Source organism: Halocynthiibacter sp. C4 (genome assembly GCF_028823805.1).
Taxonomy (GTDB): Bacteria; Pseudomonadota; Alphaproteobacteria; order Rhodobacterales; family Rhodobacteraceae; genus Falsihalocynthiibacter; species Falsihalocynthiibacter halioticoli.
Genome location: NZ_JAPEIE010000002.1, coordinates 792,712 through 850,382 on the forward strand (window position 1 = coordinate 792,712; position 57,671 = coordinate 850,382).

Consider the following 57,671-nt stretch of genomic DNA (forward strand, 5'->3'; position numbering starts at 1 on the left):
GCGCTAGAGCCGAAGCGATTGAAGCATAAGAAGTTCGTGAGGTAGATTTAGTATATTTCCAATTTTGGTTCGCCACATCTTGTAATCCCTTGACAAGATGTGGCGAATTTCTACTCTACTCCTCAACCTTACGGAGTATCGAGTATGATAAAATTGCAGATCAAAGTGGGAACGAGCGAAATTCAGCTTGAAGGCAAAATTGAAGATGTTGAGTTAATTCTCAGTAAACACTGGGAGCCCTATGTTGATGCCATTATTTCAACCCCTCCTCCCCAGCCCATTGAAGTTCGTGGAACTGATAAACCATCTGCTACGCCGAAGCCTCGAAAGGGCAAAGCAACGAGGGCTAAGCACAAGGCAACTTCCGAAAATGGGAAAGACTACCAAGAATTAACAAACATCATAAAAGAGCATGCAAAATTTGACGCGTTAATGAGTAAAGCAATAAATGCAAACGCTTCGGCGATTGATAGATACAAAGGCGTGTTATTTGCGCTGGACAGGGAACTGAGCGCCGTTGACATTGCAAACGTATTGACTGAGCTGGGAGTTAAGGCGGACAGATCCAACATCCTGAAATCACTTAATAAACAAACTTCTAGTTTCTTCAAAAACGGATCAAACCCAGTGTGCTTCAGAATGACCCAAAAAGCTAAAGACGACTTTACAGCCTGGCTGAGTGAAGATGACGCTTAAAGCAATAGACTTCGCTCATCGGCTTGCCGCTGCAACCAATCTGACCGAAACAAAAATGGCCATATCCGTCGCATGGTTTCAAACCGTCATTGAAGGAGCGGACAGTACGTCTGTTCCCGAAATTGCGAATTTCATTGAAGAACACTCAATTCGCACTTCCCTCAACCGTACTCGCTTAAAAAGCCGACTAAAGAAAGACACCACCATTTCGTGCCGTAAGGATGGGAAAGTCACCGTCCCATTAAAAACCCAGCAACTATTGAACGAAACCTACGCAGATTTACTCGCCCCCCCTCCACCTGCAATTGAAGACACCATCCTAGAACTGGTTGATTTTACATCAGCAAGAAAATACGTAATTTCGTTGGCGCGGCAAATAAATGGAACCTATCAGTTCGAATGCTACGATGCTTGCGCAGTAATGATGCGACGACTGATGGAAGTGCTCATTATTGATGCTTACGAGGCCAAGGGCCAAAGCGCCAAAATCAAGGATGACAAAGGCTATATGCAGTTATCAAATCTGATCGGTGCTATTGGCAGCAAACAGGATTTTCCACTTTCAAGAAATGCCGGAAAGTGGATGGATACGTGTAAGAAACTTGGAGACAATGCAGCACACAGTAGAACATATCAGACAAAGAAATTGGATATCGACGATATTAAAGTTGATTATAGAAATTTGATCTCAGAATTGCAGTCATATCAGTAACGTCAGCACCTAACCCTCACTCGCAAACAACGCGCCCTCCCGAAAAGAAGCGCGCGCGTAACTAACGTAGCGGCAAAATCACCCCTCTATGCGGACGACATTTCGCCAGTCGAGATCAATTTCTTCCAGCAACTTGGCATAGCCTTTGCTGCTGCGCAGGCTTTCATACGTTTTCTGAATGGAGTCCATCGAAGGATAGCCAACGGCCATAAGTCGGCGGCCTGCGGCGAGGCCTGTCAGAATTGTACAATAGCGAAAGATCATCGCGCCATTGTCGGCAAAATGCGGAACGTGATCCCTGATCGCATCGAGCTTCAGATCGCTCGCTCCCCAACGTGACACAACGCCATAGGCCGGAACTTCGGTTGATGGATTGGGCAAACCCACATCTTCGATTTTCATAACATTGCGCAGCGTCACCGAAACGTGCCCGCTCCCAACAATCGTCTTATAGGCATCCGAATTTGAATAAACATCAAAGGCGGCGCCGATGCCGTTCATCTCTTCATAGGTTTGGAACAGGATCAGTTGCCCAGTGTATTCACCCGTCGCCATAATGCCGTATCGGGTGGTTACGGCCCCCGCTCCGCTCTTCAAATCTTCGCATAATTGGGAAAGGTTCTTTAATGCTTGGCCGACGAAAGATTGATCGCAAGCGGCTACTGTAACCATCATATAGTGTGGAGTAGTCATGATAATACCTCGGCTAATTGAAATTTACGCTTTCAACCGCACGCGGATTCTGCCGTGACCTTCCCCAAGGGACCCGCCGCCATTACTCACGGGGCAGGATCTCGTGATACTAACATAAATTCGATTGAAACGCAGTCGCTAATCCTTTTCTCGACGGCCCGCTTCCCTCAATTCACCCGCGCTACGCTAACCTGCGCAATTCGCAGCGCCGCAAAAAACTGCCCTTCTCGCAGCCCAAGGCAATATCCACGTCAGGCCGGACGCGTCACAAACGCTCGTCAATTGCTCTGAGCCTTCCCAAACCTCACCTATCCGCCCAGCGGTGATAGCGCGAGACAAGTTCTGTTTCACAAATCTTAAAACCGAGGTAGCAAACCAGAGCGAAACACCCGCCGATAAAAATCTCGAACAACTGAAACAGAGCGCCCTCCATGATTGCGCTGGCGCCATGTTTCCGAAGGAACGCGATATTGGCCATCGAAAGGTGGAAGAGGCTGTAAGAAGAATACGCAAAGCCGACGAAAGACACCCCGCTTAAGGTCAAGACGGCTAACCAGTGATACCGATGCAGATTGAAAATTCGCTTCATGCGTCAGACACCTTTCTTCAGTGTTGCCAATTCATTGTACAAATTTAGCGCCCCAAAGCGAACAGCGCCGTCGAAGGCTCATCTTTATCATAATGCGCAGCCGCGTGACTTTGCACATCAACTAAACTTGTTGCGTCGGCGCGGTGGAGATGGAGCGCCCTTAATCCTCCCGCGCCTCAATAACTTTCGCAATTCGTAACTCCGCATAGAGCGCCAGCACATCGTTAATAATTCGCTGATAGCCGCTGCCATATGACCGGTAAAATTTGAGAACCGGCTCCTCCAGCAAAAGCGTCACCCGCGCGCGGCGGGGTTGAACGGGGAAGGCATCGGCCAAATCCTCCCACGCGTCCGGCACAAATCTCTCCCGCGTTGAAGACGGGTACATCTCTGTTGCCAGCCGCGCAATGGTACGCTCAAGTGATAGCCGCGCAAGATGCTCGCCCCGCGAACGGCGGCGGCGCCCTTCCGGCGCTTCAAATGTCTTGCTTGGGTCAAAGTTATACGGCTCGGCCATGCTGCCTCCACTTGGTTAAGACTTCGCAAACTTAGCTCTCAAAAGTTAACAGACAGCCGCCGGACCGTGCGCATATCCCGCGCATATGCAAAACATATGGAAATCATATGCGTTTCACATTGCCGTTTTCGCCTCATCAGGAACAGTTAACGCGCCGCCCATTTATTGTGCATACGCAGCATATTCCGCCCAATTCGAATGCAGCCCACCATTGCTGCACCTGCAAAATTCCGCCCTCTCTGGCCACGGGATTAGCGCCACTTTAGACCCTGTTCATGGCCAGCAAGCTTCGCATCACCATCCTTGAGCCCGACCCTGAACGGGCGCGGATGATTGTCGATGGGTTATGCGATGCAGGCGACTATTCCATCACGATTATTGGAGACGAGACTTCTCTCAATCAGCGCCTGTCCGAACTCAATCCGGACGTGGTTCTTGTTGATATCGCCAACCCGAACCGCGACACTCTAGAGCAGCTTTCCCTTGCATCCGGCGCCGCATCTCGCCCCGTCGCAATGTTCGTTGACCGTTCTGATCCAGACCTGACCAAAGCCGCGATAGAGGCCGGTCTTTCCGCCTATGTGGTGGATGGTTTACATAAAAATCGCATCAAACCTGTGATCGACGCCGCCATCGCGCGTTTCAATATGGTCGCCAAAATCCGCAATGAACGCGACGCCGCCAAAGCCGCTCTCGCCGACCGAAAAACCATCGATCGCGCTAAAGGGCTACTCATCGCCGCCAAAGGCATCAGCGAGGACGAAGCCTATTCGCTTCTGCGCAAAACGGCGATGGATCAGGGCCGCAAAGTTGTCGATGTGGCAACTGCCTTGGTCACGGCTTCGGAGCTTCTGAAATGAACGCGACAATCACCTGCGGTTTCCTTCCTTTGGTTGACTGTGTGCCGCTGGTTGTGGCGCGCGAGTTCGGCTTTGCCCGCAGCGAGGGCATCGACCTTCGCCTCTCGCGCTACCCAAGCTGGTCCACGCTTCGGGACATGCTCGCATTCGGCCAGATCGACACCGCGCATATGTTGGCACCAACGCCGATAGCCATGTCGCTGTCTCTTGGTGGTTTTAGCGCTCAGATCGACACGCTGATGGTCCTCTCCGTAAACGGCAACAGCATTGGCGTTCACCCTGATATTGCAGGGAAAATGCGTGCAATCGGGTGGGACGGAAGCTTCACGACACCGCGCGAGACAGGTGAGTTTCTACTTGCCGTTACGGGCGGAAAGCTGCGGATAGGTTCGCCTTTTCCGTTCGCCATGCACACTGAGCTTTTACGTCATTGGCTGACCGCCCTTGGCATGCCCGAGGAAGAGCTCGACATCCGCATTGTCCCGCCTCCGCATATGCCCGCGGCCATGGCCAAGGGCGAGATTGATGCTTTCTGTGTCGGCGAGCCTTGGGGGTCGTCTGCGGTTGAAAACGGGCATGCCGAACTGGTGCTGCCCGGCTCTTCTATCTGGAGTTTCGCACCCGAAAAAACCCTCGCCGCGCGGCGCGATTGGGTTGATGAAAACCCCAACGCTGTGCGGGCGCTCATGCGTGCCGTTTATCATGCGGCAGAGTGGCTTCATGACGATCACAATCGCATGATGGCCGCAAACCTCCTTGCACGGCAGGAGTACCTGAACCTCTCCGAACAGATCATAGACCGCGCCCTTAGCCGCCGGATCGTGACACGCCACAACGGTGCGCCCGTTCATGTTCCGGAGTTTCAGCGCTTCTTTAGTTCCGCAGCGACATTCCCGTGGCGCAGTCAGGCCGCATGGATTGCTACGCGGCTCGCCGCACGTAATGGCTTGGATCGCCCGCACGCGCTCGAGGTCGGCAAGGCCAGTTTCCGCAGCGATCTATATCGCCAAAACCTCGCCGGACTCGGCATCGACCTCCCCGGCGCCTCCGAGAAATTAGAGGGCGCGCTGTCTCATCCAACGGCCGTTGCATCCACCCGCGGCGAGATGATTCTCGGGCCGGATGCCTTCTTTAATGGCGAAATCTTTGACCTGACGCGGTGATTTCCGCCCAAAAAATGTGCAGTCGCAGAAAACCCCTGATTTTCTCCGCAGAGCCCCACCACGACTCTCGCTGCGCTGCGGCGCACCTTCTATAAAAGCCTTAACGCTAGGCAACGACGCCCAGCCAGAAACACCCGAATGATCGGGTGACATGAGCAAAGCCGCTCGATTCACCGCACGCCTCCCCGTGCAGTTGAATCGAGCGGCTTTTTCTTTTGCCCCATACCGAACATCGGGGGCGCAACAAAAGGGACTGAACGATGAAAAACGCAATCAGCATGGCCGTGGCGACGAGCTTTGCACTTGCCGCTCCAACGTGGGCCGAGATGCTCGACGTTGAAAAAGACGAACTCACACTCGGGTTCATCAAGCTGACCGATATGGCCCCGCTCGCCATTGCATATGAGCAAGGCTATTTCGAAGACGAAGGGCTTTACGTAACGCTAGAGCCGCAGGCGAACTGGAAAGTGCTGCTTGACCGCGTGATCGACGGCCAGCTTGACGGCGCTCATATGCTTGCAGGTCAGCCCATTGCCGCAACAATCGGCTACGGCACCGAAGCGCATATCATTACACCTTTCTCGATGGACCTGAACGGCAACGGCATTACCGTTTCCAATGAAATCTGGGAAAAGATGCTGCCACACATCGACAAAGATGCGGACGGCAAGCCGGTTCACCCGATTTCTGCGTCAGCTCTGAAACCCGTTGTTGAAGAATTCGCCGACGAAGGCAAACCATTCAACATGGGCATGGTTTTCCCTGTTTCCACACATAACTACGAGTTGCGCTACTGGCTGGCCGCTGGTGGTATCGAGCCTGGCTACTATTCCCCAGAGAACGTGTCCGGTCAGATCGCTGCCGACGTTCTTCTCTCGGTAACACCTCCTCCACAAATGCCTGCAACGCTCGAAGCCGGAACTATCCTTGGCTATTGCGTAGGCGAGCCTTGGAACCAAGCCGCAGTCTTTAAGGGCATCGGCGTTCCAGTGGTGACCGACTATGAAATCTGGAAGAACAACCCAGAGAAAGTTTTCGGCATCACAGCAGAGTTTGCCGAAGAGTATCCGAACACAACGCTTGCCCTGACCAAGGCGCTAATCCGCGCGGCCATGTGGCTTGATGAGAACGACAACGCCAACCGCCCAGAAGCCGTAGAAATCCTCTCTCGCTCTGAATATGTGGGTGCTGACTATGACGTGATCGCGGCCTCCATGACCGGCACGTTCGAGTACGAAAAAGGCGATGTGCGCGACGTTCCGGATTTCAACGTGTTCTTCCGCTACTTTGCGACTTACCCCTACTACTCTGACGCTGTTTGGTACCTGACCCAAATGCGCCGCTGGGGCCAAATTCCTGAAGGCAAAACAGACGCTTGGTATGACGAGACTGCCAAGAGCGTTTACAAGCCGGAAATCTACCTCGAAGCCGCCCGTCTACTTGTTGAAGAAGGCATCGCAAGCGAAGCTGATTTCCCTTGGGATACAGACGGTTACCGCGAAGTTACCCCAGCTGAAGATATCATCGACGGCATCGCATACGACGGTCGTACTCCGAACGCCTATCTCGACAGCCTGCCGATTGGCCTGAAGGGCGACCAAACCGTCAATAGCGACATTGTCACAAATTAAACATCCCACTCCCCACCTGCTTATGCGGGTGGGGTCACCACTACCCTTAACACCCCGCCAGATTGGAGAAGGTCAGATGACCACAGTCGATCCCGAATTCGCCGCAAACGAGGCAAAAGAAGCCAGACGCGCGCGCTTGTTCACCCGTATCAACAAAGCCGACACTTGGTTCAAAGTTATCGGCATGTCATGGATGACCCCGATCCTGAAAGCGCTCGCCGGCGACAACCCTCGCGCTCAGGTCAAGCAAATCTGGCTTTTGCTCGGTGTTCCGCTTCTCTCGATCTTCCTTTTCCTTGCCGCATGGGGCGCTTTGGCACCTAAGGTTCAAACATCGCTTGGCGCGGTTCCCGGCCCTGCACAGGTATGGGAGCAGGTTGGCGTTCTTCATGCAGATCACGTTCGTGAGCGCGAAAAAGAAGAAGCCTTCTATGAGCGTCAGGACGCTCGCAACGCGAAGCTCCTCGCGGACGGCAAAGAAGACAAGATCAAAGAGCGCGCCTATACCGGCAAACCAACCTATTACGACCAGATCTGGACCTCTATCCAGACCGTATTCTTCGGCTTCCTACTGGCCACAGCAGTTGCTGTCCCACTGGGGATCGCGGCGGGCCTCTCCCCTTCGGTCAATGCCGCGATCAACCCGTTGATCCAGATTTTCAAACCCGTTTCTCCTCTCGCTTGGCTCCCAATTGTGACGATGATTGTCTCGGCGGTTTACACCACGAACGACGGAATGTTCTCCAAGAGCTTTCTAAACTCCGCCATCACAGTGACGCTCTGTTCGCTTTGGCCAACGCTCATCAACACGTCTTTGGGTGTGGCAAGCATCGATAAAGATCTGATCTCTGTGTCCAAGGTTCTGAAGCTCTCCACATGGACCAAAATCACCAAGCTGGTTCTGCCCTCCGCACTCCCGCTGATCTTTACCGGTCTGCGCCTCTCGCTCGGTGTTGGCTGGATGGTGCTGATCGCGGCGGAAATGCTCGCCAGAACCCCGGCCTTGGTAAATTCGTTTGGGACGAGTTCCAGAACGGCTCCAGCCAATCCCTCGCCAAGATCATGGTTGCTGTGTTCACCATCGGCATCATCGGCTTCATGCTCGACCGCCTGATGTATGTGATCCAATCCTTCTTTACCTTCTCGGCTAATCGGTGATCCCTATGTCAGTTCTTGAATTCAATAACGTTTACAAGGGTTTCGGCGAAGGAACAGAGCACACGCCCGTCCTCTCCGACATCAACCTCAAAGTGGAAGAAGGCGAGTTCGTTGCGATCCTCGGCTTCTCCGGAACAGGCAAATCCACCCTCGTCAACTTGGTTGCAGGGCTACACCAACCAGATCAGGGCGAAGTGCTATACAAAGGCGCTGAAATCTCTGGTCCTGGCCCTGAACGCGGGCTGGTCTTTCAAAGCTACTCTTTGATGCCGTGGCTGACAGTTAAGGGAAACATCGCTCTCGCCGTTGACAGTGTCTTCAAGGAGAAATCCAAGGAAGAGCGCGCCGAACTGGTGGCGAAGTATATCGCTATGGTTGGCCTCTCCCACGCGGCAGACCGCCGCCCTGCGGAGCTTTCTGGCGGCATGCGTCAGCGGGTTTCTGTGGCGCGCGCGCTTGCGATGAGCCCAGAGATGCTGCTTCTGGACGAGCCGCTTTCCGCCCTCGACGCCCTTTCTCGCGCCAATCTGGCCGACGAGATCCTCGACATCTGGAATGCGGACCAAAAGACTGTGATCCTCGTCACCAATGATGTGGACGAAGCCATCATTATGGCGGACCGGATCATCGCCCTGAACCCTGATGGCACCATCACCAAGGAGTTCAAGGTCAGCATCCCTCGTCCCCGCGACCGGATGGCGATGAATGACGATGCGTCGTTTAAAAAGCTCCGCGCCGAGGTCACGAAGTACCTCATGGATGTGGGCATCGCCGCAAAGGTCGAAGAGACCCGCAACTTGCCAAATGTAACGCCAATCCACGGTGTTCCTGCTGCGGTTGCCAAAGCACAAGAAGGGCTGATCGACGAGCGCTTCCTCGATTTTTCGCAGCTTCACAAGGTTTACCCAACGCCGAAAGGTCCGCTGACTGTGGTTGAAGATTTCAACCTCAAGATTGACCGTGGCGAGTTCATCTCACTGATCGGGCATTCGGGCTGTGGTAAATCCACCGTGCTGACCATGGCGGCGGGCCTTAACGAAATTTCCAAAGGTGGTATCCGCCTTGATGGTCGCCACGTACAAGGCGCAGACCCCGAGCGCGCGGTTGTGTTCCAATCGCCCAACCTCTTCCCGTGGCTCACCGCCAAAGAAAACGTGTCGATCGGCGTCGACAAGGTCTATCCTACTGCTTCTATGGCCGAGCGTCAGGATGTGGTCGAATACTACCTTGAGCGCGTTGGCCTTGCGGACTCCATGGACAAAATGGCGAACTCCATGTCCAACGGCATGAAACAGCGTGTCGGGATTGCCCGCGCCTTTGCGCTCTCGCCCAAACTCCTCTTGCTTGATGAACCATTCGGCATGCTCGACAGCCTCACCCGCTGGGAGCTTCAGGAAGTTCTCATGGAAGTCTGGAGCCGCACGAAAGTCACCGCGATCTGCGTGACCCACGACGTGGACGAAGCCATCCTTCTGGCGGATCGCGTTGTGATGATGACCAACGGACCACAAGCCACAATCGGCAAGATCGTTGATGTGGACCTGCCCCGCCCGCGCACCCGTAAAGCGCTCCTGGAGCATCCGGATTATTACAAATTCCGCGCCGAGGTTCTCGATTTCCTTGAGGAATACGAACACGGCAAAAACCCCAAATCCAAGAAAGAGGAGGCCGCATAATGACCGAGAAACTGGTAATTATCGGCGCTGGCATGGCCTCGGGCCGCGCGCTCGAAGAACTGCTCAAGCAGGCGCCCGATGCCTATGACGTGACCCTTTTCAACGCAGAGCCTCGCGGCAACTATGACCGCATCATGCTTTCTCCGGTTCTGTCAGGTGATAAGAAGTTTGACGACATCATCATCCACACCTCCGATTGGTATGAAGAAAACGGTGTAACATGCCGCTTCGGCGAAAAGGTCGCCAAAGTAGACCGCGAGCGCAAAGTCGTGATCGCCGAAAATGGCGACGAAGTGCCTTATGACAAGCTTCTCTTTGGTACAGGGTCCAACCCATTCATCATTCCGCTCCCCGGCCACGATCTTGAGGGCGTAATCGCCTATCGTGACCTTGAAGACACCAACCGCATGATTGCCCTCGGCGAGAAGCCGGATGCGAAAGCGGTTGTGATCGGTGGTGGTTTGCTTGGTCTTGAAGCTGCGGCTGGGCTTAAGCTGCGCGGCGTTGACGTGACAGTGGTGCATATCATGGGCCACCTGATGGAGCGCCAGCTTGACGAAGCTGCAGGATACCTTCTGCGCAAGGCGTTGCTCGACAAGGGCATCAAAGTAATGTGCTCGGCCAACTCCAAAGAGATCGTTGGCGAAGACGGCCATGTCAAAGCGCTTATGTTGGATGACGGCACTGAACTGCCCTGCGACCTACTTGTGATGGCCGTGGGCATCCGCCCGAATGTGGCCCTTGCTGGCGATGCTGGCCTCTCCGTTGGGCGCGGCATCCATGTTGACGATCAAATGATTACCTCGGACGAGAACATTCTCGCCGTGGGCGAATGCGTGGAACACGACGGCAATATCTTTGGCCTCGTTGCTCCGCTCTATGATCAAGCCAAAGTTGTTGCCAAAACCTTGATCGGTGAAGAGGCAACATTCGTTCAGCGCGAGATTTCAACCAAGCTCAAAGTAACGGGCTGTGATCTCTTCTCTGCTGGTGATTTCGCAGAGGGCGACACCCGCGAAGATATCGTGTTCCGCGATCCGGCGCGTGGGGTCTACAAACGCCTCGTACTCGAAGACAACAAGATCGTCGGCGCCGTGATGTATGGCGATACCGCCGACAGCAACTGGTTCTTCGGAATGATCAAATCCGGCGAAGACATCAGCGAAATGCGCGAGACCCTGATCTTTGGACCTGCCTTTCAGGGGGGTGCCCCCCTGGACCCTATGGCGGCCGTTGCAGCCTTACCAGATGATGCAGAAATCTGTGGTTGTAACGGCATTTCCAAAGGCGAGATTGTTTCTGCGATCAACGACGGGGCAACAGACCTCGCCGCCGTACGTGCGGTTACCAAGGCCTCCGGCTCCTGCGGGACATGCACCGGTCTGGTCGAGCAGGTTCTTGGGGTAACGCTGGGCGATGATTTCGTTATTCCCGCCGCTCAAGGTATGTGCAACTGCACAGACCTGAGCCATGAAGACGTGCGCCGGATGATCAAATCGCAAGAGTTGAAATCCATGGCCGCGGTCATGCAGGAATGTGGCTGGAAAACAAGCTGCGGCTGTCATTCTTGCCGCCCTGCGCTCAACTTCTATTTGCTCGCTGATTGGCCGCTTGAATATCAGGACGATCCACAGAGCCGTTTTGTAAACGAGCGCAACCACGCCAACATCCAGAAAGACGGTACCTATTCGGTTGTGCCGCGCATGTGGGGCGGGATCACTACGCCCGACGAGCTGCGCGCCATTGCGGATGCCGCCGACAAATACAACGTTCCGACCGTTAAGGTAACTGGCGGGCAGCGGATCGACCTTCTGGGCGTGAAGAAAGAAGACCTTCCCGCCATGTGGTACGATTTGAACCAAGCGGGTATGGTATCGGGCCACGCCTATTCCAAAGGTCTGCGCACGGTCAAAACATGTGTAGGCAAGGATCACTGCCGTTTCGGAACGCAGGATTCAACGGGTCTGGGCATCAAACTCGAAAAGCTCCTCTGGGGATCTTGGACACCGCATAAAGTCAAACTGGGCGTGTCGGGCTGCCCGCGTAACTGCGCGGAAGCCACCTGTAAGGACATCGGCATCGTCTGTGTCGACTCGGGTTACGAGGTTTCTGTTGGTGGTGCTGCGGGTATGGACGTTCGGGAAACCGAATTGCTTGCCAAAGTCGCAACCGAAGAAGAAGCCATCGCCCTCACGACTGCGTTCATGCAGATCTACCGCGAAAACGCGAAATACCTTGATCGCGCTTACAAATGGGTCGCCAAGGTCGGGTTGGATTGGGTCAAGGAACAGATCGTTGATGACCTCGCCCAACGCGCCGAATTGGTGGAGCGCTTCGAGCTTTCACAGACCATCTATCGCAAAGACCCATGGGCCGAACAGGCCACCCCCGAATACAACCGCAAAAAATGGCAGCCGATGGCTGACCTGAGCTTGGAGGCCGCAGAATGAGTGACTGGATTGATATCGGCGCGCTTGACGACATCCCCCAACGCGGGGCGCGCCTTGTAAAAACACAGCTTGGATGCGTCGCGGTGTTCCGCACCGCAGAGGACCGCGTATTTGCCATGGACGACACCTGCCCCCACAAAAAGGGGCCGCTGAGCGAAGGGATCGTGCATGGCGAGTCCGTTACCTGCCCATTGCACAACTGGGTGTTTGACATGAACACCGGCCAAGCACAGGGAGCCGACGAAGGACAGGTTGCAACCTATGACATCGACGTGCGGGACGGGCGTATCCTGCTTGACGTGAACCGCCTTTCCGCACGGTCCGCCGCATGAGCATGACCTGCACAACCTGCCCCTATTGCGGTGTTGGCTGTGGCGTTCTTGCGAGCGCTGACGGCACCATCAAGGGCGATCCGGACCACCCGTCCAATTTCGGGCGGTTGTGCTCCAAAGGCTCGGCACTGGGCGAAACCATCACGCTCGAAGGGCGCTTGCTCGCGCCGATGATCAATAAGCAACGCGCAAGCTGGGAGGAGGCAACAGCCCTCGTCGCGGAGAAGTTCAGCGCGGCAATCAAGGAACACGGCCCAGACAGCGTTGCTTTCTATGTTTCCGGCCAGCTCCTGACCGAAGATTACTATGTGGCCAACAAGCTGATGAAAGGTTTCATCGGCAGCGCCAACATAGACACCAACTCGCGCCTTTGCATGGCCAGCTCCGTGGCGGGCCACAAGCGCGCATTTGGCACAGACACAGTTCCCGGCACCTATGAGGATTTTGAGGAGGCCGACCTCGTTGTCCTCGTTGGCTCCAACCTCGCGTGGTGCCATCCGATCCTGTTCCAACGCCTCGTGGCGGCCAAGCAAGCGCGCCCGGACATGCGCGTGGTCAACATTGATCCGCGTGTCACAGCGACAAGCGACCTCGCTGATCTTCACCTTGCCATCAACGCCGATAGCGACACGGCCCTGTTTAATCACCTGCTCGCCGAAATCGCATCGCGCGGCGCGGTTGACGACGACTATGTCGCCAAACACGTGAATGGCTTTGCCGATGCACTCGCCGCCGCACAAGACAGCGACGTAAGCAGCACCGGACTAAGCGCCGCCGAGATCGAAGATTTCACCAACCTCTGGATCAACACAGAGCGCGTGGTCACCATTTATTCCCAAGGCGTGAACCAATCCGCCGTCGGCACCGACAAAGTCAACGCGATCCTCAATTGCCATCTTGCAACGGGACGTATCGGCCGCGCAGGGATGGGGCCGTTTTCCGTCACTGGACAGCCAAACGCCATGGGCGGGCGCGAGGTCGGCGGGTTGGCGAATATGCTGGCCAACCACCTTGATCTGGAAAACCCAGACCACCGCGATACAGTTCAAACCGCATGGAACGCCCCAGTTATCGCTGATCACGCAGGCCTCAAGGCAGTAGACCTTTTCCAAGCCTGTGCAGATGGCAAGATCAAAGCGCTCTGGGTCATGTCTACAAACCCTGCCGTATCAATGCCAGACGCCGCAAACGTAGCGCAGGCCATTGAAAACGTACCGTTCACCGTTGTTTCCGACATCCTAAAAGACACAGACACTGGCGCGCTTGCCGATGTGTTGCTCCCCGCTGCGGGCTGGGGCGAGAAATCGGGCACAGTAACCAATTCCGAACGCCGCATCAGCCGCCAACGCGCGTTCCTACCCCTCCCTGGTGAAACGCGCCCTGATTGGCAAATTATCTGCGACGTGGCGCAAAAAATGGGGTTCGGGGAAGCCTTTGAGTTTACCTCTCCTGCCGAGGTCTTCGCCGAATACGCCGCCCTTTCCGAAGCAACCGCAAAGTTCGGCAAGGATTTCGACATCAGCGGCCTCGCTGGCTTGGATGAGGCCGACTATGACGTGCTCAAACCAACCCAATGGCCAATCCGCGCCAATGGATCTAAAACCGAGCGCTTCTTCGCAGATGGCGGCTTTTTCCATGCGGACAGCAAGGCGAAAATGCTTCCCGTAAAACCGCCGAAACATGCTGAAAACGGCGAAACTTTCCGCCTCAACACAGGTCGTATCCGCGATCAGTGGCACACGATGACCCGCACGGCGCGCGCGCCGCGCCTAAACCAGCACCTCGCCGAACCTTTCGCCGAAATCAACCCAACTGACGCGCTGCGCCTTGGTATCAAAGACGCGACCCTGCTGCGTATCTCGGGCGAACATGGTAGCGCTGTTGTGCGGGCTATGATTACCAGCAAAGTACAGGCTGGCACCATATTTGTTCCAATGCATTGGACCGCGCAATTTGCTGCCTCTGGCCGCGTGAACCACGCTGTTGCACCCGTGACCGATCCCGTGTCAGGCCAACCCGCACTCAAAGGGGCAAACGTAACCGTCGCACCATTCGAGGCCGCGTTCTATGCCTTCGCCGCAAGCGATCAGCAGATTGAAAGCGCCCGCCGCTATGTAGCAAAATCCAAAACCACAACGGGATGGAAAGCCGAAATTTCAGGACAGCGCGCGCCGAAGGATTGGGGAAAAGAAGCACGCGAAACACTTGGCCTTGATGGCGGTGAAGCCGTGATGCTGGAGGACGCACAAAACGGGATTGCCCGCGTTGCGATCTTTGAGGATAGCCGCCTTCGCGGTGTCTATTTCGCCGCCCGCACACCAGTTGCCGTTGCGCGTGGCTATGTATGTGACCTGATTGGGAGTGAGGCATCGGCGCACGTGCTTGCCGGAGTCCCTGGGGCTGATCAACCAGACCCCGGCGCCACGGTCTGTTCCTGCATGAACGTCGGTATCAACACCCTCAAAGCGGCGATTTCCGATGGGGCGCGCACGGTCGAAGCTCTTGGCGAATGCACAGGCGCGGGAACCAACTGCGGCTCTTGCAAGCCGGAACTTCAGGCATTACTGAAAGATATACCTTCAATGAAAGTGGCTGCCGAATGAACAAACTTGCTCCCTATGTCCGAATTCTTGGGCGGGGACCGGGGCGTTCAAGATCACTTACCGAAGAAGAAGCATTTGAGGCGTTCACCCTCATTTTGCAAGGCGATGCAGCACCAGAGGCGGTTGGCGCGCTCTTGATGCTTATGCGGTTCCGTGGCGAGATTGCCCCTGAAATCGCAGGTTTTGTGCGAGCGCTTCGTGCACATGTCGATGCGGGTTGGACGAATGTCCCCGCTGGGCTTGATTGGCCCACCTATGCCGCAGGGCGTACGCGCGGGCTTCCGTTTTACCTGCTGTCAGCCAAGCTCATTGCCGCAAGCGGGACACCTGTTTTGCTACACGGTTGGAACTCGCACCAAAATCCTGTTGCCTCGGTTCGCGATCAGCTTACAGCAGTTGAAATCCCCGTTGCAAAAACAGCCGAGGCCGCAACAAAAGCGCTCGAGAACGGCGGTATCGCCTATGTCCCGCTTGAGGAAATCGCGCCAGATGCCTTCCGCATTCTAAAATTGCGCGATGTGCTGGGTCTACGCTCGGCGGTGAATACCACGTTGCGGGTCTTTAACCCCTCGCTCGCGCCCGCTTCGGTTCAGGGCGTATTTCATCCGTCTTATCGCGAGCTACAGGCCGACGCCGGCGCGCTTCTCGGACTTGCGCGGCTGACGGTTATCAAAGGCGGCGGCGGCGAGTTTGAGCGCCATCCCTCCAAAGACATCGCCGGATTTGGCCTACGCGACACAAGCCCTTGGACAGGCACCGCGCCCGCGCTTCTTGATGAAACGCGCCGCCTCGCTACGAAAGAATCCCAACCCGAAGACCTTGCAAACCTCTGGAATGGAACGCATTCGGACGAGTTTGCAGAAGCCGTTGTGATAGGCACAGCAGGGCTTGCGCTCTTGACCACAAGGCAGGCCGACAGCATAGAAGCCGCCGACGAACAGGCGCGCGCACTTTGGGCCGCACGACACAGCACCACATAAAGGACACCCCGTGAAAACCTTCCCGATGTTCCTCAAAATGACCGGCCGCCGCATTGTGATTGTCGGCGGTGGCGAGCAGGCCGCACAGAAATGCCGCCTTGCCCTTAAGACAGAGGCCCAGATCGTGATCGTTCATACGGGCGAGATCGACGCCGAGCTTGCCGACATCATCGACGAAGGCCGCGCAGAGCGCATAACAGGCGAAATCACACCCGAGATCTTCGCAGGGTCCGCGCTTGTGTTTGTCGCGACAGGAGACGAAGAAACCGACGCCAATATTCATGGCGTTGCCAAATCCGTTGGCGCCACCGTGAACGTGGTGGATCAGCCCGACCTGTGCGATGCTTTCACCCCCTCGATCGTGGACCGTGACCCCGTTGTAGTAGCCATCGGCACCGAAGGAACGGCGCCGGTTCTGGCCCGCCAGATCAAAACGCGGATGGAAGAAATTCTAGAGCCAAACCTCGGCGGGCTTGCGGCCCTTGCTGGGCGGCTTCGCAATAGCGCGGAACAAAACCTTGGCCCAATCAAGCGACGCGATCTGTGGCGATGGGTGTTTTCCGCAAGCCCTCGCGCAGATTTCACCTCGGGGCGCGAGCGCCCCGCAGCCCTTGCGATCAAGGAGGCTATCGCAAACGGCGGCGCACCAACCGAAGACTTGCCGGGTGTTTGCGTTGTTTCAACAGGCGCAGACACCCGTGATATGATGACTTTGCGTGCGGTAAAGCGGATGCAGGAAGCCGACGCGATCTATTTCGCCCCCCTAAAAGACATGACCGTTCTTGAGCTTGCCCGCAGGGACGCCGAACGCGTTGAAACCATTGAAAGTAATGAGGTTTTTCAACAGCTTTTTGACTCCGCACAGGCCGGGAAGCGCGTTGTCTGGCTGACCAACGCAGACACCGAAGCCTCTACGTTCTGCAAAGAATTGGCGGCAGAATGTTCCGCCGCCAATATCCGTTTTGAAACCGTCGCGGGTGTGTTCCCGAGCGGGTAATTACTCTGCCGCGTCGAGGTATTCCTCAAGTGGCGGGCAAGTGCAGACAAGGTTTCTGTCGCCAAAGACGTTGTCTACACGGCCAACGGGCGGCCAGTACTTATCAACCTTGAAGGAGCCAGGAGGGAAGCATCCCTGCTCGCGGCTATAGGGGCGATCCCATTCACCAACAAGCGACGCAACCGTATGCGGCGCATGTTTCAGCGGATTGTTCTCCGCGTCCATTTCGCCGCTTTCAATCGCTGCAATTTCGGAGCGGATCGACAACATCGCGTCGATGAAACGATCAAGCTCGGCCTTGGTTTCAGACTCCGTCGGCTCGATCATCAGGGTGCCGGCAACCGGCCAGCTCATGGTCGGCGCGTGGAAGCCGCTGTCCATCAGACGCTTGGCGATATCATCTACGGTTACATGCGCACTTTCGGCAAATGGGCGTGTATCAAGGATGCACTCATGCGCAACATTGCCGCCTTTACCAGTGAACAGCACGTCATACGCACCAGAGAGCCGCGCTTTGATGTAGTTTGCGTTTAGGATCGCAACCTTGGTTGCCTGCGTAATCCCTTCGCCGCCCATCATCAGGCAGTAAGCCCAACTGATCGGCAAGATCGACGCGCTACCATAAGGTGCCGCAGAAACCGGCCCCTCTTCTCCGCCAGTCTCGGGGTGCCCAGGTAGAAACGGCGCAAGGTGCGCGCGCACACCGATTGGCCCCATGCCCGGACCGCCGCCGCCATGGGGGATGCAGAAGGTTTTGTGCAGGTTCAGGTGGCTCACATCGCCGCCCAGTTTGCCCGGCTGAGAAAGCCCAACCATCGCGTTGAGGTTCGCCCCGTCGATATAAACCTGCCCACCGAAATCATGGGTGATCTCGCAGACTTCCTTGACGGTTTTCTCAAACACGCCGTGGGTCGACGGATAAGTGATCATGCAGGCCGCGAGGTTTTCGCCCGCAGCTTCGGCCTTGGCGCGGAAATCTTCCACGTCGATGTCACCATTCTCTGCAGATTTCACCACAACAACCTTCATGCCGCACATCTGTGCCGAGGCTGGGTTTGTGCCGTGAGCCGAAACCGGAATGAGGCAGACGTCGCGGTGGCCCTCGCCACGAGAGCGATGATAAGCGGCAATCGTCAAAAGCCCCGCATATTCACCCTGCGCACCGGAGTTGGGCTGCATCGACATTGCGTCATAGCCCGTAATCTCGCAGAGGCGCGCGGAAAGGTCTTCGATCATCTCTGCATATCCAGCGGTCTGATCTTTGGGCGCGAAGGGGTGCACTGTGTTGAATTCGGGCCATGTAATCGGCATCATTTCAACGGCTGCGTTGAGCTTCATTGTGCATGAGCCAAGAGGGATCATCGCCCGATCCAGCGCCAAATCGCGGTCTGCCAAGCGGCGCATATAGCGCATCATCTCGGCTTCGGCGCGGTTCATGTGAAAGATCGGGTGCGTGAGGTAATCGCTCTCACGCAGGAAGGAAGCTGGGAAGCTTTGCTCAAGGCTTTCGGGGGTATCCGCAAGCCATTCATGCGCGGATTTATTCACACCAAAGGCGCGCCAAACCGCTTCGATCAAGGCCGCATCGACCGTCTCGTCAACCGAAATGCCAACGCGGGTGTCACCAACAGCGCGCAGGTTGATGCCCTCGGCTTCGGCGTTTTTAAGGATCGCTTTCTGGAACGCGCCAACTTCGACTGTGATCGTGTCAAAGAACGCCTCTGTCTCGACCTCAAAGCCACCATCACGCAGCCCGTTTGCCAGCGCGACCGTGTTGAAATGCACCATTTCCGCGATGGATTTCAGACCCTTCGGCCCATGGAACACAGCAAAGAAGCTCGCCATCACGGCCAACAGCGCTTGCGCGGTACAAACGTTGGAGGTGGCTTTTTCGCGACGGATGTGCTGCTCGCGCGTTTGCAGCGACAGGCGATAGGCCTTGCCGCCCTGCGCATCCACAGACACACCGACAATCCGACCAGGCATAGTGCGCTTATAGTTGTCAGCACAGGCCATAAACGCAGCGTGCGGGCCACCGAAACCAAGCGGAACACCGAAGCGTTGCGCAGAGCCAACGGCAATATCAACACCAATCGCACCCGGTTCTTTGAGCATTGTCAGGGCGAGTAGATCAGTCGCCATAATCGCGCTGGCTTTGGCGGTATGAAGCGCCTCCACCTCAGCCGCAAAATCGCGGATTTCGCCGTAGGTTCCAGGATATTGGAAGATCGCGCCGAATACGTCTTCGGCAACGAGATCATCGGGATTGCCAACGATGACTTCGATACCTAATGGTGCCGCCCGCGTTTGCATAACCGCGATATTCTGCGGGTGGCAATTCTCGTCGATAAAGAACGCCTTTGCCTTGGATTTCGACCCACGTAGCGCCATTGCCATTGCCTCGGCACAAGCGGTTGCCTCATCCAGCAGAGATGCGTTGGCAACAGGAAGGCCGGTCAGGTCGCTTACCATAGTCTGGAAGTTCAGCAGCGCCTCAAGACGCCCCTGCGCGATTTCGGGTTGGTAGGGCGTATAGGCCGTATACCACGCTGGATTTTCCAGAATATTTCGCTGGATTGCCGGCGGGGTCACACAGCCATAGTACCCCTGCCCGATCAGGCTGGTCATCACCTTGTTTTTCTTGGCCACCTTGCGCATTTTTTCCAAAAGCGCATGCTCCGTCATTGGCGCCCAAGGCAGGGCTTCGGCCTGACGGATACTGCCCGGAACTGTGTCGTCAATCAGCTCATCGAGCGACGCGTAGCCGATTGCTTTGAGCATCTCGGCCATTTCATCTGGCGACGGGCCGATATGGCGGCGGTTTGCGAAATCATAGGTGTTATAACCAGTGGTCTGATAGGGCATTTTGTGTCCTTACCCGATGAAGGCTTTATAAGCGGCTTCGTCCATCATGTCGTCCATTGGGCCGAGGTCTTCGACTTTGATCTTAAAGAACCAAGCGTCGTTCTCTGGATCGTCATTTACCTTGCCTGGCTCGTCGACAATTGCTTCGTTCACTTCGACAATCTCGCCGTCGATTGGCGCGAGGATATCGGAAGCGGCTTTCACACTCTCGATCACCACAACTTCGTCGTCCTTGGAGACTGTTGTGCCAACGTCTGGCAGCTCAACAAAGACAACATCGCCAAGCTGCTCGGCGGCGTGCTCGGTAATGCCAACAACAACAACGTCGTCCTCGACGCGCAGCCACTCGTGTTCTTCGGTGTATTTCATGGGGAGTCTCCTGTTTAACGTTTATAGGTTGATGGCCGGAAAGGCATATCTGCCACGGTTGCGGGGAGCCGCTTGCCACGCACTTCGGCATAGATAATGGTGCCGGTTTCCGCGTGGTCGATAGCAACATATCCCATCGACATAGGCCGTTCGATACTGGGGCCAAATGCGCCCGATGTCACCCGCCCCATCGGCTCTGTGGCGTCGGCACTGGCAAAAAGCTGGGTTCCGGCACGCATTGGTGCGCGCCCTTCAGGCAGAATGCCTACGCGGCGGCGGGTTGCCCCTTTTTCAAGCTCTGCGAGAATTCGTTCAGCCCCGGGAAAGCCGCCTTCACGTTCGCCGCCTGTGCGGCGGACCTTTTGCATCGCCCATTCAAGCGCGGCCTCGACCGGCGTTGTTGTTTCGTCAATGTCATTACCATAAAGGCACAGCCCCGCTTCAAGGCGGAGACTATCTCGCGCACCTAAGCCGATTGGCTCCACACCATCTTGGGCCAGAAGCGCACGGGCAAATTCAACCGCGCTGTCGTTGGACACTGAAATCTCGTAGCCGTCTTCGCCAGTGTATCCAGAGCGCGAAATCCAAAGCTCGCCGAAATCCGATTCCACAACAGCAACATCCATGAACACCATATCGGCCGCAGATGGAGCAAGCGCAGCAAGCGCTGCTTCGGCTTTCGGACCTTGCAACGCAAGCAATGCGCGATCTTCGACAACCTCAACCTCACAATCAGCAAGGTTCGCCTTCATATGCGCGACATCGGCCTCTTTACAGGCCGCGTTGACCACGAGGAACAGGTGGTCGCCACGGTTGGCCACCATCAGGTCGTCGAGAATGCCACCGTCTTCGTTGGTGAAAAGAGCATAGCGCTGACGCCCCTCTTTGAGAGGAACGATCGAAACCGGCACCAGACGCTCAAGCGCCGCCGCAGGATTATTACCGCGCAGGATCACTTGCCCCATATGGCTCACATCAAAGAGCCCCGCGCCGGTGCGTGTGTGCAAATGCTCTTTCATAACGCCGAGCGGATATTGCACGGGCATGGAATAGCCCGCGAATGGCACCATTTTGGCACCCAATTCTACGTGTAGGTCATGGAATACGGTCTGCGCCAGATCCGCGTCGAGGTGTGGGTTGGCCATTTGCCTTCTCCTCATCACCGGTACAACACTGGATATTCAGCGCGGCACCAAAACAAGCCCGCCCCATGCGCGCTCTCCTGATGCCCCCTCTGTCTCTGCCTTGCGGCGCCTGAGATCGTTATCCCTTCGGCGGGCCAATGGCCACTCTCCAGAGTTTTGGTATCCGAGCGGTCCTGAAGCCTGAGAGTTTACCGGGGCGGTTGCTCCTTCGGCACTGAAGGGCGTTCGCCCCGCAGATTCTCCCACTTGGATGTCGCATTATGTACCCACCTGTGCGCTTTTGGGCAAGGGGTTGTATTCGCCGGTATACAGGTTAAATCCGGTTACATGAAAAACCCTTTCTTCTTTGGCTATGGTTCGCTCGTGAACCAATCGACCCACACCTACACCAACGCCCATCGCGCCCATGTCACCGGCTGGCGGCGCACGTGGCGCTTCACACCGCATCACCCCGTCTCGCTTTTGACAGCGATCCGATGTGACGAGAGCAGCATTGACGGATTAATCGCCGAAGTTCCCGGCGCGGATTGGGCGGCCCTTGATGAGCGCGAAAGCGGATACAACCGCCACGTCACCGACGCTGTGCGCCACCCGCTTGAGTTCAAACCCGAAATCGCAATCTATGCCGTTCCCGAACAGGAGCCGTTTGATGCAGACGAAGGGCCAGGCATTCTGCTCAGTTATCTCGACGTTGTGGTTCAGGGGTATTTGCGTGAATTCGGCGAAGAGGGCGTTGCAGATTTCTTTGCCACAACAGATGGCTGGGACATTCCCATTCTAAACGACCGCCTCGCGCCCAAGTACCCGCGCGCCCAAGAGTTGAGCCCCTCAGAAACCGCATTGGTTGATGCTTATGTAGCCAAGGTCAACGCCGAAAACTAAACAGAGACATCCAGCGGCTCTGGCTCCGAAACGCCTCTGGAGCCACCGGTTTTTCGGCGCGGATGTCGCGCATGATCCGCGCCACCAACACAAGTGCAATCGCCGCAAAGACGACGCCGCCAATCGCTTGCCCAATAAGCACCCCTTCGGCCCCGTATAACATACTGCCGAAAATCACGAACGGGATCGTCCCAAGTGTGTTCCGGCCCCAGTTTACCATGGTGGAATAGAACGGATGGCCAAGGTTGTTAAACGATGCGTTCGCCACAAAAATCACCCCGTTGAAGAACCACAAGAGCGCCAGCGGGCCACAGAACAGCAAGATGATATCCGCCGTCACCCCATCCGCACGGAATAGAGCAAGCACAGGGCCGCGCAGCGCAAAGAGGATCAGCGCCACAATCAGCACGTAGCCCGCAATAAACAGCAACCCATCTTTGAAGGCACGCTGCACGCGGTCATGCAATTGCGCGCCATAGTTTTGGCCGATGATCGGTCCGATGGCCCCTGAGAGCGCGAAAATCACACCGAAAGCAATCGGTACCATCCGCGACACCACCGCCATTCCGGCGACGGCATCCTCTCCATATTCGGCCATCGCGCGTGTCACATAGGCCTGCCCGATGGGGGTTGAAAGCTGCGTAAGAACAGCAGGAACGGCAAGCGTATAGATTGCCCGGAAATCAAGCGCGAACTCCTCTGAAGTTGGCTTTTGCAGGCCGCCATAGTGTTTATAAATCGGGATCAGCGCATAACTGGCAATCGCAATACGCGCCGCCACCGAAGCAAGCGCTGCGCCCGTCAGTTCCAGATCAAGCCCGAAGATCAGGATGGGATCGAGCACTGCGTTAACAACGCCGCCAAGAATGGTCGCGAACATTGCACGTTTGGCATCTCCATGCGCCCGCAAAATCGCACCGCCAACCATGCCAACAAGCAGCAACGGCAGGCTTGGCACGATAATACGCAGGTAGGATACCGTGAGCGGCAAAACATCGCCTTTTGCCCCCATCCACCCCGCGAGCGTCGGCACGAATATCCAGACCGTCGCGGCAAAGACACTTCCGAACAAAACCCCATAAAACAGCGAAGTTGTTGCGCGGCGGCGCGCCATATCCTCGTCGCCCTGCCCCAAGGCCCGCGCGACCAACGCTCCCGCGGCGATGGACATGCCAATGCCGAAAGAACTGGTGAAAAACAGGATCGCGCCCGCGTATCCCACAGCAGCGGCAAGCTCGGCTTTGCCCAGCATCGAGATGAATATCATGTCGACGAAATCAACAATGAACACCGCCATCAATCCAATAGACGCGGTGAGCGACATGACAGTGACATGCCGAAATAGATTGCCAGTTAAGAACTTAGCCTGCGCGTTCGCGGGTTTGGCGGGTTCGGAATTTGACATGCAACCTCCCTGATCGCCGCGCAGAAATACGCGCGGGCACATGTGCAGGAAGGCTGACTATAGCGACGAAAACCCGAATGGGAACCGCAAAAACGGTCGCGCGATCTAGCCTTTGGCGCGGATCACCTGAAGCAGCGGCAGCACCGCGCTCATATCTGGTCCGTGCTCCATTCCAGTCAAAGCCTTGCGCAGCGGCATGAAAAGCCCCCGCCCTTTGCGGCCTGTCGCTGATTTAACGGCGGTGGTCCACTCTTTCCAGCTTGTCGCGTCATACGGACCATCCGGCAGAAGCGCGAGCGCTTCCTTCACGAATTCCGCGTCATCCGCATCAATTACAGGGTCCGCACCATCGCGGAACAGGGTCCACCAGCCTTCAAGATCAGCCATGGTCGAGATGTTCTGGCGCGTGGCTTCCCAAAACGCTTCTGCCTGATCGTCCGGAACGCCAAGTGCCGCGATTTGGTCGGCGACATCGGCAAAGGGCTGCTCGGCCAGAACGCGCGCGGTCAGAGGTTTAAGGTCTTCAACGTCGAATTTGGTTGGCGCAGACCCGAATTTGCTCAGGTCAAAACCTTTGATCAGGTCATCCATTTCTGTGCGCAGTTCGACAGGGTCGCTAGAGCCAAGCCGCGCCATCAAGCTCAAGATCGCCATTGGGGCAATCCCTTGAGCGCGCAGATCGCGAAGCGCCAATGTGCCGAGCCGTTTTGACAGCGCCTCACCCTGCGGGCCCGTCAAAAGCGAATGGTGCGCGAAGTTTGGAACCTTGCCGCCAAGTGCTTCGATGATCTGGATTTGTGTGGCGGTGTTGGTTACGTGGTCGCTGCCGCGCACAACATCGGTCACACCAAAATCGATATCGTCACAAACCGACGCGAGCGTATAAAGGAACTGCCCATCGCCGCGGATGAGAACAGGATCAGACACGCTGGCCGCATCAATCGACAGATCGCCAAGAATGCCGTCATGCCACTCAATCCGTTCCTGATCGAGCTTGAACCGCCAATGGCCGCCACGCTCCGCGCGCAAAGCGTCTTTTTCGGCGTCGGACAGCTTCAGCGCCGAACGGTCGTAAACCGGCGGCTTGCCCATGTTAAGTTGTTTCTTACGCTTGAGATCAAGCTCCACAGGTGTTTCAAAACACTCGTAAAACCGCCCATCCTTGCGCAGCTGCTCTGCCGCTTCTTCGTAGCGTTCAAGCCGTGTTGACTGGCGCTCGATCCGATCCCACGTTAGGCCAAGCCATGTGAGGTCTTCTTTGATGGCCTCGACATATTCTTCCTTGCTCCGCTCCGGATCGGTATCGTCAATCCGCAGGATAAACTCGCCACCTTGAGCGCGCGCGATCAAATAGTTGAAAAGCGCGGTCCGAAGGTTCCCGATATGGATATAGCCTGTCGGGCTTGGGGCAAAGCGGGTGGTTGTCATGGCAGGGCCTCTTGGATGGTTTGGCCCCTCTTACGCTGCCCTGCGACGGCAGGCAAGTAACCCGCAGGATTTCCCGCGTTTATGTCGGCTTAACGGGCCAGTGACCCTCAAGATCGCGCAGACCCGCACCGATCAACTCCTCAAGCACATCCGTATCGATATCCGACAGCTTATTGAAATAGAGACACGCCTTGCCGAGTTTATGCTTGCCAAGCCGCGCAAGAATATCGCCAAAGTCGCCATAACCGGGCATGATATAGACAGAGAAATTTGCCTTGCGTGGGGCAAAGCCCGTTGCCAAGAAGTCCCCTTCTCGCCCACTTTCATAGCGATAGTGGTATTGCCCATAGCCAACAATCGCCTCGCCCCACATCACCGGATTATATCCAGTGACGCGCTTGAATATATCATTCAGCCTGAGCGCATCCGCGCGTTTGCCCTCGTGTTCAATTGCGGCAAGATAGGCGTGAACGTCCTGTTCGGTGGGTTGGGTCTTGTTGGCCATGACGCACCTCCTTGCGCTCAGTTTTCGCAAACCGAACCGCTGTGGCAAGGCTTTTCTGGCTTAGGAGCCGTCGCGCCAACGGTTCACAATCGGGTAGCGACGATCAAGCCAGAACGCGCCTTTGGTCAAACGCGCACCGGGTGCGGACTGAAAGCGCTTGTACTCTGAGATATAGATCAGATGTTCCACCCGCTTCACGGTTTCGCGCTCAAACCCTTGCGCAACCAGATCAGCCACTGACAAGTCCTCATCCACCAGCCCGTGCAAGATTGCATCCAGAACCTCATAGGGCGGTAGGCTGTCTTCGTCTTTCTGATCTGGTCGAAGTTCGGCGCTTGGTGGCTTATCAATGATAGAGACAGGGATAACCTCGCCCTCTGGCCCTTTCATCCAGACACGGTGATTGGCGTTGCGCCAGCGACACTGCTCAAACACACGGGTTTTATAGAGGTCTTTGATCGGGTTATATCCGCCCGCCATATCGCCATAGATCGTGGCATAGCCCACAGCGACTTCGCTTTTGTTGCCCGTCGTCAGGAGCATCTCGCCGAACTTGTTGCTCATCGCCATGAGAAGAAGCCCACGTAGTCGCGATTGGATGTTTTCCTCGGTCAGCCCCGGTTCCATCCCCTCAAAGAACGGCGCGAGCGTATTTGTAATCGCGGCGCGCCCCTCGGCAATTGGCACATAATCATAGTGACAGCCGAGATTTTTCGCCACGGCCTCCGCATCATCAAGCGACCCTTGCGACGTGTATTCACTGGGCAACATAACACAGCGCACGTTCTCCGCGCCCAGCGCGTCCACGGCGATCGTAGCTACAATTGCAGAGTCGATCCCGCCGGACAGGCCAAGCAGCACCTTTTTGAACCCCGTCTTGGCCATATAATCGCGCAGCGAATGCACCATCACGTGATAGTCCTGCTCCCAAGCATCAGGGCGCGGCGCGACTTCGCCGTTCACAACGCTCCAACCGTTTTCATCCTTTTCAAAATCGAGGTGGCGCAGCTCTTCGGCGAATACGCCCATCCGATCTACAAGCGCACCATCCGCCCTAAGGGTGAAGCTTGAACCGTCAAAAACCTGATCGTCCTGTCCGCCAACCATATTCAGGTAGACAAGCGGCAAACCCGTGTTGTTCACCCGAGCGCGCATCCGTTCAAGGCGCGTTGGGAATTTATCGCGGTAATAAGGGGATCCGTTCGGCACCAGCAGGATTTCCGCGCCCTGCGCCCCCAAGCTTTCGGCAACGCCTTCGTGCCATGAATCTTCGCAAATCGGGCTGCCGATCTTGAGCGGCCCTACTTGATAGGGCGCGCCAACCTCTCCGGCTGCAAACAGCCGCTTTTCGTCAAACACGGTTTCATTCGGCAGTTTGGTTTTGAGCGCCCTATGAGCGATCACACCACCCGAAAGAATATAATAGGCGTTAAACAGCTTCTCGCCATCGAAGTACGGCCCGCCAATCCCGATGACCGGCCCATCCGCACAGTCTTTGGCCAAACCTTCGATGGCCGCCATCGCATCGCGAAAAAACGCGGGTTTGCGCACAAGATCCTGCGTTTGATAGCCAACAGAGAACATTTCCGGCAGGGCCAGCATATCAGCTTTGGCGGCGCGAGCCTCTTCCCAAGCGGCGCGCGCTTTGGCGATATTTCCGTCGATATCCCCAACCGTGGGGTTAAGCTGCGCCAGAGTTAATCGAAATGTCACGAGCTGTCCTGTCTTCTCGATACGTTTACCGGAGTTATCTACCCAAGCCCCTGCCCAAGGGAAAGGGGGCACAGGTAATTAGACGCTCATTAACTGCTTGTGAACGCAAAAGCGTTGTCACCCCAAATTCTGTCCCATAAGCTGCCATAGCATTTCGTTGGATTCTCGGGGGTTACGGTGCCAAAAGCGATACTACTCAAGGCCGAAACACAAACCACGGCAAAGACGCTTGCCCTCGGTTTCGGCACAAGCGCACTCATTTTGCTCGGGTCCATGGCATTCGCGCAGGACACTCTTACCAAAGAATACGACAACGGCGGCGTCTATGAAGGCACGTTTCAAGACGGCAAACAACACGGGCGCGGCACCTATACGCTGCCTAACGGCTATCGCTATGAGGGCGAATGGGTCGAGGGGCAGATAAAAGGGCGTGGCAAAGCCGAGTTCCCAGGCGGCGCTGTCTATGAAGGACAGTTCGACCAAGGCGAGCCGCATGGGTTTGGCAAAATGACTTTTGCCGATGGCGGTGTCTATGAGGGCGACTGGCTTGATGGCGAGATAACCGGCAATGGCATCGTGACCTATGCAAACGGTACGACCTATCAGGGTGGTTTCAAAGGCGGTCTGCACCACGGCGTTGGGACGCTCGAAAGCCCCAACGGCTATATCTATGCTGGCGAGTGGGTTGACGGTGTCAAAGAAGGTCAGGCCGAAATCACATTTCCCGGCGGCGCAACCTATAAGGGCGACGTTGTAAACGGCACCCGCAGCGGCTCCGGCAAACTCGTGATGGAAGACGGGCTGTCTTATGTGGGCGGATGGCTCAACGAACAATTTCACGGCGAAGGCGTGCTGACCCAATCAAATGGCGATGTCTACACTGGCCAATTCGAGAATGGCAAACGCGCGGGCACGGGCAAAGTCACCTATGCCAACGGCGATGTTTATGAAGGCCAGTTCACCAACGATGAACGCCACGGCCAAGGCACATTCAACGGGGCGGACGGGTATAAATACGTCGGCAACTGGGTAAACGGCAAAATCGAAGGCGAAGGCGAGATCACTTACCCTGATGGTGCGGTCTATACCGGCACTTTCGCGGCTGGTTTGCCCGATGGAACCGGAAAAATCACATATGCCGACGGTGGAACCTATGAGGGCGGCTGGAAAGCGGGCGTCATCGAAGGCGAAGGCCGCGCAACTCAATCCAGCGGTATGGTTTATGAAGGCGGGTTCAAAAACGCCCAATACCATGGAATCGGCAAGATCACCTATCCAAGCGGTTATGAATACGCGGGGGCATGGGAAAATGGCCAACGTCATGGCGAAGGCACCACGAAATACGCGGATGGTTCGATCTATGAAGGCGCGTTCGTTAACAACAAGCGCGAAGGCATCGGCGAAATCACGATGCCGGACGGGTTCAAATATTTCGGGCAATGGAAAGATGGCCAGATCGACGGCGAAGGCGTCGCCACTTATGCCAATGGGGATGTATACACTGGCGAGTTCAAACAAGGCAAACGTGCAGGTAAGGGCACGATGGCCTTTGCCAGTGGCGAGGAAAAAGAGGGAATCTGGCGCAACGGTGCATTAACCGATGGCACCGAAGACAGCACCGAAGCCAACGAGGCAGACACAGCGCCAGAAACCGAAGACTCCGCAACACCTGAAGCCCCGGCAAACGACGGCTAGATACTGAAAATCTACCTTTTCGCGGTTTGTTGCGAAAATCCTCTTTTCTTTCGAGGCGGGCTGCGTATGATCGCGCCCATGAACGCAAACGCACATATGTCTCTTATTGCAACCGCGCCGGTTTCCGGTTGTGGCGCTGGCCTATGCGCACTGCTGCTACTTAGCTGCCTCTGAGCGTGCCATTTCTGGCGCGAGCGCTCAGGGGAGGACACCGCGCCAAGAGAGGGCAACAAACCGCCCGTAACCAGCACAGCTAAGACATACGAAAGATTTCAAAATGACCGATACAGCCAAACAAGATCACGTCTTGATTTTTGACACCACATTGCGCGACGGCGAACAAAGCCCCGGCGCAACAATGACCCATGACGAGAAACTCGAAATTGCCGAGATGCTCGACGATATGGGAGTTGATATTATCGAGGCCGGTTTCCCGATTGCATCAGAAGGTGATTTCGCGGCGGTAAGCGAGATTGCGCGCCGCGCAAAGAGTGCCCAGATTTGCGGCCTTGCCCGTGCGAACTTCAAAGACATCGATCGCTGTTGGGAGGCCGTCAAACACGCCGCGCGCCCACGCATCCACACATTTATCGGAACATCGCCACTTCACCGTGACATCCCGAAACTCAACAAAGACCAGATGGCAGAGCGCATCCACGAAACCGTGACCCACGCGCGCAACCTCTGTGACAACGTGCAATGGTCCCCGATGGACGCGACCCGCACCGAAGAAGACTATCTCTTCCGTGTGGTAGAGATCGCGATCAAAGCAGGCGCGACGACAATCAACATCCCTGACACTGTGGGCTATACCGCCCCGCGCGAGAGTGCGGACATCATCCGGCGCTTGATCGAGAATGTGCCGGGTGCTGACGAGATCATCTTTGCGACGCACTGTCACAACGACCTCGGCATGGCGACAGCCAACTCCCTCGCCGCGGTTGAAGCTGGTGCCCGCCAGATCGAATGCACGATCAACGGCCTTGGCGAGCGCGCCGGCAACACCGCTCTCGAAGAGGTGGTGATGGCGCTCAAGGTCCGCAACGACATCATGCCCTACCAAACAGGGATCGACGCCAAGAAGATCATGCAGATCAGCCGCCGCGTTGCCTCCGTTTCTGGGTTTGCTGTGCAGTACAACAAAGCCATCGTTGGCAAGAACGCCTTTGCACACGAGAGCGGCATCCACCAAGACGGGATGCTCAAGAACTCTGAGACATTCGAGATCATGCGCCCCGAAGACGTGGGCCTCACTGAAACCAACATCGTGATGGGCAAACACTCCGGTCGCGCTGCATTGCGCTCGAAGTTGGCGGATCTCGGCTTTGAATTGGCCGACAACCAACTCAAGGATGTGTTCGTTCGTTTCAAAGAGTTGGCCGACCGCAAGAAAGAGATTTTCGAGGATGACCTCATCGCCCTCATGCGGGACTCTGACGCAAGCGAACAGAACGACTACCTCAAGGTAAAATCCTTGCGCGTGGTTTGCGGCACCGATGGTCCGCAGGAGGCCGCGTTGACCCTCACGATTGACGGTGAGGAGAAATCCGTCACCGCAACCGGAGATGGCCCCGTTGATGCCACCTTCAACGCGGTTAAGGCTCTCTATGACCACAGCGCGCATCTTCAGCTCTATCAGGTTCACGCCGTAACCGAAGGCACAGACGCGCAGGCCACCGTCAGCGTGCGGATGGAAGAGGATGGCAACATCGCCACTGGCCAATCCGCTGATACCGACACTGTCGTTGCCAGCGCCAAAGCCTATGTCAACGCGCTCAATCGCCTGATCGCGCGCCGCTCAAAAGTCGCGCCGAATTCAGACGTGAAAGAGATCAACTACAAGGATGTCTCATAGGCCTTTGCCAAGAGAATCCACCTCTAAGACCAAAGGGGCGCCACATTAAGTTGGCGCCCCTTTTGCATAGCCCCCCCCCGAGAGCGAGTTCGTTACGGCTATGAAATGGTGTCTTCAAACAGCGCAAATGTTGCAAAATGTAAATAATTGCGGAAAATCAAGGCAATTCTGCGCTTAAAAATGTCAGATATCTGCAAGCGGCAAAAACTCGCCTTTGGCCCCCTAATGTTCTCTTTATAATCTGCAAAGGGCCGATTATAAGTGTGAATGGCCTGTAATCCGAGAGTCGGACAGGCAATAACCAGAAGAATTGGGACAGTGGGCTATGGCAGGATTTGCAGGATTGTTTTCGTCGGATATGGCGATTGACCTTGGGACGGCGAACACGCTCGTTTACGTCAAGGGCAAGGGTGTCATTCTGAACGAACCTTCCGTGGTTGCCTATCACGTCAAAGACGGGCGCAAACAGGTTCTGGCCGTAGGTGAAGATGCGAAACTTATGCTTGGCCGGACACCCGGAAGCATCGAGGCCATTCGCCCGATGCGCGAAGGTGTGATTGCCGATTTCGACGTGGCCGAAGAGATGATCAAACACTTCATCCGTAAGGTCCACAAACGCACCACGTTCTCCAAGCCAAAGATCATCGTCTGTGTACCCCACGGTGCGACACCGGTTGAGAAACGCGCGATCCGCCAGTCGGTTCTGTCAGCAGGCGCACGCCGCGCCGGATTGATTGCAGAGCCGATTGCCGCTGCGATTGGCGCGGGAATGCCGATCACGGACCCGACAGGCAACATGGTTGTCGACATCGGCGGCGGGACAACCGAAGTGGCGGTTCTGTCGCTTGGCGATATCGTTTATGCGCGCTCGGTTCGCGTTGGTGGTGACCGGATGGACGAAGCGATTATCAGCTACCTTCGTCGCCAGCAGAACCTCTTGATCGGAGAAAGCACAGCCGAGCGTATCAAGACCTCTATCGGCTCCGCACGGATGCCTGACGACGGGCGCGGCTCCTCCATGCAAATCCGCGGACGCGATCTTTTGAACGGTGTGCCAAAAGAAGTTGAGATCAACCAAGCGCAAGTGGCCGAGGCCCTTGCCGAACCGGTACAACAAATCTGCGAAGCCGTGATGACCGCGCTTGAAGCAACCCCGCCAGACCTCGCGGCCGATATTGTGGATCGTGGCGTTATGCTTACCGGTGGCGGTGCGCTTTTGGGTGAGCTTGATCTGGCCCTACGTGAACAAACTGGCCTTGCTGTTTCGGTTGCGGATGAGTCGCTCAACTGTGTGGCGCTCGGCACTGGCAAGGCGCTCGAATACGAAAAACAACTGCGTCACGTCATCGACTACGACAGCTAATTAGACACGGGAGATACCGTGGCAAGTGAACGCACGAACAACGAAAATTACACAAGGCCAATCCGGCGGGTGCTGGTTGGCCTTCTTGTGCTTGTGCTGCTGGCGGTGTTCCTTGTCTGGCGGATTGATAGCCCGCGCGTGGAGCGTTTCCGCGCGCAGGTAATCGACACGATCATGCCAAGTTTCGGTTGGGCGCTGGCGCCGGTTACGGCCTTCGGCAATATGGTCGATGACTTTCAGGGCTATGCAAAGCTCTATGAACAGAACCAAGAGTTGCGCCGCGAACTACAGCAGATGAAAGCGTGGAAAGAGGCCGCACTTCAGCTTGAGCAACGCAACGCCAAACTGCTCGACCTCAACAAGGTGCGCCTTGACCCGAAACTCACGCATGTCACGGGCGTGGTTCTCGCCGACAGCGGCAGCCCGTTTCGTCAATCGGTTTTGGTGAATGTCGGCGCCCGCGATGGGGTACAGGACGGATGGGCCACGATGGATGGCATCGGCCTTGTGGGGCGAATTTCGGGCGTAGGAAGCGAAACCTCACGGGTTATCCTCCTGACGGACAGCAACAGTGCCATTCCTGTAACAATTCAACCATCGGGACAACGTGCGTTGATGCGGGGCGAGAACTCCGCGGCTCCGCTTATTGAATACCTTGAAAACCCCGAGCTTGTTCGCCCAGGTGATCGGGTTGTGACCTCGGGCGACGGCGGCGTGTTTCCTGCGTCCTTGCTCGTTGGCCAAGTGGTTCAGGGCGCGGATCGTCGCCTGCGCGTGCGACTTGCGGCAGACTACGAACGGCTTGAGTTTCTTCGAGTGCTACGCAGCCGCCCAACCCGCGTGATTGACGAAGACAGCGCGCTAATCCTTCCAGTGGCACCAGCGGTGACCGAAGCCGAACCAGAAGAGGCAACCGAGTCCGAAGAGAGTGAGGCGGGCGATGGATAGCTTGCCGATTTCACGTGCGTGGTTCTTTAACCTGCTTTTTGTTGTGGTGGCTTTCTGTACGCTGTTTCTCCACCTGCTGCCGTTCAAACCCGCACAGACCGGTGGCGCGGCACCAGACCTGATGCTTTGCATTACCTATGCATGGGTTTTACGCAGACCGGACTATGTCCCTGTCTTTCTGCTGGCGGTCGTGTTTCTGACAATGGACCTTTTTTTCATGCGCCCGCCCGGATTGCAGACCGCTTTGATCATCCTAGGGGCTGAATTCTTGCGCAACCGCGCGCAAGTAAACCACGAATTGCCATTCTTGATCGAATGGCTCCTTGTGGCGTCAGTTATGGTTGGCGTGATGCTTGGCGGGCGGTTTATCCTGTTCCTCGTGGGCAGCGATTTGCCCTCTTTGTCGCTAACGTTGCAACATCTCGCTGGAACGGTTTTGCTGTATCCAGTTGTCGTAATCCTCTCAACGCGATTGCTCGGCGTGCGCAAACCATCGCCTGGCGATCTTGATGCACGGGGGCAGCGCGCATGAAACGGCCTCCCAAAGATACAGAAGCAAGCGCCCGTATGATCACCCGCCGCGGGTTGATACTCGGGGCGAGCCAGATCGGATTTATGGGGCTGCTCGGCCTCCGGATGCGTTATCTTCAGGTGGATCAGGCCGACCAGTTCCGTCTTTTGGCCGAAGAGAACCGCATCAACATACACCTGCTGCCGCCTGCGCGTGGATTGATCCATGACCGCAACGGCGTGCCGCTGGCGCAAAACCAACAGAACTACCGTGTCGTTGTACGCCGTGAAGACGCGCGCGACCTCGAGAATGTGCTGCTGCGTCTATCCAATATTGTGCCGCTCACACAGGAAGACATTGACCGCATCCAAAAAGAGCTGCGCCGAGCGGGGCCATCAGTTCCGGTAACCATCGCGGACCGCCTGAGTTGGGAGATCTTTTCAGAAGTCGCGATCAACGCCCCTGCCCTTCCCGGAATTACGCTCGATGTCGGGCTGTCGCGGCTCTATCCGCTCAAGGGCGATTTGGCCCATGTGGTGGGATATGTCGGGCCGGTGAGCGATTACGATCTCTCCAAACTCGAAGACCCGGACCCGCTCCTGCGTATTCCGCGTTTCCAGATCGGGAAGTTCGGGGTCGAGGCCAAGACCGAAATGGAACTGCGCGGCACCGCGGGCACAAAACGCGTTGAGGTTAACGCCACGGGCAGGATCATCCGCGAGATTGACCGCAAAGAAGGCGATCCAGGCAATGCGCTGCAGCTTACGATCGATGCGCGGCTCCAGAACTATGCCCATAAACGCCTCGAGGGGCTGAGTGCGTCGGCCATCGTTATGGATGTGCGCAATGGCGATTTGCTCGCTTGCGCATCTGCGCCGTCGTTTGACCCGAACAAATTCGTCAAAGGCATTTCGGTCCCCGATTACCGCGAGCTGACCGAAGACAAATACCGCCCGCTCGCCTCCAAAACCGTGCAAGACCGGTACCCACCTGGCTCGACGTTCAAGATGATTACGTTGCTTGCAGCGCTTGATGCGGGCGTGATCAGTGCTGAGGAGACGATACGTTGCCGCGGCCACATCGAGATGGGCGGCCGACGGTTCCACTGCTGGAAGCGCGGCGGGCATGGAAACGTCAATCTTCACAACTCGCTCAAAAAATCCTGCGATGTCTACTACTACGAACTCGCGCAACGAGTTGGGATCGACAAAATCGCCGAGATGGCAAAACTCTTCGGGTTTGGCCAGAAGTTTGACGTGCCGCTCTCTGCGGTGTCCTCTGGAACAGCTCCCAACAAAGAGTGGAAGCAGCGGGTATATCAAAAGCCTTGGGTGATCGGCGACAGCCTCAATGCCTCCATCGGTCAGGGGTTTGTATTGGCAACACCGCTTCAGGTTGCTGTGCTTTCTGCACGTCTGGCAACGGGGCGCTCTGTTTCTCCACGGCTTATCGCGTCGGTCAACGGCGTGCAGGAACCTCCACGCAGCGGTGAGCCTCTTGGCCTGAACGAAAATCACCTGCGCTATGTGCGCAAAGCGATGTTTGGTGTTTGTAATGAAACCGGAGGAACAGGATATGGCTCTCGCATCGTCGAAGACGCCTATCGCATGGCCGGAAAATCCGGAACCTCGCAGACACGAAGCCGCGTTGTGAACAACGCAAATGCCCCTTGGGAAGAACGCGACCACGCGCTGTTTACCGCTTTTGGCCCCTATGAAAACCCAAGTATCGCGGTCGCGGTTGTGGTTGAACACGGCGGTGGCGGATCATCGGCGGCAGCGCCGGTCGTGCGCGATATCGCGCTTCAAGCGTTTTATGGCGGCAACCCGCCCTTGTCTGCGTATCCCGCCAAAGACCGCGCCCGCATCAGCGCCCAACAGGAAGAATACGAAGCGCATATCCCGCCTTTCCTCAAACAGAAGTCGGACCGCGCATGAGCTATTTAGAATACAACGTCAAAACTGTCCCAAGCGGCATTCGTAAGATCCTCTATTTCAACTGGCCGCTTCTGGTGTTGCTGGCAACGGTGTCTTGCGTTGGGTTCATGATGCTCTACTCGGTTGCGGGTGGATCGATGACCCCATGGGCCGAGGCCCAGATGAAGCGCTTTGGCCTTGGCGTTTCAATGATGTTTGTTATTGCGATGGTTCCCATCTGGTTCTGGCGAAATATCGCCGCGCTTGCCTATATCTTCGGGCTAGTTCTCTTGGTGGTGGTCGACCAGTTTGGCGAGGTCAACATGGGGGCAAAGCGTTGGATCAACCTTGGTTTCATGCAGCTTCAACCCTCCGAACTGATGAAAATCGCGCTCGTCATGTTGCTCGCTGCTTATTACGACTGGCTAGATATCAAGAAAACATCACGCCCTCTGTGGGTCTTGCTGCCTGTGATCATCATCCTGATCCCGACCGCGCTTGTCTTGAGGCAACCTGACCTTGGCACCTCGATCCTATTGATCGCAGGCGGGGCAATTGTGATGTTCCTCGCTGGCGTGAGTTGGTGGTATTTCGGCGCGGTGATCGCAATGGTGGTTGGCGCAGTAACTGCTGTATTCCAATTCCGCGGCACGCCTTATCAGTTCCTCAAAGACTATCAGTACCGCAGGATTGATACCTTCCTTGATCCGTCGGCCGATCCGTCCGGTGCAGGGTATCACATCACCCAATCCAAGATCGCGCTCGGCTCTGGCGGCTGGACAGGGCGCGGTTTTATGCAAGGCACGCAGAGCCGATTGAATTTCCTTCCCGAAAAACACACAGACTTTATCTTCACGACACTTGCGGAAGAATTCGGCTTTGTCGGTGGGTTTAGCTTGTTGGGTGTTTACCTGCTTGTGATTGTCTTCTGCATGGTCTCCGCATTTCAGAACAAAGACCGCTTTTCCGCGCTCCTAACGCTCGGCATCGCGGGTACGTTCTTCCTGTTCTTTGCGGTGAATATGTCGATGGTCATGGGGCTTGCGCCTGTGGTTGGGGTTCCTTTGCCGCTGGTATCTTACGGCGGGTCGGCGATGCTTGTTTTGCTCGCCGCTTTCGGCCTAGTTCAAAGCGCCCACATTCACCGCCCAAGATAGGAATTCACCATGCTTAACGTTTTGTTCTCGGCCAGAGATGGGCTTTGGGGCGTTTACGAAGAGCCGCTCCGCAAGGCTTTTGCGTCACGGAACTTGAGCATCAATCTCCAGCCGGACTTTTCTGATCCGGAAATGGTGCATTATATCGTCTATGGGCCGACTGGCCCTTTGCAGGACTTTACTCCCTATTCAAACGCGAAAGCTGTGTTGAACCTCTGGGCCGGTGTTGAGCGGCTAGTGAAAAATCCAACGCTCAATATCCCGCTCACTCGGATGGTCGACACTGGTTTGCAAGAGGGCATGGTGGAATATGTGACCGCGCATGTCTTGCGCCATCATCTTGATACCGACCGTCAGGTTTTGAACCAAAACGGCGTTTGGGACGTTGTTATTCCTCCGCTCGCACGGGATCGAACGGTGGCTGTTCTAGGACTCGGCGCCTTGGGCGAAGCTTGCGCGCGCCAACTTGCAACGCTCAATTTCAACGTGCTGGGCTGGAGCCGCCGCCAAAAAGAGATACACGGCGTCTCTTGTTTCTGTGGCGAGGATGGCTTGCGCGACGTGCTGAGCAAGAGTGACATCGTTGTTCTGCTCCTCCCGCTAACTGATGGTACGGCGAATATTCTAAATGCCGACACCCTCGCGCTGCTGCCTAAAGGGGCGGCGATTGTGAATCCCGGCAGGGGCGCTTTGATAGATGATGACGCATTGCTTGCTGCGCTCGGTTCGGGGCACGTCGGCGCCGCAACGCTTGATGTGTTCCGCCAAGAGCCCCTGCCCGCGGAGCATCCTTACTGGCACAATCCCAAAGTTACCGTGACGCCGCACATCGCTTCCGAAACGCGCCCCGAAACGGCGAGTGAGATTATCGCTGACAATATTCACCGAAATGAAAACGGCGAGCCTATGCGGTTTCTCGTAGATCGAAGCGCAGGGTATTAACGCAGGATCGGCGGGCTGTTCGGATCGGTGCCGGGCGCTTTGGGGGCGGCTGGTTCCGGCGCGACGGCGGGTTCGGGAAGATCAAATACCAGCGCCACACGCGCCAAACGCTCGGCGATTGGATCGTCGCTGCGCAGGAACACCACATCCAGCTCCCCCGCATCAATGCCCGAGAACACCAGCGCCTCGTTCGTTGCTTTTGCCAGCGCTTCTTGCGCCCCGAGTTTGGCGTCAAGATACGCCAACAGGTGCCCCCTGCGCCCTGATTTATAGGTTACTTCCGCGAGGAACGCTTTGCTGGCAAGGCCAGCCGCCGTTGGCAATTTGCGATCAAGTGCGTTCAAAAGTGCGTCCGGCAGCGCCTTTGGACGGGCCACCTCAACCGGCAATTCTGCCGCTTCCTCTGGGGCGTGTTCCAGCGTTTGCAGCAGCCAATCGAGCATATCGGGTGTTATCAGGTTTTCTCCTCCCTCAACGCCAAGGTTCACGCCAAGGCCAATGTCCTGCCCTTGAATTAGGTTGGCGATCACGCGGCCAGAGAGCGCGACAAAGGGCGCGGGTTTGCCAGTAAACGCCGAAAGCCGCTCTTCGCGATCAAAAACAAGAAGGAACTGCCCCGCTGGAGTTTCAAAAACCTCTGGCTTGATGCGCTCTCCTTCTGCTTCCTCCTCAAGCAGAAGAAACAGTTCTGCGTCGGCCAGCCGCTCGAAATACACAAGCCGCGCGGCCTCGTCGCTTTGGGCTGCGTCCATCTCGGCAAAGGCCAGATCAATCGGAGTTTCGTTTGGCATATAGCACCTCTTTGACGCGCTGGCGCAGCTCGGGCAGGAGTTCGGCCTCAAACCACGGATTATTCCTGATCCAGCCTGTATTGCGCCATGACGGATGAGGCAAGGGAAAGCGGCGCGGCGCATGATCGCGCCATGCGGAAACTGTGGCCGTTACCCCGCCTTTTGCTGCGGGTCCGAACTCCCGTTTCTGTGCATACCCACCAACCAGTAAAGTGATTTCTGGCGTAAGCCCTGCGCGCAGTCCCTTGTGCCATGTCTTTGCGCAAATTGGCGGCGGTGGCAGGTCGGATTTTCGGGCGTTGTATCCCGGAAAACAAAACGCCATCGGCATGATGGAAAAGAGATCACGATCATAAAACGCGTCGCGATCCACCCCAAGCCAGTCGCGTAAGCGATCACCGGAGCGGTCATCAAACGGGATTCCGCTTTCATGTACCCGCGCACCCGGAGCTTGCCCGATGATCAGGATCGGCGCATGTTTGCGCACCCGAACAACAGGGTGTGGCTTATGGGCCGTTTCGGTTGCGGCGAACCGGTCCGCGCAAATTCGGCAGGATTGAATTTCGGCAATCAATGGCCCGAGAGCAGTCATGATTGCAGTATGCCGCTCTCATCTGGAAAACAAAACCTGTTGACTCATTTCCATATTTCTATAATTGTAGAAATATGGAAAATACAGAGATCGAATCCCAGTCCAAGCTTGACCTTCTGACCGCCGCTGCGCGGTTTGCAGCGCTTGGCAGCGAACAACGCCTTGAAGTGCTGCGCGTTTTGGTGCGCGCAGGGCCAGAGGGCACGACCATCGGCACCCTTGGCGAACGCAGCGGCGTTACGGGATCGACCCTGACCCATCACCTCAAGATCCTGACGCAGGCAGGGCTGGTGGTTCAACGCAAACAAGGGCGCAGCATCATTTGCGCCACCGCCGACTACACAGAAATGCGCGACCTTGCCGATTATCTTTTGCGGGAATGCTGCGCCGATTGCCCAGATTCGGAACATCATCATGACTGACACCCCCCATACCCACGCCCCGGCGACCCCTCCAATCTGGCGCCGCATTGACGGCGCATGGGCAGCAATTGTTATTATTCCGCTGCTGATTGCCATCTTTGATCCAACACAATTCGTTCCGACAATCACATTTGCTGGCGGCGCGATTGCGCATACGGGGATTTTCATCGTTTTCGCCGTTTTAACGGTTGGATACCTGAAGGCATCAGGTGCCGAGGCGCTCTTGGCCAAAGCGTTCACAGGGCGCGAAACGCAGATGATTTTTATGGCCGCTGCGCTTGGCGGATTATCTCCGTTTTGTTCTTGCGAGGTTATCCCGTTCATTGCGGCATTGCTTGCTCTCGGCGCGCCTCTTTCTGCTGTGATGGCATTCTGGTTGGCTTCGCCTCTTATGGATCCTGCAATGTTCTTCGTCACAGCAGGCACGCTCGGCTTTGACTTTGCAATCGCGAAGGGTATCGCGGCTATCGCACTCGGCATTTTCGGCGGCTTTACAGTGCGCCTCTTTGCCAACTCCGCCGTATTTGCTGACCCGCTAAAGCAACGGCAGGCGACATCAGGGTGCGGATGCGGCCCCTCCCCCTTCAAAGGGAAGCCCGTATGGAACATCCTGCCTCACGCTGACCGCCGCTCGGTCTTTGGGAAAACGGTACTGGATAATGCGCTCTTCCTCGGGAAGTGGCTCTTGCTGGCCTATATGATCGAAGCCTTGATGCTGACCTACATTCCTGCGGAAAAGATCGCAGGTGTACTCGGCGGTGACGGGGTTATGCCGATCCTGCTTGGGGCGTTGATCGGTGCACCGGCCTATCTCAACGGATTTGCCGCCGTACCGCTTGTTGATGCGCTGCTGCAGCAAGGGATGAGCAACGGCGCAGCCATGTCCTTTGTGCTCGCTGGTGGTGTGAGCTGCATTCCGGCCGCCCTCGCGGTCTGGGCGCTGGTCAAACCTCGCGTATTTGCGGCCTATATCGGTATCGCAATGGTCGGCGCATTTCTGGCAGGACTAAGCTGGGGTTTCATCGCTTAAGCCAGCTTACGCTATTCCTTGAAACAGCTTCCAGCGGCCGAGCGCTTGCTTGGCCGCCCCGATTCCACTATCCCTTTCCTAAAAATATTTCGACAGGGCAGGAGACGGTATGTATCGCGTTTGGGACTTTATTACCAATTATTCGATCCTTTTGATCACGGGCGCCCTGACGGCGCTCCTCTGGGCAAACATCGACCCCAAAAGCTACGACGCGCTCGTTCATCTTGTTTTGATCGACGATTTCTTTATCGGCCACGCCCATGAACATGACGGCCATATCGTCCGCACACTCACGCTCCATTATCTGGTGAATGACGTGCTGATGGCGTTTTTCTTTGCCATCGCAGCCAAGGAAGTCTGGGAAGCCGTCATCCTCAAGAACGGCAGCCTACGTGGGAAAAAGGCCGCAACACCGCTGATTGCGACGCTCGGCGGGATGATTGGGCCGATAACAGTTTACCTCGGGGTTGCCTATGTCATGGGCAGCACAACCTTCAACGCTGTGGCCAATGGCTGGGCCGTTCCAACCGCGACCGACATTGCGTTTTCCTATCTTGTTGGGCGCCTTATTTTCGGCGCGGGGCACCCAGCGGTTCGGTTCCTGTTGCTTTTGGCGATTGCAGATGACGCGGCAGGTCTCATTATTCTGGCGGTGTTTTACCCAACGGGCGATCTGGCGCTGCAATGGCTGGGCCTATCTGTTGGGGCTGCGCTCGCGGCGTTCTTCTTTTTCAACTATCTGCCCCGCCGCCTTGATCGGGGAGATCAGCTGCGCAAAAACTCAACATGGGTGCGCAAGAAGCTTGGTTTCTGGCCTTATCTCATTGCCGGATGTCTGTCGTGGTATGGATTTCAGGAAGCGGGTCTACACCCATCCCTAGGCCTATTGCCCGTCATTCCAGCAATCCCGCATGCAGACCGCGCTTTCGGCATTTTCGCCGCAGCCGAGGAACACCTGCAAGATTTGTTGAACCATTGCGAGCACCTGCTTGAGCATCCGGTTGAAGTTATACTTTTCTTCTTCGGCCTCCTGAACGCAGGGGTACAGTTTGGAGCGATCGGTGATGCAACTTGGCTCGTCCTCGCAGGCCTGATGATCGGGAAGCCATTTGGCGTTCTACTCTTCGGCTATTTCGGCGCGCACATCTTGAAGCTTGGGCTTCCAGCAGGCATGCGCACTGTTGACCTCTTTATCATCGGCTGTGTGGCCGCCATTGGCTTTACCGTTTCGCTCTTTATTGCCGCTGTCGCGTTTGAACCGGGCCCTGTGCAGGATGCCGCTAAAATGGGCGCACTCTTTAGCTTTGGTGCCGCGATCGTCTCCTACATTGCGGGGATCTTGCTTCGGGTGGAGAAAAAAGAGTTCTAGGCGGCGACCATACATTTGGACGCCCTACTCAACCAAAGCCCCGGCCAATGTATCGGGGTTTTGCGTTTCTGGGTGCGGCCACAGAAAAACCATTGTAAACCAATGATCAACTTCGCCATACTAAGGTTGGGTGAACAGCAATAAAACAACGCCCGAACACAGCATTTGAGGCAATGGAAAGAGCGCAATCAGCACGGAAATGCTTGAATTTGTGAATGTCAGCAAGTCCTTCTGGACCGGAAAACAGCGCAAGGTCATTCTTGATCAGGCAACATTTCGCGTTGAGCTTGGCAATTCCATGGGCATTCTGGCCCCCAACGGAACGGGTAAGACCACCATTATCAACATGATGGCTGGCCTAGAAAAACCTGACGAGGGAATAATCAACCGCAATTGCCGCGTGTCCTTCCCGCTTGGCTTTATGGGCGGCGTTTCGAACAAACATACGGCGGTTGAAAATTCACGCTATATCGCGCGGCTTTATGGGCTCGATCCAGATTACATCGAAGCCTTTTGTCGGTGGCTCTGCGGGCTTGAGGAATACTTCGAAATGCCCGTCGGCACCTATAGTTCAGGGATGCGCGCACGGTTTAGTTTTGCCCTGCTTCTTGCGCTGGAGTTTGACATCTATTTGATCGACGAAGGCATGCCCTCAACAACCGATGTTGAGTTCAACCGTAAGGCGGGCAGCATCCTTCGTGATCGGCTGCAGAAATCCACAGTTGTGATTGTTTCGCATCAGGCGCGCACGCTTGAGAAATTCTGTAGGTCCGCAGCGGTGTTAAAAGGCGGTAAGCTGCATATGTTCGACACATTGGAAGAGGCAAAAAGGCTCTATGACTATGACGACCAGAGCTAGGCGCTTTAACATCCGCAAGAGCGCAACCCAGAAGGCATCTCCGCTCGGAGACGCTGCGAAAGAGGACGCCACTCCACAAGAACGTAACGAAGCCGAAATCAACGCGCGCAAAGAAGCAGCACTTGCCGCCATCCGCGAAGAAGGCCTGACCGGCCGCCAACTTCGCACAGCGCGGCGTGTTGCGCAAAAGCATGGGCTTACACCAATCTCGGATTTTGACGCTGTCCGTATGTTGCGCGAACAGGGTATCGACCCGTTCAAGCGCTCGAACATGCTTGATATCGTTGGCCCAACTGGCGGCAACAATCAGACAAACACCCTGCCTCAAGCGGAAACGTCGCCGCTGCCATCCACGCCGTTTATCCCTGCTGATGGCGGATTTGGCGAGCTTGAGCGCATCCAGAAAGACATTGCAAAACGTCGGCGTCGGCGGCTTTTCATGCTGTCACTTCGACTGTTGCTGCTCGTATTTTTGCCCACTGCCATTGCGGGATATTACTATTACAGCATCGCGACCCCCATGTACGCGACCTTCTCCGAAATGAAGGTGCAACAGGCCCAGAGCCCCTCAAGCGCGCCGGTGGGTCTCCTTGCGGGTACACAGTTCGCAACGTCCGAAGACAGTATTGTTGTACAGGATTATCTCCAATCCCGCGAAGCGATGCTGCGCCTTGATGAAGCGCTCGGTTTTAAATCGCACTTCAGTCAGAAAAGCATTGATCCCGTACAGCGCCTTGATCCTGACGCCACCAACGAAGCGGCCTATAAGCTATACAAAAAGAACGTGAAAATCGGCTATGATCCGACCGAAGGAATCATCCAGATGGAGGTGATCGCTGCGGACCCAGAACTGGCCACCAAATACGCAGAGTTCCTGATTTCGATTGCCGAAGAACAGGTCGACAGCCTCTCGCAACGCGTACGAGACGATCAGGTTGAGGGCGCGCGCGAAAGCTATGACGAGGCTGAACTCGCTGTCACCAACGCGCAGCAAAGGGTGATTGACCTCAAGGAGCTGTACGACGTGATCAGTACGGAGCTTGAAGTCTCGCTTCTGACAAACCGCATTTCTGCGCTTGAACTGCGCGTAACCGAAGATGAAATCGCCCTGCAGGAGCTTAACGCCAACCCGCGCCCGAACCGAACCAAAGTTGCGACACTTGAGCGTGGCATTGCCAGCCGCAAAATCGTGATCGAGGATTTGCGCGCCCAACTCACCGAAGGAATAGCGGGGGGCAAATCGCTCGCGCGCATTCAGGGCGAACTCCAGATCGCCGAAAGCGACCTGCTGACCCGTGTGACCATGTTACAGGCCGCGCTACAAAATATGGAACTTGCCCGCGCCGAAGCCGCGCGCCAAACGCGTTACCTTGTGACTGCCGTTTCACCGATCACACCTGATGAGGCCGCTTATCCTCGTGCTTTTGAAAACACTGTGCTGGCATTCCTGATTTTCTCCGGAATCTACTTGCTCTGCTCGTTGACTGCCTCAATTCTAAGGGAGCAAGTGTCTGCATAAACTTCTCGAACGCCATGAAATTGCCTTGCGCAACAGTTATGATCGCCCCGAACACCGACGAAGCCTCAGCTTCATTTGCGACAATATTTATTAGTTTTTAACTATTTCGCCTGTACAGGACACATGAATATTATGAAAAAGCCGCTCTCCACCGTTACGCCAAACACTTGGGAATTCCTGCGCGACCCAATGATCACACCCACGGGGTTTCGCGAATATGACGCACGCTGGAAATATCCAGACGAAATCAATCTGCCTGGCATTACAGCTCTTGGTCTTGGCCTTGGCACACAAATGCGAAAGCGCGGGATCGAGCCTGTTATCGCTGTGGCAAATGACTATCGCGACTATTCCCTTTCGATCAAAAATGCGCTGATTGTTGGGCTGATGCAGGCTGGCATTCAGGTCAAGGATATTGGCCCCGCACTATCTCCAATGGCGTATTTCGCGCAGTTTCACCTTGATGTGCCCGCAGTTGCCATGGTCACGGCGAGCCACAACCCCAATGGTTGGACAGGCGTAAAAATGGGCTTCGAGCGCCCCCTGACTCATGGTCCGGACGAAATGAGCGAACTTCGCGAAATCGTACTGAATGGCGAAGGTGTTGCTGCAGAAGGCGGCTCTTACGAATTTATTGATGGCGTGATGGACGCTTATATCGACGACCTCGTCGGCGATTTCAAAATGTCACGCAAGCTGCGCGTTGTCTGCGCCACAGGCAACGGAACGGCGTCTGCATTTGCGCCCAAGGTGTTCGAGCGGATGGGCGTTGAAGTGGTCGAGAGCCACAACCGCCTTGATTATACATTCCCGCATTACAACCCGAACCCCGAAGCCATGGAAATGCTTCACGATATGGCAGACACAGTGCGCGAAACCAGTGCCGATTTCGCGCTTGGTTTTGATGGAGACGGAGACCGCTGCGGCGTTGTAGATGACGAAGGTGAAGAGATTTTTGCCGATAAGGTCGGCGTCATCATGGCGCGCGATTTGTCGAAACTTTACCCGAATTCAACCTTTGTGGCCGATGTGAAATCCACGGGGCTATTTGCCTCCGATCCGGAACTAATAAAAAACGGAGTCACGGCAGATTATTGGAAAACCGGCCACAGCTATATGAAGCGCCGCGTCAAGGAAATCGGGGCATTGGCAGGGTTTGAAAAGTCCGGCCACTACTTCCTCGCGGAACCAGTTGGGCGCGGATATGACTGCGGGATGCGCGTGGCGGTCGAGATTTGCAAGCTTATGGACCGCAACCCCGACAAAAAGATGTCTGACCTGCGCAAGGCCTTGCCACAAACGTGGTCAACGCCCACCATGTCTCCCTATTGCGCCGATACCGAGAAGTACGAGGTGCTAGACCGCATCGTCGAGAAACTCGTCGCAAAAGAAGCCGCGGGCGAGAAAATTGCCGGCCATGGCATCAAACAGGTGGTTACAGTCAACGGCGCGCGCGTCATCCTTGAGAACGGTGCTTGGGGGTTGGTGCGCGCGAGTTCCAACACACCTAACCTTGTGGTCGTCTGTGAAAGCCCCGAATCTGACGCGGAATTGCGACAGATTTTCAAAGAGATTGACGAGGTTATCCGCACAGAGCCTTCGGTTGGAGACTACGACCAAACGATTTAATCTCTGCAAATCAACGCGGTGTGGCGCGCCTTGTTGCACGCCGCACCGACGATACGGGCGTGACCAAAAAAATCGCAAATAGCAGCATTTCAGGGCTTGAAGACTCGCAACGCTCGTCGTAAACAGCCGCTCACAGTTGGGGTGTAGCCAAGTGGTAAGGCAACGCTTTTTGGTAGCGTGTACCGTAGGTTCGAATCCTACCACCCCAGCCACAAACTTTCCCACAATCCAGGCTCACATCCGAACACGTTGCTTTAGCGCGCGAAATTGTTGCATCAGCACGTTTCAGGTGGCACCAAGTTTGAATTCAATGCTTTGTTCAACACTTGCGTCAAAAGGCCATCTAAATGGATATTCTGGTTACCGGAGCGAGCGGCAATGTGGGCAGCAAGATTGTTAACCTCTTGCTCTCTCATGGGCACAATGTTTTTGCGGGCACAAGATCCGGTTCTTATGGGCAAAATGATAACGTAATTCCTACAGTGGTTGACTTTGAGCAGGGCATTAAGCCGGAGCGCACGTTCGACGCGATCTTTCTCATGCGCCCGCCGCATTTAACCGACCCCGATATCTTCGAAAGCTTCTTGCAACCCTACGCGCGCTCAACGCGGATTGTGTTTCTTTCGGTGATGGGCGCAGACACGAAATCCTACCTGCCGCATGCAAAAATCGAAAAGAAGATCGCCGAGATGGGATTTGAACACGTGTTCACTCGGCCGACCTATTTCATGGAGAACCTTCTGACAACGCTCTGGCCAGAACTGGACGCAAACAATCGCGTGTATCTCCCATCGGGGAAGTTGAAATTGAACTGGGTATCGGTTCGCGATGTGGCTTCCGTCTCGGTTGCGGCGCTAATTGGTCAAATTGGCGAGCGCGGCGTTTTGGTGAACGCTGGCGTTTATGCAGGGTTTTCTGAGGTTTGCTCAACGATCAACGAGATTGCAGGAACAAGCATCACTTATGAACCCGCGAGCCTGTTTGGCTACATCTGGTACATGCGGAAACAGGGAAATGACTGGCCATTTATTGCGGTTATGCTGCTCTTGCATTTTCTTCCACGCCTAGGCCCCGCAGCAAAACCCCTCGCCGCATCGCCTAAACTCCCTGCGCATGAGTTTGAAACGCTGGAAGACTTTGTCCGTCGGAATAAAGATCAGTTTAGGCGATTGCGCTAGCGCCAATGGCCAAAAAACCTACGGACACAATTGCAGCCGCACTTTGAACCATGTTGGAAGTTCGGTCTTACTTGGTCGTGCTCGACTACAGAATACACAATTGATGCGAAATCTCATCATTGTCATCAAATGCGCACAAATCGATGGGAGTTTACCTACATTCCTTGACAGCTCAGCAAAGCTGACATGATTAATGAGGAGAACGTTCGATTGAGACTGGGGGATTGGCCTCCAAGAAACCTAATTCACATTTGCTAGACTTAACATTTGCGTGGTATCGTCGGTATTTACCGCTAATTTCCAGCGCACAGATCAGAGACTCCACCAGCTAATGCAATTTAAAGATATCGATTTCGTCATTATCGGCGCCGCCAAGTCAGCGACGACATGGCTTCAAAAGCAATTACAGATGGATCCGGCAGTTTATATGCCTGATCCGGAGCTACATTATTTTTCTAGAGAGTACAGTCGGGGGCCGGACTGGTATTTTTCGCAGTTTGACTCACAAATGAGCGACAAGATCGTTGGCGAGAAATCCAACTCCTATCTCTATGAGCCCGAGTCCGCTGCACGTCTTCACAACGACTTGCCAGACGTTAAGCTGATTGCCCAGCTGCGCAATCCGGTTGAACGGGCCTATTCCAGCTATTGCATGCGCTTTAGACGCGGCGAGGTTGGAAAAGATATTGAAACATATCTGGATCCTTCTCAGGGCGAAAACCTCAAATACCTGATCTCGGGTAAATATGCAGCGCTCCTTCAAGACTACATAGATCTCTATGGTCACGAAAAGCTGCTGATCTTGTTCTTCGAAGGGGTCGCAGGCGATCCAGAGACGCAAATCTCACAGGTCCGTTCGCACCTTGGCCTTCCGCCCCGCCAGATTTTGGTAAACGGAACCAAGAAAGTTAAGGACAAGACAACAGAGACGGTCCCTCCCGGGTTGCGCCGTAGCCTGGCATGGATGAAACCGATCGTTCGCCCCCTTCGCGGGACGTCCGCTTTCGAGACTGTCCGAGGATTGGTTGCTGCGCAGCCTAATTACCCGAAACTAACAGACGAGCTGCGCAATCGTTTGAACGACTATTACCATCCGTCGATCGAGGCTCTTGAGAAAATGAGCGGGCAATCTCTTAGCCACTGGTACCAGCCTTCGGATCGGACCAATTGATGCAGCTCTCTCATTCTTTACGCACAAAAACTAAGCCCAAGACCATTACTTGCCGCGTTTGATGATCAAAGACTAATCAGGACAGACACCACGACATTTCGGAAATCCAAGGAGGAAAAGCGGAAGTCTAAGTTTTTCGCTAACTAGTATGAAAAAGTTTATTATTACCGGAATACAGATGAGAAACAAAGGCTCTCAGGCTATGTTTCTATCGCTTTGCTATGGCTTAAAGGCCATTTACAAGGATTGCGAAGTTATTGGTTTTGCGAACAAAACTGACGACCCAGAGCAATATGCCTTCAAGCTATTGCCGTACGACAACTACACGCGTCTGGTGTTCAAATATAACCTGAACAAAGTGCCGTTATTAGAGCCGCTCATAACGCGCCTCGCTGGGAAGTCGCGAAAGACAGACAAGTGGAACGGCAAGGTTTCGGAAATGGATAAAGCGCTGAGAGAAGCGGACGCCATTCTTGATGCGAGCGGCTACACACTTGGTTCCGGCTGGCCAAAAGGTGGTGGTGAGTTGCTGCTTCAGACGATTCAAATCGCGAAGCGCTATAAGAAAAAAGTCATCCTGATGCCCCAAAGCTTCGGGCCATTCGACTGGGATGACGATGGCGACAATGAGGAATTCCTTAAGAAAGTGAAAAAGGAATTGACCTACGCCACCAAGATTTATGCCCGCGAGAAAGAAGGATACGCCTGCCTGAAATCTCTGGATCTGGATAATGTCGAATTGTCGGCCGATATGGTAATTCGCGAGAAGCTCTTTCCGACGGCAGACGAGATTTATGCATCCTACACGAATGACGAGGCAAACTACCCTGTCAAAGGCTCTGTTGGCTTCATCATAAATGAAAACGTGTTCCGTATTGGCGACTCCGGCGCTGTTTTTGATCTCTACGCAAAGAGCTTGGACAGGGTCGTGGACAACGGCGAAAATGTCTACATTCTCTGCACGTCTACAGCGGATATTCATCTTGTTGAGCAGGTTCTGAGCAAAACAAAGAACAGAGACAAGGTAACGGTAATCACCAAAGAATACGCAAGCCCGGAACTGATCGACATCATCGCAAGGTTCAAATACGTGGTTGCGTCACGGTATCACTCGGTGGTTTTTGCCTACAGAAGTGGTGTTCCGGTAATCACACTCGGCTGGGCCAGCAAATACATCGACCTCGCCGAGCATTTCAAACAGCAAGATTACGTGTTCGACATTAGAAACCCGGGCGTTGATCAGATCATCGAAAAGATCGACATGATGGGCAAGAACTATGAACAGGAATCCCAGCGCATCCTCGAACAGTTGGCGAAGCTCCAGGAAACTTCCGTTATTCAAGATGCCGTAAACGCTTTGGAACGCTAAGCCGGCGCTCCACCCTTACAGGGGGCGTCACTTAAGGCGAAAGCCAACCGATCAAAAAGTAATGAGCCGCTTCGAAAACGAGGCGGCTCTTTCTTTTCACGGGGCCTAGAATACGATTACTAGGCCAATTCCCGCAGTACCTCTTAGGTCATTAAGCCCGGCCTGATTGGCACCAATCTGGAAGCCAGTCTTTATGCGCGGCGAGCATGTCATCCACCATCGAACGAATTTGGCGCATGTCGAGTTCGGCGGCTGTATGTGGGTCCATCATTGCTGCGTGGTAGATATGTTCGGGGTTCTCATCCATGAGCGCGCGGACTGTCAGTTCCTGAACATTGATCTGGCTACGCATCACAGCAACAAGCTGCGGCGGGATGTCAGTGACCACGCTTGGCTGCACACCGTTGGCATCAACGAGACAGGGTGTTTCAACGGCTGCTCCCAAGGGCAATTGCGGGATTTGGCCCGTATTGGGCAGGTTGCCATAGGCAACATAGGGCGTGTCAGTGACGATAGCGTTCATCAATTCGGCAGCAAATTCGTGGCTCTTGCAAACCTCGATTTCACTTGCGCTTTCAAGTGTCTTAGCTTGGTCTTTCCAGCTTGCGGCCTGCTCGATGCAACGCGCGGGGTACTCATCCAGCGGAATGCCAAATTCCGCAATCAAGTCCTCGCGCCCATCTTTAATGAACCAAGGGACATATTCGGCCAAATGCTCGCTGCTTTCGGTACAGAAATAGCCAAGCTGGTTCATCACTTCATAGCGGACTTTATTCGGGCAACGCGGCATCAGCAGTGGCGGTTTGGGCAAGCTGCCATCTGCATACCCTTTGCGTAGCGCTGGATAGAGATCATGCAGAGCCCCATCTTTTTCCTGCTCTAAGCGCAAGAAAAACGCCACGTGGTTTACGCCCGCCACCTTATAGCGGATGTCGCCCTCTGGAATGTCCAGATCATGGGCCATTTCCTGAACGGTATTTTGCACCGAATGGCACAACCCAACCTGCTTTAGCGAGGGGTAACGCTCTGCGAGCGCCCAAGTGTTGATTGCCATCGGATTAACGTATTGGAGCATGGTGGCGTCTGGGCAAAGCTCTGCCATGTCGCGCGCGATGTCCCACAGAACCGGAACGGTGCGAAGCCCACGCATGATACCACCCACACCAAGCGTGTCGGCGATGGTTTGGCGAAGCCCATATTGCTTGGGAATTTCAAAATCTGTCATTGTGCAAGGGTCGTATCCACCAACCTGAAAGGTGGTGACAACGAAATCCGCGCCCTCAAGCGCCTCGCGCCGATCCGTGTGCGTTGTTACGCGGGCGCCTGTTCCCGTGGTTTGGATCATTGCCTTGGCAACCATTTCACTTTCGGCAAGGCGCACAGGATCAATATCCATCAATGCAAAGTGGCTATCGGCAAGTGCAGGCGTGAGTAAGGCATCTCCGACAATGTTCTTCATGAAGATCGTCGAGCCGGCACCAACAAAGGTGATTTTTGTCATTTAACAGCTCCAAGAGTGAGGCCTGCGATGAAGTGCTTCTGCATGAGAAAGAACATCGCAACAGGTGGCAAGGCAGCGACAATGCTTCCGGCGCTCATCAGGTGATAGGCCGCGCGGAACTGCGCATTAAAGCTGGTGATGCCAGCGGTTACTGGCTGGCTTTCGGGGCCCTGTGTCAGAACCACCGCCCAGAAGTAATCGTTCCAGATAAACGTAAAGATCAGCACCGAAAGCGCGGCTAGCGCGGGTTTCATCAACGGAAGAACAACGTACCAAAAGATACGCCACTCTGCCACGCCTTCAACCCGCGCTGCCTCGATCAGCTCGTAAGGGAGCGAGCGGATAAAGTTACGCATAAAGAGCGTGCAAAAACCGGTCTGGAAAGCGATATGGAACAGCACCAGGCCTGTTTTCGTGTTGTAAAGCCCAAGTCCAAGCGTCAAATCGCGCACTGGAACCATAAGGATTTGGAATGGCACGAAATTCCCCGCTACGAACATGAAGAAAATCCACAAGTTTGCGCGGAATTTATAGATGCCCAGTGCAAAGCCACCCATCGCACTAAGGGCGACAGCGCCAATCACAGTTGGAACAGTGATCAGAAAGGAGTTGAGCAGGTAACGCGGCATGTCGCTGTTAAAAAACACCTGGCCGTAATTGTGGGCAAACTCAAACGAAGACGGCAGCCCCCAATAATTCCCATTGGTGAAGTCAGTGTCAGGCTTGATCGAGAACAGTGCAACCGCAAGCAACGGGGCGAGCCACATTAGCAAGGCAACAGGAAGAAGCGTTTTATAGGCGGCCTGCGCACCTGCGGATTGTTTTTCAATTGGTGTCGGAAACATCTTAGTGTGCCCCCTTCTCTTCGCGGTACATCGACCAGAGGAAATAGGCGATGAATCCCATCATGATTACGAACAGAACCACAGCAATTGCAGCGCCATATCCCATTCGGAACCCGTATTCGCTCAGGGCAACTTCGAACATGTAATAGGCCAAAACGCGGCTTGAGCCGAACGGTCCGCCGCCCGTCATGATCGAAATCAGGTCGAACGAGCGAAGCGCGCCGATGATCGTAACGACAAAAGCAATGAATGTTGCGGGGCGAAGTTGCGGAAGGATGATATACCAGAGCATCTTAAGCCCTTTTGCATTATCCAGACGGCCCGCTTCGATCTGCTCGGGATCAACGGCATTCAGGCCCGTGAGATAGAGGATCATGCAATATGCGGTTTGCGGCCAGAGGCCCGCAAAAATGATTCCATATGTCACCATATTTTCGTTCCCCAACACATTTACAGGACCAAGCCCAAATACGCCGAGGAAGCTGTTCAACAAGCCAAACGTCGGATCGTAAAACCAGCTGAACACGAGGCCCACAACAACTTGGCTGATCACGAATGGAAAGAAAAACAGGGATTTATAAACGCGGATGCCCGTCACCGTCTGGTTCAAGAACAGCGCGATGAACAAGCCCGCAGGGATGGCCAGCAAATACATTACCAGCCAAATGACGTTGTTCTTGAGAGACACATAGAAAGCGTCGCGGTCAACGAACTCCCAATACAGGTCTTCGTAATTGCGCAGCCCGACATACTCCGCAGTACCAAGCCCATCCCATTCATAAAGTGAGATATTAAAGGACTGGAAAATCGGAACGATCACATAGACTGCGAAAAACAAAATTCCGGGCGCGAGGAACAGCCACGGTGTAATCGCTTGCTGGTTGCGATAATACCAGTTCCTCGTTTCGGTTGGGGTGGTGGGCGTGACGCTCATAGGGGTGTCTCTTTTGATATGGCGCGCAGTTGCCCGCCCTTTAATTCAATATCGACGAAAAGGAGGCCCAGACCTGCTGAGCCTCCTCTTGGCATTTACTTATAAATACGACCGCGTGCGCGCTCGAGTTTGGCAAGGATCTTGTCAAGTTCATCTGGTTTAACCATGAACTCTTGGAAACCTTCCATAGAGACTTTAGCCATCTCTGCTGGTGCATCGCGATCCCAGAACTGAGCGACACCACCTGGCGAATTGGACGACAGCATTTCAAAACCTTGGTTTAGGAACTTGTCATCATCTACAGAGGACTTCGCATTCACTGGAAGCTGACCAAGGTTTGCACCGTTGTTGATCTCGGTTTGCTCATCCGCGGAAACCACGAAGCGAAGGAACTCGCGTGCGGCTTCTTTGTTCGAAGCATTTGCCGGGATGTGGAAAGTGTCTGTCGGCGCATCTTCTGCCAGTTCAACGTCTGCGTTGATGGCTGGGAACTGATAGAAATCAAGCTGATCATCAGTCAGGCCAGCTTCGCGCAGCGGCGCCACAGCAAAGTTACCCATCAGGTAACCAGCAGCTTCGCCATTCACCATGAACGGCAGCGCTTCCTGCCAGCTGTACGTCTGGTGGTTTTCAACGAAAGCCCCCATGTCGATAAGCTCTTTCCAGTTCATGAACGTTTGCTTAACGCGCTCGTCTTCCCACGATACCTTGCCAGCAGCGAGGTCCATGTGGAAATCAAAGCCGTTGGTGCGCATGTTCAGGTAGTCAAACCATCCGCCAGCAGTCCAGAGGAACTTTGTACCGATTGTGAAGCAAGCACGACCCGAATCAACGATAGCCTGACAGCTTGCTTTGAACTCTTCCCAGTTCGAAGGCTCGGACAAGCCCAACTCTTCGTAGATATCCTTACGGTAGTAAACACCCCACTGGTAGTAGGTATAGGGCACGCCCCATTGTTTACCATCGATCGTCATCGCGCCTTTTGTGGAAGCAAGGTTCTCGGCGATTTCGGGCTCGGCCCAAAGATCAGACACATCTTCGAAGAGACCCGCTTCTACATATGGGCGCATCCGGTTGGCAGCGTACCAAGTTGCAACGTCCGGCGTATCGGCGGTGAGGAAGTTTCGAATCTGGGTTTTATAGGCCTCACGGTCGATTACGGTTGTTTCGATGTTGAGGTCAGGATGCTGCTCCTGAAAACGCGAAATCATCGCTTCCATCGTCGCCCGTGGCGCTGGGTTCGATGTGTCGAGGAAGATTTTTAGATCCCCGTTCAGTTCAGCGCTGACAGGTCCTGCCAGTGCCGTCGAGGTAACAAGCGCCGCAACGGCGCATTTGATCATGGAACGCATAATTTTCCTCCCTTTGCTTCCCAATTATCGTGTAATTTTTGTTTCCACATAGTGAAAACAGGTTTTACATATTGAAAACTACACCTCAGCGCGCTTAACATGTCAACAGATTCCTGAATGACGTCAGGAGATTTTGAGGGAGGCATTCTCTGTGTCGGGAGAAGGAACAATAGCAAAAGCCTGTGCGGTACTGGATCAGGTCGCGGCCTTTCAGAGGCCGGTGCGCTACAGCGAACTCCTTGAAAACAGCCCATTTCCCAAGGCCACGCTCTATCGGATACTGCAAAGCCTGAGCAATCAGGGCATGCTAACCTACAACAAAGATGCCCAGACATATTCCATGGGAGTTCGCCTCGTGCGTCTCGCACATTCCGCATGGACTCAAGCCTCTCTCGCACCGATTGCCAGGCCCCATATCGACAAGCTCGCAGAGAAGGTGCACGAAACGATTCACCTCGCGCAGCTTGATAATGGGCAGGTTCTATTTGTCGACAAACGCCAATCCAACGGCTCATTCGATACGCTCGCGCGCGCGGGTCGGGTTGCACCAAGCTATTGCACGGGAGTTGGCAAAGCGATGTTGGCCTTCATGAGTGAAGAACGTCGCGAACGCGCGTTAAAGCAACAGAGTTTCATGGCCTACACACCATCAACGCACATTCTGGCCGCGACGCTCAACAAGGAGCTAAGACAGGTCCAATCCGAAGGCGTTGCGTTTGATCGCGAAGAACACGAACAGGGCATCATCAGCATCGCCGCGCCGATTTTGGCGGCGAATGATACTGTTATCGGCGCAATTTCGATCGCGACTTCTACTTCGCGCCGATCGCTCGATGACCTCGAACAGTTGAAACCGGTGTTGAAACAGACCGCTGCTCAGATTTCGACCGAAGCGTCAAATTGGCAGTTCCCGAGTTAACGCCGATAACACTGCAAGCGGACACCGCTCCTTTCAAGGCTAGAGATCGCCGCTCGCAAGGCGCTGCAATACGTCGTTCCCTTGCGACTTCCAGAAATGCAACAAATCGATGAACACCCAGTTTTCGGCAAGCTTTTCGCTCTCGCGCCGATAGATATCAATCACACGAAATTCACCGGTTTTCCCAGTGGAATCTTGCCCCATGAACGGCCCTGACAAGCGTGCTGTGAAATTAGGCCACCCAAAGAATCCGCCATAGTTCCCTTCGGCAAGCCGCGCGATGTGATTGGTCTTTGAGCGTTCGGTGAATGCGGCGCGGAATGGTCCGGAATGCTGTTTTGCATAGCGCGGAATCGTGAATGTCGCACCGATGCCCGTGGGGCCCCACCAAAGCATATCTTCGGCCCATGTCTGACGGAGCTCATCTTCAAGGCTCAAACCGCTGTTCCATTGGCCAAGGTCACCGATCATTCGGTTGATAAGCGCCAAGGTTGCCTCGCCTGCACTCTTGTCTTGAGAATTTTTCAGCAACCCATCATGCGTTTTCGGCCCTGGCTGCACCAATTGCGCCGCCGTCTGGTTCGGGAACGGACGCAAACCCGCCTGAACCATCAGATCAGGAAGATCAAAATACATCGCTGTCTCGACGATCTTCCCATCCTCAACTTTGTTGAATTCACAGTATCGAAGCATCGCAATCTTCTGGGTGGGCGGAATACCCAAGAACGGTTCATCAAACAGGCCAAGCAAATGACCCATCGAGACAACCCACACACCGTTAAAGCCGTCGATCTGGTTTAATCCCGCAAAGAAAACATCCTCACGACGCTGCAAAGACGTCAGACTTTTGTGAAATGGACCCCAGAATTTGTGAGCAACTTCCTCGGCTGAATTCAGCTCTCCAAATGGATGGAAACCGCGCCAAAGATAGGTATCGGCGGTAAACGCCTCTAGCGTCTCCTGCGCAGTGATTCCCGATGCGTCCAGCATGGCATAATAGCGTTTAACCAGCTCTTTGGCTGACTGTAGTTCCTGCATTTCATTCTCTTTACAAAGGGTTAAGCCGTTTTTTGCATACGATTGCAAATATGTCTTGCCAGATTGTCGCAGCTAAGTCTAACCTATTTGCATTCGTATGCAAAATAATCGAATGGGAGGAGGCCCGATGGCAGAGATCCAACTGCGCAATATCAGCAAGCGCTGGGGTACATTCGTCGGCGTCGACAACTTTGACCTGACAATCGCCGACAAGGAGTTTCTTGTTCTGCTTGGTCCATCCGGCTGCGGCAAGACCACGACGATGAGGATGATCGCTGGTCTCGAGGACGCAACTGAGGGTGATATCATCGTTGATGGCGAACGCGTGAACGACAAGGAACCCAAAGATCGCGATGTTGCGATGGTGTTCCAAAGCTACGCGCTCTATCCCAACATGAACGTTTATGAGAACATCCGCTTTCCACTGAAAGTGCGCGGTGTTGATACGGCGTTGCACCACGACCAAGTGATGCAAGCGGCCGAACGCGTTGAGCTTCTTGATTTTCTTGAACGTAAACCGGCGGCGCTCTCGGGTGGTCAACGTCAGCGCGTTGCGCTTGCTCGGGCCATCGTTCGACGTCCGAAAGTGTTCTTGATGGACGAGCCGCTCTCCAACCTCGATGCAAAGCTGCGTGTTTCAACCCGCGCCCAGATTAAGAACCTGAGCCACGATCTTGCGGCGACAACCATCTATGTGACCCATGACCAAATCGAAGCGATGACGCTTGCGGATCGTGTCGTTGTGATGAAGCGCGGAATCGTGCAGCAAGTTGGCAGCCCCACCGATATCTATGACACGCCCGCCAATACCTTTGTCGCGAGTTTCATTGGCTCACCTGCCATGAACCTGATGGATGGCGAGATACAAGGCGGCACATTCCGCACCCAAAATACTGAAATTCAAGGGCTTAACGTGCCGAATGGCCCGGTGACTCTTGGTTTCCGTGCCGAGGACGCCGCCCTTGCCCTTGACGGCCAAGGCCAGATCACAGCGCCGATCTACACACTCGAGCTGCTTGGCGATGCAACGATGATTTCAGTACGGATCAACGGTGCGCTTGTCTCTGTCAAATCCGACAAATCCTATCGCGCCGAAATCGGGGACATGGTCTCGATCTCGGTGCCAAGCGAAGCCTGCCACCTCTTTGAAGCAACCGAAGATGGCAAACGTATCGGGGGCTGACCCCCGTAATTCTTTCGCCCTTGCGCGATACAACCGGGGTCCGTGTGTCGACGGCGGACCTGACACAACAGGGAGATAATCAATGTTAAAGAAACTCGCACTGGCCGGCGCGTTGTCGGTGATGACAAGCGGCGCATGGGCAGCATGTGCCTATGAAAACACGACACCTTTGAAATCACTTTCAGCTGGTTTTGAAGCTTGGAAAGCCGTCACA

General features: G+C 55.1%; 49 protein-coding genes, 1 tRNA gene, 1 pseudogene and 1 riboswitch (2 of these 52 only partly in view). Of the genes and pseudogenes, 35 read left to right on the forward strand and 16 right to left on the reverse strand.

The window, feature by feature from the left end:
• The 3 genes from ettA to OU789_RS11115 form a co-directional block, all read left to right on the forward strand.
• Positions 1-45 carry the end of an energy-dependent translational throttle protein EttA gene (gene ettA, locus OU789_RS11105; protein ID WP_263952402.1) on the forward strand. Its footprint begins 1,611 nt before the window's first position, so 45 of the gene's 1,656 nt are visible here — the last part of the coding sequence; its start codon lies beyond the left edge, outside the window; its stop codon occupies positions 43-45.
• 99 nt (positions 46-144) lie between these two features.
• Positions 145-696 (forward strand): hypothetical protein, encoded by a 552-nt coding sequence (locus OU789_RS11110; RefSeq protein ID WP_274655678.1) that lies wholly within the window; start codon positions 145-147, stop codon positions 694-696.
• A complete protein-coding gene (locus OU789_RS11115; protein ID WP_274655679.1) occupies positions 686-1,408 on the forward strand; it encodes a DUF4145 domain-containing protein in 723 nt (240 codons plus the stop codon). Before OU789_RS11110 ends, OU789_RS11115 begins: the two co-directional genes overlap by 11 nt.
• A 78-nt stretch (positions 1,409-1,486) precedes the next feature.
• Here OU789_RS11115 and OU789_RS11120 read toward each other — a convergent pair whose 3' ends face one another.
• Both OU789_RS11120 and OU789_RS11125 read right to left on the reverse strand, forming a co-directional pair.
• Positions 1,487-2,101: a DUF6854 domain-containing protein gene (locus OU789_RS11120; RefSeq protein ID WP_274655680.1), complete on the reverse strand. Its 615-nt coding sequence runs from the start codon at positions 2,099-2,101 to the stop codon at positions 1,487-1,489.
• Between the two features lie 749 nt (positions 2,102-2,850).
• Positions 2,851-3,207 (reverse strand): BrnA antitoxin family protein, encoded by a 357-nt coding sequence (locus tag OU789_RS11125; protein WP_263952398.1) that lies wholly within the window; start codon positions 3,205-3,207, stop codon positions 2,851-2,853.
• A gap of 275 nt (positions 3,208-3,482) precedes the next feature.
• On the opposite strand from OU789_RS11125, the gene OU789_RS11130 reads away from it, so the two are divergent.
• From OU789_RS11130 to OU789_RS11175, 10 genes and pseudogenes are all read left to right on the forward strand, one after another.
• Positions 3,483-4,067 carry an ANTAR domain-containing response regulator gene (locus OU789_RS11130; protein WP_263952397.1) on the forward strand — a complete coding sequence of 195 codons (585 nt, stop codon included), beginning with the start codon at positions 3,483-3,485 and terminating at the stop codon, positions 4,065-4,067.
• A complete protein-coding gene (locus OU789_RS11135; RefSeq protein ID WP_274655681.1) occupies positions 4,064-5,230 on the forward strand; it encodes an ABC transporter substrate-binding protein in 1,167 nt (388 codons plus the stop codon). Before OU789_RS11130 ends, OU789_RS11135 begins: the two co-directional genes overlap by 4 nt.
• A gap of 260 nt (positions 5,231-5,490) precedes the next feature.
• Positions 5,491-6,861, forward strand: a complete 1,371-nt coding sequence (locus OU789_RS11140) for a CmpA/NrtA family ABC transporter substrate-binding protein (protein ID WP_263952395.1) — start codon at positions 5,491-5,493, stop codon at positions 6,859-6,861.
• A gap of 76 nt (positions 6,862-6,937) precedes the next feature.
• Positions 6,938-8,019, forward strand: a pseudogene (locus OU789_RS11145) (ABC transporter permease).
• Between the two features lie 5 nt (positions 8,020-8,024).
• Entirely contained in the window at positions 8,025-9,695 is a 1,671-nt protein-coding gene (locus OU789_RS11150; RefSeq protein ID WP_274655682.1) for an ABC transporter ATP-binding protein, read from the forward strand.
• Positions 9,695-12,145, forward strand: a complete 2,451-nt coding sequence (nirB, locus tag OU789_RS11155) for a nitrite reductase large subunit NirB (RefSeq protein WP_263952392.1) — start codon at positions 9,695-9,697, stop codon at positions 12,143-12,145. Before OU789_RS11150 ends, nirB begins: the two co-directional genes overlap by 1 nt.
• Positions 12,142-12,477: a nitrite reductase small subunit NirD gene (gene nirD, locus OU789_RS11160; protein WP_263952391.1), complete on the forward strand. Its 336-nt coding sequence runs from the start codon at positions 12,142-12,144 to the stop codon at positions 12,475-12,477. Before nirB ends, nirD begins: the two co-directional genes overlap by 4 nt.
• The gene (locus OU789_RS11165) at positions 12,474-15,080 is read left to right on the forward strand and encodes a nitrate reductase (RefSeq protein WP_274655683.1); all 2,607 of its coding nucleotides are present in this window, start codon (positions 12,474-12,476) and stop codon (positions 15,078-15,080) included. Before nirD ends, OU789_RS11165 begins: the two co-directional genes overlap by 4 nt.
• Positions 15,077-16,060: a glycosyl transferase family protein gene (locus tag OU789_RS11170; RefSeq protein ID WP_274655684.1), complete on the forward strand. Its 984-nt coding sequence runs from the start codon at positions 15,077-15,079 to the stop codon at positions 16,058-16,060. The genes OU789_RS11165 and OU789_RS11170 overlap by 4 nt, the downstream gene beginning before the upstream one ends.
• Positions 16,061-16,070: 10 nt before the next feature.
• Positions 16,071-17,057, forward strand: coding sequence for an NAD(P)-dependent oxidoreductase (locus OU789_RS11175; protein WP_274655685.1), 987 nt, complete (start codon positions 16,071-16,073; stop codon positions 17,055-17,057).
• On the opposite strand, the gene gcvP is transcribed toward OU789_RS11175, so the two are convergent.
• From gcvP to gcvT, 3 genes are read right to left on the reverse strand one after another with little or no spacing between them, the layout of a single operon-like run.
• On the reverse strand, positions 17,058-19,922 hold the full coding sequence (gcvP, locus tag OU789_RS11180) for an aminomethyl-transferring glycine dehydrogenase (RefSeq protein ID WP_274655686.1): 2,865 nt from the start codon (positions 19,920-19,922) through the stop codon (positions 17,058-17,060). It lies immediately after the preceding gene.
• Positions 19,923-19,931: 9 nt separating this feature from the next.
• On the reverse strand, positions 19,932-20,291 hold the full coding sequence (gene gcvH / locus OU789_RS11185) for a glycine cleavage system protein GcvH (protein ID WP_263952386.1): 360 nt from the start codon (positions 20,289-20,291) through the stop codon (positions 19,932-19,934).
• 14 nt (positions 20,292-20,305) lie between these two features.
• The gene (gene gcvT / locus OU789_RS11190) at positions 20,306-21,436 is read right to left on the reverse strand and encodes a glycine cleavage system aminomethyltransferase GcvT (RefSeq protein ID WP_274655687.1); all 1,131 of its coding nucleotides are present in this window, start codon (positions 21,434-21,436) and stop codon (positions 20,306-20,308) included.
• Between the two features lie 158 nt (positions 21,437-21,594).
• Positions 21,595-21,691: riboswitch (glycine riboswitch) on the reverse strand.
• A gap of 72 nt (positions 21,692-21,763) precedes the next feature.
• On the opposite strand from gcvT, the gene OU789_RS11195 reads away from it, so the two are divergent.
• On the forward strand, positions 21,764-22,318 hold the full coding sequence (locus tag OU789_RS11195) for a gamma-glutamylcyclotransferase family protein (RefSeq protein WP_274655688.1): 555 nt from the start codon (positions 21,764-21,766) through the stop codon (positions 22,316-22,318).
• Here the strand turns inward: OU789_RS11195 and OU789_RS11200 are convergent.
• From OU789_RS11200 to OU789_RS11215, 4 genes are all read right to left on the reverse strand, one after another.
• Entirely contained in the window at positions 22,302-23,723 is a 1,422-nt protein-coding gene (locus OU789_RS11200) for an MATE family efflux transporter (protein WP_274655689.1), read from the reverse strand. The two genes, OU789_RS11195 and OU789_RS11200, sit on opposite strands and share 17 nt — an antisense overlap.
• Before the next feature lie 105 nt (positions 23,724-23,828).
• Entirely contained in the window at positions 23,829-25,151 is a 1,323-nt protein-coding gene (gltX, locus tag OU789_RS11205; RefSeq protein ID WP_274655690.1) for a glutamate--tRNA ligase, read from the reverse strand.
• A 79-nt stretch (positions 25,152-25,230) separates the two neighbouring features.
• Positions 25,231-25,656 (reverse strand): DUF1801 domain-containing protein, encoded by a 426-nt coding sequence (locus OU789_RS11210; protein ID WP_274655691.1) that lies wholly within the window; start codon positions 25,654-25,656, stop codon positions 25,231-25,233.
• A gap of 60 nt (positions 25,657-25,716) precedes the next feature.
• The gene (locus OU789_RS11215; RefSeq protein ID WP_274655692.1) at positions 25,717-27,369 is read right to left on the reverse strand and encodes an NAD+ synthase; all 1,653 of its coding nucleotides are present in this window, start codon (positions 27,367-27,369) and stop codon (positions 25,717-25,719) included.
• A gap of 273 nt (positions 27,370-27,642) precedes the next feature.
• Here OU789_RS11215 and OU789_RS11220 point away from each other — a divergent pair, with 273 nt between their 5' ends.
• The 8 genes from OU789_RS11220 (at position 27,643) to OU789_RS11255 (ending at position 37,756) form a co-directional block, all read left to right on the forward strand.
• The gene (locus tag OU789_RS11220) at positions 27,643-29,064 is read left to right on the forward strand and encodes an MORN repeat-containing protein (RefSeq protein ID WP_274656037.1); all 1,422 of its coding nucleotides are present in this window, start codon (positions 27,643-27,645) and stop codon (positions 29,062-29,064) included.
• Between the two features lie 277 nt (positions 29,065-29,341).
• Positions 29,342-30,919, forward strand: a complete 1,578-nt coding sequence (locus OU789_RS11225; protein ID WP_263952379.1) for a 2-isopropylmalate synthase — start codon at positions 29,342-29,344, stop codon at positions 30,917-30,919.
• Positions 30,920-31,244: 325 nt separating this feature from the next.
• Positions 31,245-32,282, forward strand: coding sequence for a rod shape-determining protein (locus tag OU789_RS11230; RefSeq protein WP_263952378.1), 1,038 nt, complete (start codon positions 31,245-31,247; stop codon positions 32,280-32,282).
• A gap of 18 nt (positions 32,283-32,300) precedes the next feature.
• A complete protein-coding gene (gene mreC / locus OU789_RS11235) occupies positions 32,301-33,230 on the forward strand; it encodes a rod shape-determining protein MreC (RefSeq protein WP_263952377.1) in 930 nt (309 codons plus the stop codon).
• The gene (locus OU789_RS11240; protein ID WP_274655693.1) at positions 33,223-33,762 is read left to right on the forward strand and encodes a rod shape-determining protein MreD; all 540 of its coding nucleotides are present in this window, start codon (positions 33,223-33,225) and stop codon (positions 33,760-33,762) included. Before mreC ends, OU789_RS11240 begins: the two co-directional genes overlap by 8 nt.
• The gene (mrdA, locus tag OU789_RS11245; protein ID WP_274655694.1) at positions 33,759-35,678 is read left to right on the forward strand and encodes a penicillin-binding protein 2; all 1,920 of its coding nucleotides are present in this window, start codon (positions 33,759-33,761) and stop codon (positions 35,676-35,678) included. Before OU789_RS11240 ends, mrdA begins: the two co-directional genes overlap by 4 nt.
• Positions 35,675-36,814, forward strand: coding sequence for a rod shape-determining protein RodA (rodA, locus tag OU789_RS11250; RefSeq protein ID WP_274655695.1), 1,140 nt, complete (start codon positions 35,675-35,677; stop codon positions 36,812-36,814). Before mrdA ends, rodA begins: the two co-directional genes overlap by 4 nt.
• Before the next feature lie 9 nt (positions 36,815-36,823).
• Positions 36,824-37,756 carry a 2-hydroxyacid dehydrogenase gene (locus OU789_RS11255; RefSeq protein WP_274655696.1) on the forward strand — a complete coding sequence of 311 codons (933 nt, stop codon included), beginning with the start codon at positions 36,824-36,826 and terminating at the stop codon, positions 37,754-37,756.
• Here OU789_RS11255 and OU789_RS11260 read toward each other — a convergent pair.
• Together OU789_RS11260 and OU789_RS11265 are read right to left on the reverse strand one after the other, a co-directional pair.
• Entirely contained in the window at positions 37,753-38,547 is a 795-nt protein-coding gene (locus OU789_RS11260) for an SseB family protein (protein WP_274655697.1), read from the reverse strand. The genes OU789_RS11255 and OU789_RS11260 overlap by 4 nt on opposite strands.
• Complete coding sequence (locus OU789_RS11265; RefSeq protein ID WP_274655698.1) at positions 38,525-39,139, reverse strand: uracil-DNA glycosylase family protein; 615 nt, start codon at positions 39,137-39,139, stop codon at positions 38,525-38,527. Before OU789_RS11265 ends, OU789_RS11260 begins: the two co-directional genes overlap by 23 nt.
• A 74-nt stretch (positions 39,140-39,213) precedes the next feature.
• Between OU789_RS11265 and OU789_RS11270 the strand changes: the two genes are divergently transcribed.
• The 10 genes from OU789_RS11270 (at position 39,214) to OU789_RS11315 (ending at position 49,685) form a co-directional block, all read left to right on the forward strand.
• Positions 39,214-39,561 (forward strand): ArsR/SmtB family transcription factor, encoded by a 348-nt coding sequence (locus OU789_RS11270; RefSeq protein WP_263952371.1) that lies wholly within the window; start codon positions 39,214-39,216, stop codon positions 39,559-39,561.
• Positions 39,554-40,591: a permease gene (locus OU789_RS11275; protein WP_274655699.1), complete on the forward strand. Its 1,038-nt coding sequence runs from the start codon at positions 39,554-39,556 to the stop codon at positions 40,589-40,591. The genes OU789_RS11270 and OU789_RS11275 overlap by 8 nt, the downstream gene beginning before the upstream one ends.
• Before the next feature lie 109 nt (positions 40,592-40,700).
• The gene (locus OU789_RS11280; RefSeq protein WP_263952369.1) at positions 40,701-41,960 is read left to right on the forward strand and encodes a Na+/H+ antiporter NhaA; all 1,260 of its coding nucleotides are present in this window, start codon (positions 40,701-40,703) and stop codon (positions 41,958-41,960) included.
• A gap of 199 nt (positions 41,961-42,159) precedes the next feature.
• The gene (locus tag OU789_RS11285) at positions 42,160-42,819 is read left to right on the forward strand and encodes an ABC transporter ATP-binding protein (RefSeq protein ID WP_263952368.1); all 660 of its coding nucleotides are present in this window, start codon (positions 42,160-42,162) and stop codon (positions 42,817-42,819) included.
• Complete coding sequence (locus OU789_RS11290) at positions 42,803-44,338, forward strand: capsule biosynthesis protein (protein WP_274655700.1); 1,536 nt, start codon at positions 42,803-42,805, stop codon at positions 44,336-44,338. Before OU789_RS11285 ends, OU789_RS11290 begins: the two co-directional genes overlap by 17 nt.
• 132 nt (positions 44,339-44,470) lie before the next feature.
• A complete protein-coding gene (locus OU789_RS11295) occupies positions 44,471-45,967 on the forward strand; it encodes a phosphomannomutase/phosphoglucomutase (RefSeq protein WP_274655701.1) in 1,497 nt (498 codons plus the stop codon).
• A 137-nt stretch (positions 45,968-46,104) separates the two neighbouring features.
• Positions 46,105-46,179: transfer RNA gene (locus OU789_RS11300), tRNA-Gln, on the forward strand.
• 135 nt (positions 46,180-46,314) lie between these two features.
• Entirely contained in the window at positions 46,315-47,145 is an 831-nt protein-coding gene (locus OU789_RS11305; protein ID WP_274655702.1) for an NAD-dependent epimerase/dehydratase family protein, read from the forward strand.
• A 331-nt stretch (positions 47,146-47,476) separates the two neighbouring features.
• Entirely contained in the window at positions 47,477-48,316 is an 840-nt protein-coding gene (locus OU789_RS11310) for a sulfotransferase family protein (protein ID WP_274655703.1), read from the forward strand.
• 178 nt (positions 48,317-48,494) lie between these two features.
• Entirely contained in the window at positions 48,495-49,685 is a 1,191-nt protein-coding gene (locus tag OU789_RS11315) for a polysaccharide pyruvyl transferase family protein (protein ID WP_274655704.1), read from the forward strand.
• A gap of 151 nt (positions 49,686-49,836) precedes the next feature.
• On the opposite strand, the gene melA is transcribed toward OU789_RS11315, so the two are convergent.
• The 4 genes from melA to OU789_RS11335 form a co-directional block, all read right to left on the reverse strand.
• Positions 49,837-51,186, reverse strand: coding sequence for an alpha-glucosidase/alpha-galactosidase (gene melA / locus OU789_RS11320; RefSeq protein ID WP_274655705.1), 1,350 nt, complete (start codon positions 51,184-51,186; stop codon positions 49,837-49,839).
• On the reverse strand, positions 51,183-52,031 hold the full coding sequence (locus OU789_RS11325) for a carbohydrate ABC transporter permease (protein ID WP_274655706.1): 849 nt from the start codon (positions 52,029-52,031) through the stop codon (positions 51,183-51,185). The genes melA and OU789_RS11325 overlap by 4 nt, the downstream gene beginning before the upstream one ends.
• 1 nt (position 52,032) lies before the next feature.
• Complete coding sequence (locus tag OU789_RS11330) at positions 52,033-52,965, reverse strand: carbohydrate ABC transporter permease (RefSeq protein WP_274655707.1); 933 nt, start codon at positions 52,963-52,965, stop codon at positions 52,033-52,035.
• A 95-nt stretch (positions 52,966-53,060) separates the two neighbouring features.
• Positions 53,061-54,317 (reverse strand): ABC transporter substrate-binding protein, encoded by a 1,257-nt coding sequence (locus tag OU789_RS11335; RefSeq protein WP_446719175.1) that lies wholly within the window; start codon positions 54,315-54,317, stop codon positions 53,061-53,063.
• A 151-nt stretch (positions 54,318-54,468) separates the two neighbouring features.
• Between OU789_RS11335 and OU789_RS11340 the strand changes: the two genes are divergently transcribed.
• Positions 54,469-55,236: an IclR family transcriptional regulator gene (locus tag OU789_RS11340; RefSeq protein ID WP_274655708.1), complete on the forward strand. Its 768-nt coding sequence runs from the start codon at positions 54,469-54,471 to the stop codon at positions 55,234-55,236.
• 39 nt (positions 55,237-55,275) lie between these two features.
• On the opposite strand, the gene OU789_RS11345 is transcribed toward OU789_RS11340, so the two are convergent.
• A complete protein-coding gene (locus tag OU789_RS11345) occupies positions 55,276-56,274 on the reverse strand; it encodes an ester cyclase (protein WP_274655709.1) in 999 nt (332 codons plus the stop codon).
• Positions 56,275-56,401: 127 nt separating this feature from the next.
• Here OU789_RS11345 and OU789_RS11350 point away from each other — a divergent pair, with 127 nt between their 5' ends.
• Together OU789_RS11350 and OU789_RS11355 are read left to right on the forward strand one after the other, a co-directional pair.
• Positions 56,402-57,457 (forward strand): ABC transporter ATP-binding protein, encoded by a 1,056-nt coding sequence (locus OU789_RS11350; RefSeq protein WP_274655710.1) that lies wholly within the window; start codon positions 56,402-56,404, stop codon positions 57,455-57,457.
• An 82-nt stretch (positions 57,458-57,539) separates the two neighbouring features.
• Positions 57,540-57,671, forward strand: partial view of an ABC transporter substrate-binding protein gene (locus OU789_RS11355; RefSeq protein ID WP_274655711.1) — the beginning only. Its footprint extends 1,074 nt past the window's final position; only the first 132 of its 1,206 coding nucleotides appear in the window; its start codon is at positions 57,540-57,542; its stop codon lies off the right edge, out of view.

Coding starts and splice junctions, on each gene's coding strand:
- OU789_RS11110 (WP_274655678.1), top strand. CDS start 145: ATGATAAAATTGCAGATCAAAGTGGGAACGAGCGAAATTCAGCTTGAA.
- OU789_RS11115 (WP_274655679.1), top strand. CDS start 686: ATGACGCTTAAAGCAATAGACTTCGCTCATCGGCTTGCCGCTGCAACC.
- OU789_RS11120 (WP_274655680.1), bottom strand. CDS start 2,101: ATGACTACTCCACACTATATGATGGTTACAGTAGCCGCTTGCGATCAA.
- OU789_RS11125 (WP_263952398.1), bottom strand. CDS start 3,207: ATGGCCGAGCCGTATAACTTTGACCCAAGCAAGACATTTGAAGCGCCG.
- OU789_RS11130 (WP_263952397.1), top strand. CDS start 3,483: ATGGCCAGCAAGCTTCGCATCACCATCCTTGAGCCCGACCCTGAACGG.
- OU789_RS11135 (WP_274655681.1), top strand. CDS start 4,064: ATGAACGCGACAATCACCTGCGGTTTCCTTCCTTTGGTTGACTGTGTG.
- OU789_RS11140 (WP_263952395.1), top strand. CDS start 5,491: ATGAAAAACGCAATCAGCATGGCCGTGGCGACGAGCTTTGCACTTGCC.
- OU789_RS11150 (WP_274655682.1), top strand. CDS start 8,025: ATGTCAGTTCTTGAATTCAATAACGTTTACAAGGGTTTCGGCGAAGGA.
- nirB (WP_263952392.1), top strand. CDS start 9,695: ATGACCGAGAAACTGGTAATTATCGGCGCTGGCATGGCCTCGGGCCGC.
- nirD (WP_263952391.1), top strand. CDS start 12,142: ATGAGTGACTGGATTGATATCGGCGCGCTTGACGACATCCCCCAACGC.
- OU789_RS11165 (WP_274655683.1), top strand. CDS start 12,474: ATGAGCATGACCTGCACAACCTGCCCCTATTGCGGTGTTGGCTGTGGC.
- OU789_RS11170 (WP_274655684.1), top strand. CDS start 15,077: ATGAACAAACTTGCTCCCTATGTCCGAATTCTTGGGCGGGGACCGGGG.
- gcvP (WP_274655686.1), bottom strand. CDS start 19,922: ATGCCCTATCAGACCACTGGTTATAACACCTATGATTTCGCAAACCGC.
- gcvH (WP_263952386.1), bottom strand. CDS start 20,291: ATGAAATACACCGAAGAACACGAGTGGCTGCGCGTCGAGGACGACGTT.
- gcvT (WP_274655687.1), bottom strand. CDS start 21,436: ATGGCCAACCCACACCTCGACGCGGATCTGGCGCAGACCGTATTCCAT.
- OU789_RS11195 (WP_274655688.1), top strand. CDS start 21,764: ATGAAAAACCCTTTCTTCTTTGGCTATGGTTCGCTCGTGAACCAATCG.
- OU789_RS11200 (WP_274655689.1), bottom strand. CDS start 23,723: ATGTCAAATTCCGAACCCGCCAAACCCGCGAACGCGCAGGCTAAGTTC.
- gltX (WP_274655690.1), bottom strand. CDS start 25,151: ATGACAACCACCCGCTTTGCCCCAAGCCCGACAGGCTATATCCATATC.
- OU789_RS11210 (WP_274655691.1), bottom strand. CDS start 25,656: ATGGCCAACAAGACCCAACCCACCGAACAGGACGTTCACGCCTATCTT.
- OU789_RS11220 (WP_274656037.1), top strand. CDS start 27,643: ATGGCATTCGCGCAGGACACTCTTACCAAAGAATACGACAACGGCGGC.
- OU789_RS11225 (WP_263952379.1), top strand. CDS start 29,342: ATGACCGATACAGCCAAACAAGATCACGTCTTGATTTTTGACACCACA.
- OU789_RS11230 (WP_263952378.1), top strand. CDS start 31,245: ATGGCAGGATTTGCAGGATTGTTTTCGTCGGATATGGCGATTGACCTT.
- OU789_RS11240 (WP_274655693.1), top strand. CDS start 33,223: ATGGATAGCTTGCCGATTTCACGTGCGTGGTTCTTTAACCTGCTTTTT.
- mrdA (WP_274655694.1), top strand. CDS start 33,759: ATGAAACGGCCTCCCAAAGATACAGAAGCAAGCGCCCGTATGATCACC.
- rodA (WP_274655695.1), top strand. CDS start 35,675: ATGAGCTATTTAGAATACAACGTCAAAACTGTCCCAAGCGGCATTCGT.
- OU789_RS11255 (WP_274655696.1), top strand. CDS start 36,824: ATGCTTAACGTTTTGTTCTCGGCCAGAGATGGGCTTTGGGGCGTTTAC.
- OU789_RS11260 (WP_274655697.1), bottom strand. CDS start 38,547: ATGCCAAACGAAACTCCGATTGATCTGGCCTTTGCCGAGATGGACGCA.
- OU789_RS11265 (WP_274655698.1), bottom strand. CDS start 39,139: ATGACTGCTCTCGGGCCATTGATTGCCGAAATTCAATCCTGCCGAATT.
- OU789_RS11270 (WP_263952371.1), top strand. CDS start 39,214: ATGGAAAATACAGAGATCGAATCCCAGTCCAAGCTTGACCTTCTGACC.
- OU789_RS11275 (WP_274655699.1), top strand. CDS start 39,554: ATGACTGACACCCCCCATACCCACGCCCCGGCGACCCCTCCAATCTGG.
- OU789_RS11280 (WP_263952369.1), top strand. CDS start 40,701: ATGTATCGCGTTTGGGACTTTATTACCAATTATTCGATCCTTTTGATC.
- OU789_RS11285 (WP_263952368.1), top strand. CDS start 42,160: ATGCTTGAATTTGTGAATGTCAGCAAGTCCTTCTGGACCGGAAAACAG.
- OU789_RS11290 (WP_274655700.1), top strand. CDS start 42,803: ATGACGACCAGAGCTAGGCGCTTTAACATCCGCAAGAGCGCAACCCAG.
- OU789_RS11295 (WP_274655701.1), top strand. CDS start 44,471: ATGAAAAAGCCGCTCTCCACCGTTACGCCAAACACTTGGGAATTCCTG.
- OU789_RS11305 (WP_274655702.1), top strand. CDS start 46,315: ATGGATATTCTGGTTACCGGAGCGAGCGGCAATGTGGGCAGCAAGATT.
- OU789_RS11310 (WP_274655703.1), top strand. CDS start 47,477: ATGCAATTTAAAGATATCGATTTCGTCATTATCGGCGCCGCCAAGTCA.
- OU789_RS11315 (WP_274655704.1), top strand. CDS start 48,495: ATGAGAAACAAAGGCTCTCAGGCTATGTTTCTATCGCTTTGCTATGGC.
- melA (WP_274655705.1), bottom strand. CDS start 51,186: ATGACAAAAATCACCTTTGTTGGTGCCGGCTCGACGATCTTCATGAAG.
- OU789_RS11325 (WP_274655706.1), bottom strand. CDS start 52,031: ATGTTTCCGACACCAATTGAAAAACAATCCGCAGGTGCGCAGGCCGCC.
- OU789_RS11330 (WP_274655707.1), bottom strand. CDS start 52,965: ATGAGCGTCACGCCCACCACCCCAACCGAAACGAGGAACTGGTATTAT.
- OU789_RS11335 (WP_446719175.1), bottom strand. CDS start 54,317: ATGCGTTCCATGATCAAATGCGCCGTTGCGGCGCTTGTTACCTCGACG.
- OU789_RS11345 (WP_274655709.1), bottom strand. CDS start 56,274: ATGCAGGAACTACAGTCAGCCAAAGAGCTGGTTAAACGCTATTATGCC.
- OU789_RS11350 (WP_274655710.1), top strand. CDS start 56,402: ATGGCAGAGATCCAACTGCGCAATATCAGCAAGCGCTGGGGTACATTC.